64 protein-coding genes and 1 riboswitch (2 of these 65 cut by a window edge) are annotated in these 54,768 nt (G+C 56.5%); of the genes, 22 read left to right on the top strand and 42 right to left on the bottom strand.

What is annotated here, in order from left to right:
- From J7394_RS05765 to J7394_RS05695, 15 genes are all read right to left on the bottom strand, one after another.
- Positions 1-994, bottom strand: partial view of an ATPase, T2SS/T4P/T4SS family gene (locus J7394_RS05765; protein WP_209251521.1) — the 5' portion only. 20 nt of this gene lie to the left of the window's left edge; the window shows 994 of its 1,014 coding nt (coding positions 1-994); it begins with the start codon at positions 992-994; its stop codon lies off the left edge, out of view.
- Positions 994-1,827 carry a TrbI/VirB10 family protein gene (locus J7394_RS05760; RefSeq protein ID WP_209251519.1) on the bottom strand — a complete coding sequence of 278 codons (834 nt, stop codon included), beginning with the start codon at positions 1,825-1,827 and terminating at the stop codon, positions 994-996. Before J7394_RS05760 ends, J7394_RS05765 begins: the two co-directional genes overlap by 1 nt.
- 11 nt (positions 1,828-1,838) lie before the next feature.
- Positions 1,839-2,240 (bottom strand): hypothetical protein, encoded by a 402-nt coding sequence (locus J7394_RS05755; protein WP_209251517.1) that lies wholly within the window; start codon positions 2,238-2,240, stop codon positions 1,839-1,841.
- Between the two features lie 281 nt (positions 2,241-2,521).
- Entirely contained in the window at positions 2,522-3,346 is an 825-nt protein-coding gene (locus J7394_RS05750; RefSeq protein WP_209251515.1) for a TrbG/VirB9 family P-type conjugative transfer protein, read from the bottom strand.
- Entirely contained in the window at positions 3,346-3,990 is a 645-nt protein-coding gene (locus J7394_RS05745) for a virB8 family protein (RefSeq protein WP_209251513.1), read from the bottom strand. Before J7394_RS05745 ends, J7394_RS05750 begins: the two co-directional genes overlap by 1 nt.
- A gap of 17 nt (positions 3,991-4,007) precedes the next feature.
- Positions 4,008-5,063, bottom strand: coding sequence for a type IV secretion system protein (locus J7394_RS05740; RefSeq protein ID WP_209251511.1), 1,056 nt, complete (start codon positions 5,061-5,063; stop codon positions 4,008-4,010).
- Positions 5,060-5,560, bottom strand: coding sequence for a hypothetical protein (locus J7394_RS05735; RefSeq protein ID WP_209251510.1), 501 nt, complete (start codon positions 5,558-5,560; stop codon positions 5,060-5,062). Before J7394_RS05735 ends, J7394_RS05740 begins: the two co-directional genes overlap by 4 nt.
- Positions 5,557-6,303: a type IV secretion system protein gene (locus J7394_RS05730; RefSeq protein ID WP_170624897.1), complete on the bottom strand. Its 747-nt coding sequence runs from the start codon at positions 6,301-6,303 to the stop codon at positions 5,557-5,559. Before J7394_RS05730 ends, J7394_RS05735 begins: the two co-directional genes overlap by 4 nt.
- On the bottom strand, positions 6,303-6,440 hold the full coding sequence (locus J7394_RS05725; RefSeq protein WP_170624896.1) for a hypothetical protein: 138 nt from the start codon (positions 6,438-6,440) through the stop codon (positions 6,303-6,305). The genes J7394_RS05730 and J7394_RS05725 overlap by 1 nt, the downstream gene beginning before the upstream one ends.
- The gene (locus J7394_RS05720) at positions 6,437-8,803 is read right to left on the bottom strand and encodes a hypothetical protein (protein ID WP_170624895.1); all 2,367 of its coding nucleotides are present in this window, start codon (positions 8,801-8,803) and stop codon (positions 6,437-6,439) included. The genes J7394_RS05725 and J7394_RS05720 overlap by 4 nt, the downstream gene beginning before the upstream one ends.
- A complete protein-coding gene (locus tag J7394_RS05715) occupies positions 8,796-9,074 on the bottom strand; it encodes a VirB3 family type IV secretion system protein (protein ID WP_209251509.1) in 279 nt (92 codons plus the stop codon). Before J7394_RS05715 ends, J7394_RS05720 begins: the two co-directional genes overlap by 8 nt.
- Before the next feature lie 3 nt (positions 9,075-9,077).
- Positions 9,078-9,359, bottom strand: a complete 282-nt coding sequence (locus J7394_RS05710; protein WP_152460685.1) for a hypothetical protein — start codon at positions 9,357-9,359, stop codon at positions 9,078-9,080.
- Complete coding sequence (locus J7394_RS05705) at positions 9,356-10,000, bottom strand: lytic transglycosylase domain-containing protein (protein ID WP_247748075.1); 645 nt, start codon at positions 9,998-10,000, stop codon at positions 9,356-9,358. The genes J7394_RS05710 and J7394_RS05705 overlap by 4 nt, the downstream gene beginning before the upstream one ends.
- Positions 9,997-10,422, bottom strand: coding sequence for a hypothetical protein (locus J7394_RS05700; RefSeq protein WP_152460687.1), 426 nt, complete (start codon positions 10,420-10,422; stop codon positions 9,997-9,999). The genes J7394_RS05705 and J7394_RS05700 overlap by 4 nt, the downstream gene beginning before the upstream one ends.
- Positions 10,419-11,042, bottom strand: a complete 624-nt coding sequence (locus tag J7394_RS05695; protein WP_209251508.1) for a hypothetical protein — start codon at positions 11,040-11,042, stop codon at positions 10,419-10,421. The genes J7394_RS05700 and J7394_RS05695 overlap by 4 nt, the downstream gene beginning before the upstream one ends.
- Before the next feature lie 99 nt (positions 11,043-11,141).
- On the opposite strand from J7394_RS05695, the gene J7394_RS05690 reads away from it, so the two are divergent.
- On the top strand, positions 11,142-11,342 hold the full coding sequence (locus J7394_RS05690) for a hypothetical protein (RefSeq protein WP_209251507.1): 201 nt from the start codon (positions 11,142-11,144) through the stop codon (positions 11,340-11,342).
- Between the two features lie 177 nt (positions 11,343-11,519).
- Here the strand turns inward: J7394_RS05690 and J7394_RS05685 are convergent, their stop codons facing one another.
- Both J7394_RS05685 and J7394_RS05680 read right to left on the bottom strand, forming a co-directional pair.
- Positions 11,520-11,933 (bottom strand): thermonuclease family protein, encoded by a 414-nt coding sequence (locus J7394_RS05685; protein WP_170634636.1) that lies wholly within the window; start codon positions 11,931-11,933, stop codon positions 11,520-11,522.
- 48 nt (positions 11,934-11,981) lie between these two features.
- The gene (locus tag J7394_RS05680; RefSeq protein WP_142638830.1) at positions 11,982-12,338 is read right to left on the bottom strand and encodes a hypothetical protein; all 357 of its coding nucleotides are present in this window, start codon (positions 12,336-12,338) and stop codon (positions 11,982-11,984) included.
- Between the two features lie 383 nt (positions 12,339-12,721).
- On the opposite strand from J7394_RS05680, the gene J7394_RS05675 reads away from it, so the two are divergent.
- The 3 genes from J7394_RS05675 (at position 12,722) to J7394_RS05665 (ending at position 16,014) form a co-directional block, all read left to right on the top strand.
- Positions 12,722-13,216 (top strand): hypothetical protein, encoded by a 495-nt coding sequence (locus tag J7394_RS05675; protein WP_209251506.1) that lies wholly within the window; start codon positions 12,722-12,724, stop codon positions 13,214-13,216.
- Between the two features lie 368 nt (positions 13,217-13,584).
- Positions 13,585-14,862, top strand: a complete 1,278-nt coding sequence (locus J7394_RS05670) for a helix-turn-helix domain-containing protein (RefSeq protein ID WP_170634640.1) — start codon at positions 13,585-13,587, stop codon at positions 14,860-14,862.
- 198 nt (positions 14,863-15,060) lie between these two features.
- Positions 15,061-16,014 (top strand): autoinducer binding domain-containing protein, encoded by a 954-nt coding sequence (locus J7394_RS05665; RefSeq protein WP_170634642.1) that lies wholly within the window; start codon positions 15,061-15,063, stop codon positions 16,012-16,014.
- A gap of 416 nt (positions 16,015-16,430) precedes the next feature.
- Here the strand turns inward: J7394_RS05665 and J7394_RS05660 are convergent, their stop codons facing one another.
- Together J7394_RS05660 and mntR are read right to left on the bottom strand one after the other, a co-directional pair.
- Positions 16,431-16,946: a murein L,D-transpeptidase family protein gene (locus J7394_RS05660; RefSeq protein WP_247748074.1), complete on the bottom strand. Its 516-nt coding sequence runs from the start codon at positions 16,944-16,946 to the stop codon at positions 16,431-16,433.
- Positions 16,947-17,398: 452 nt separating this feature from the next.
- Positions 17,399-17,851, bottom strand: coding sequence for a manganese-binding transcriptional regulator MntR (gene mntR / locus J7394_RS05655; protein ID WP_170634647.1), 453 nt, complete (start codon positions 17,849-17,851; stop codon positions 17,399-17,401).
- Positions 17,852-17,967: 116 nt separating this feature from the next.
- On the opposite strand from mntR, the gene J7394_RS05650 reads away from it, so the two are divergent.
- The 4 genes from J7394_RS05650 to phnE are packed head-to-tail and all read left to right on the top strand — an operon-like array spanning position 17,968 to position 22,191.
- Positions 17,968-19,821 carry a cytochrome c peroxidase gene (locus J7394_RS05650; protein WP_170634649.1) on the top strand — a complete coding sequence of 618 codons (1,854 nt, stop codon included), beginning with the start codon at positions 17,968-17,970 and terminating at the stop codon, positions 19,819-19,821.
- Complete coding sequence (locus tag J7394_RS05645) at positions 19,821-20,681, top strand: phosphate/phosphite/phosphonate ABC transporter substrate-binding protein (protein WP_170634651.1); 861 nt, start codon at positions 19,821-19,823, stop codon at positions 20,679-20,681. Before J7394_RS05650 ends, J7394_RS05645 begins: the two co-directional genes overlap by 1 nt.
- Entirely contained in the window at positions 20,678-21,448 is a 771-nt protein-coding gene (locus J7394_RS05640; protein WP_209251504.1) for a phosphonate ABC transporter ATP-binding protein, read from the top strand. The genes J7394_RS05645 and J7394_RS05640 overlap by 4 nt, the downstream gene beginning before the upstream one ends.
- Positions 21,448-22,191 carry a phosphonate ABC transporter, permease protein PhnE gene (gene phnE / locus J7394_RS05635; protein WP_209251502.1) on the top strand — a complete coding sequence of 248 codons (744 nt, stop codon included), beginning with the start codon at positions 21,448-21,450 and terminating at the stop codon, positions 22,189-22,191. Before J7394_RS05640 ends, phnE begins: the two co-directional genes overlap by 1 nt.
- Before the next feature lie 197 nt (positions 22,192-22,388).
- Here phnE and J7394_RS05630 read toward each other — a convergent pair whose 3' ends face one another.
- Both J7394_RS05630 and J7394_RS05625 read right to left on the bottom strand, forming a co-directional pair.
- On the bottom strand, positions 22,389-23,150 hold the full coding sequence (locus tag J7394_RS05630) for a transglutaminase family protein (RefSeq protein WP_170634657.1): 762 nt from the start codon (positions 23,148-23,150) through the stop codon (positions 22,389-22,391).
- 97 nt (positions 23,151-23,247) lie between these two features.
- Complete coding sequence (locus tag J7394_RS05625; RefSeq protein WP_170634659.1) at positions 23,248-23,676, bottom strand: helix-turn-helix domain-containing protein; 429 nt, start codon at positions 23,674-23,676, stop codon at positions 23,248-23,250.
- Between the two features lie 213 nt (positions 23,677-23,889).
- Between J7394_RS05625 and J7394_RS05620 the strand changes: the two genes are divergently transcribed.
- The 7 genes from J7394_RS05620 to J7394_RS05590 all read left to right on the top strand — a co-directional run bounded on the left by J7394_RS05620 (position 23,890) and on the right by J7394_RS05590 (position 28,289).
- Positions 23,890-24,453, top strand: coding sequence for an SCO family protein (locus tag J7394_RS05620; protein WP_209251500.1), 564 nt, complete (start codon positions 23,890-23,892; stop codon positions 24,451-24,453).
- A gap of 5 nt (positions 24,454-24,458) precedes the next feature.
- Positions 24,459-24,881: a disulfide bond formation protein B gene (locus J7394_RS05615; RefSeq protein WP_209251498.1), complete on the top strand. Its 423-nt coding sequence runs from the start codon at positions 24,459-24,461 to the stop codon at positions 24,879-24,881.
- A complete protein-coding gene (locus J7394_RS05610; protein WP_209251496.1) occupies positions 24,878-25,537 on the top strand; it encodes a thioredoxin domain-containing protein in 660 nt (219 codons plus the stop codon). The genes J7394_RS05615 and J7394_RS05610 overlap by 4 nt, the downstream gene beginning before the upstream one ends.
- Before the next feature lie 18 nt (positions 25,538-25,555).
- A complete protein-coding gene (locus J7394_RS05605; RefSeq protein WP_209251495.1) occupies positions 25,556-26,035 on the top strand; it encodes a copper chaperone PCu(A)C in 480 nt (159 codons plus the stop codon).
- Positions 26,035-26,661: an SCO family protein gene (locus tag J7394_RS05600; protein WP_209251494.1), complete on the top strand. Its 627-nt coding sequence runs from the start codon at positions 26,035-26,037 to the stop codon at positions 26,659-26,661. The genes J7394_RS05605 and J7394_RS05600 overlap by 1 nt, the downstream gene beginning before the upstream one ends.
- Positions 26,658-28,025 carry a M23 family metallopeptidase gene (locus J7394_RS05595; protein ID WP_209251493.1) on the top strand — a complete coding sequence of 456 codons (1,368 nt, stop codon included), beginning with the start codon at positions 26,658-26,660 and terminating at the stop codon, positions 28,023-28,025. Before J7394_RS05600 ends, J7394_RS05595 begins: the two co-directional genes overlap by 4 nt.
- Before the next feature lie 99 nt (positions 28,026-28,124).
- Complete coding sequence (locus J7394_RS05590; RefSeq protein WP_170481525.1) at positions 28,125-28,289, top strand: hypothetical protein; 165 nt, start codon at positions 28,125-28,127, stop codon at positions 28,287-28,289.
- 52 nt (positions 28,290-28,341) lie between these two features.
- Here the strand turns inward: J7394_RS05590 and J7394_RS05585 are convergent, their stop codons facing one another.
- A complete protein-coding gene (locus tag J7394_RS05585) occupies positions 28,342-30,675 on the bottom strand; it encodes a cation-translocating P-type ATPase (protein ID WP_209251492.1) in 2,334 nt (777 codons plus the stop codon).
- 189 nt (positions 30,676-30,864) lie between these two features.
- On the opposite strand from J7394_RS05585, the gene J7394_RS05580 reads away from it, so the two are divergent.
- Positions 30,865-31,137 (top strand): hypothetical protein, encoded by a 273-nt coding sequence (locus tag J7394_RS05580; protein ID WP_209251491.1) that lies wholly within the window; start codon positions 30,865-30,867, stop codon positions 31,135-31,137.
- A gap of 41 nt (positions 31,138-31,178) precedes the next feature.
- Here J7394_RS05580 and J7394_RS05575 read toward each other — a convergent pair whose 3' ends face one another.
- The 7 genes from J7394_RS05575 to J7394_RS05545 all read right to left on the bottom strand — a co-directional run bounded on the left by J7394_RS05575 (position 31,179) and on the right by J7394_RS05545 (position 36,981).
- Positions 31,179-31,841, bottom strand: coding sequence for a L,D-transpeptidase (locus tag J7394_RS05575; RefSeq protein ID WP_170634676.1), 663 nt, complete (start codon positions 31,839-31,841; stop codon positions 31,179-31,181).
- Positions 31,842-32,238: 397 nt separating this feature from the next.
- The gene (locus J7394_RS05570; RefSeq protein ID WP_170634678.1) at positions 32,239-32,742 is read right to left on the bottom strand and encodes a hypothetical protein; all 504 of its coding nucleotides are present in this window, start codon (positions 32,740-32,742) and stop codon (positions 32,239-32,241) included.
- Positions 32,743-32,806: 64 nt separating this feature from the next.
- Positions 32,807-33,505, bottom strand: coding sequence for a CbtA family protein (locus tag J7394_RS05565; RefSeq protein ID WP_170634742.1), 699 nt, complete (start codon positions 33,503-33,505; stop codon positions 32,807-32,809).
- Between the two features lie 4 nt (positions 33,506-33,509).
- A complete protein-coding gene (locus J7394_RS05560) occupies positions 33,510-33,680 on the bottom strand; it encodes a CbtB domain-containing protein (protein WP_170481539.1) in 171 nt (56 codons plus the stop codon).
- 33 nt (positions 33,681-33,713) lie between these two features.
- A riboswitch (cobalamin riboswitch) is annotated at positions 33,714-33,930 on the bottom strand.
- 181 nt (positions 33,931-34,111) lie between these two features.
- The gene (locus J7394_RS05555; RefSeq protein WP_170634680.1) at positions 34,112-34,447 is read right to left on the bottom strand and encodes a DUF1636 family protein; all 336 of its coding nucleotides are present in this window, start codon (positions 34,445-34,447) and stop codon (positions 34,112-34,114) included.
- A gap of 1,145 nt (positions 34,448-35,592) precedes the next feature.
- Positions 35,593-36,216 carry a transglutaminase-like cysteine peptidase gene (locus J7394_RS05550; protein WP_247748073.1) on the bottom strand — a complete coding sequence of 208 codons (624 nt, stop codon included), beginning with the start codon at positions 36,214-36,216 and terminating at the stop codon, positions 35,593-35,595.
- Positions 36,217-36,564: 348 nt separating this feature from the next.
- Complete coding sequence (locus J7394_RS05545) at positions 36,565-36,981, bottom strand: MerR family transcriptional regulator (RefSeq protein ID WP_170634682.1); 417 nt, start codon at positions 36,979-36,981, stop codon at positions 36,565-36,567.
- Between the two features lie 145 nt (positions 36,982-37,126).
- Here J7394_RS05545 and J7394_RS05540 point away from each other — a divergent pair, with 145 nt between their 5' ends.
- Together J7394_RS05540 and J7394_RS22870 are read left to right on the top strand one after the other, a co-directional pair.
- Positions 37,127-37,450: a hypothetical protein gene (locus J7394_RS05540; protein ID WP_170634684.1), complete on the top strand. Its 324-nt coding sequence runs from the start codon at positions 37,127-37,129 to the stop codon at positions 37,448-37,450.
- A gap of 4 nt (positions 37,451-37,454) precedes the next feature.
- Positions 37,455-37,673: a GDCCVxC domain-containing (seleno)protein gene (locus tag J7394_RS22870; RefSeq protein ID WP_247748072.1), complete on the top strand. Its 219-nt coding sequence runs from the start codon at positions 37,455-37,457 to the stop codon at positions 37,671-37,673.
- Between the two features lie 211 nt (positions 37,674-37,884).
- Here J7394_RS22870 and J7394_RS05535 read toward each other — a convergent pair whose 3' ends face one another.
- Positions 37,885-38,361 carry a DUF411 domain-containing protein gene (locus J7394_RS05535; RefSeq protein ID WP_170634686.1) on the bottom strand — a complete coding sequence of 159 codons (477 nt, stop codon included), beginning with the start codon at positions 38,359-38,361 and terminating at the stop codon, positions 37,885-37,887.
- A 284-nt stretch (positions 38,362-38,645) separates the two neighbouring features.
- On the bottom strand, positions 38,646-39,059 hold the full coding sequence (locus J7394_RS05530; protein WP_170634687.1) for a heavy metal-responsive transcriptional regulator: 414 nt from the start codon (positions 39,057-39,059) through the stop codon (positions 38,646-38,648).
- A gap of 89 nt (positions 39,060-39,148) precedes the next feature.
- On the opposite strand from J7394_RS05530, the gene J7394_RS05525 reads away from it, so the two are divergent.
- Complete coding sequence (locus J7394_RS05525) at positions 39,149-40,177, top strand: lysylphosphatidylglycerol synthase domain-containing protein (protein WP_170634689.1); 1,029 nt, start codon at positions 39,149-39,151, stop codon at positions 40,175-40,177.
- Positions 40,164-41,414 carry an MFS transporter gene (locus tag J7394_RS05520; protein ID WP_170634691.1) on the top strand — a complete coding sequence of 417 codons (1,251 nt, stop codon included), beginning with the start codon at positions 40,164-40,166 and terminating at the stop codon, positions 41,412-41,414. Before J7394_RS05525 ends, J7394_RS05520 begins: the two co-directional genes overlap by 14 nt.
- A gap of 291 nt (positions 41,415-41,705) precedes the next feature.
- On the opposite strand, the gene petA is transcribed toward J7394_RS05520, so the two are convergent.
- The 8 genes from petA to J7394_RS22865 all read right to left on the bottom strand — a co-directional run bounded on the left by petA (position 41,706) and on the right by J7394_RS22865 (position 50,127).
- Positions 41,706-42,254 carry a ubiquinol-cytochrome c reductase iron-sulfur subunit gene (gene petA, locus J7394_RS05515; RefSeq protein WP_170634693.1) on the bottom strand — a complete coding sequence of 183 codons (549 nt, stop codon included), beginning with the start codon at positions 42,252-42,254 and terminating at the stop codon, positions 41,706-41,708.
- Positions 42,255-42,579: 325 nt separating this feature from the next.
- Positions 42,580-42,858 carry a DUF2933 domain-containing protein gene (locus J7394_RS05510; RefSeq protein WP_170634695.1) on the bottom strand — a complete coding sequence of 93 codons (279 nt, stop codon included), beginning with the start codon at positions 42,856-42,858 and terminating at the stop codon, positions 42,580-42,582.
- The gene (locus J7394_RS05505; protein WP_256439792.1) at positions 42,855-44,189 is read right to left on the bottom strand and encodes an APC family permease; all 1,335 of its coding nucleotides are present in this window, start codon (positions 44,187-44,189) and stop codon (positions 42,855-42,857) included. Before J7394_RS05505 ends, J7394_RS05510 begins: the two co-directional genes overlap by 4 nt.
- Positions 44,186-46,471 (bottom strand): copper-translocating P-type ATPase, encoded by a 2,286-nt coding sequence (locus J7394_RS05500; protein WP_170634748.1) that lies wholly within the window; start codon positions 46,469-46,471, stop codon positions 44,186-44,188. The genes J7394_RS05505 and J7394_RS05500 overlap by 4 nt, the downstream gene beginning before the upstream one ends.
- Before the next feature lie 132 nt (positions 46,472-46,603).
- On the bottom strand, positions 46,604-47,653 hold the full coding sequence (locus tag J7394_RS05495) for a YncE family protein (protein WP_170634697.1): 1,050 nt from the start codon (positions 47,651-47,653) through the stop codon (positions 46,604-46,606).
- 132 nt (positions 47,654-47,785) lie between these two features.
- Positions 47,786-48,145, bottom strand: a complete 360-nt coding sequence (locus tag J7394_RS05490; protein ID WP_170634699.1) for a hypothetical protein — start codon at positions 48,143-48,145, stop codon at positions 47,786-47,788.
- 449 nt (positions 48,146-48,594) lie between these two features.
- Positions 48,595-49,317 carry a TVP38/TMEM64 family protein gene (locus J7394_RS05485; protein WP_371811950.1) on the bottom strand — a complete coding sequence of 241 codons (723 nt, stop codon included), beginning with the start codon at positions 49,315-49,317 and terminating at the stop codon, positions 48,595-48,597.
- A gap of 252 nt (positions 49,318-49,569) precedes the next feature.
- Complete coding sequence (locus tag J7394_RS22865) at positions 49,570-50,127, bottom strand: calcium-binding protein (protein WP_247748071.1); 558 nt, start codon at positions 50,125-50,127, stop codon at positions 49,570-49,572.
- 172 nt (positions 50,128-50,299) lie between these two features.
- Here J7394_RS22865 and J7394_RS05475 point away from each other — a divergent pair, with 172 nt between their 5' ends.
- Positions 50,300-51,025 carry a response regulator gene (locus J7394_RS05475; RefSeq protein WP_170634701.1) on the top strand — a complete coding sequence of 242 codons (726 nt, stop codon included), beginning with the start codon at positions 50,300-50,302 and terminating at the stop codon, positions 51,023-51,025.
- Positions 51,022-52,419 (top strand): ATP-binding protein, encoded by a 1,398-nt coding sequence (locus tag J7394_RS05470; protein ID WP_170634703.1) that lies wholly within the window; start codon positions 51,022-51,024, stop codon positions 52,417-52,419. The genes J7394_RS05475 and J7394_RS05470 overlap by 4 nt, the downstream gene beginning before the upstream one ends.
- Before the next feature lie 73 nt (positions 52,420-52,492).
- On the opposite strand, the gene J7394_RS05465 is transcribed toward J7394_RS05470, so the two are convergent.
- The 3 genes from J7394_RS05465 to J7394_RS05455 all read right to left on the bottom strand — a co-directional run.
- Complete coding sequence (locus tag J7394_RS05465) at positions 52,493-53,131, bottom strand: trans-aconitate 2-methyltransferase (RefSeq protein ID WP_209251490.1); 639 nt, start codon at positions 53,129-53,131, stop codon at positions 52,493-52,495.
- Positions 53,132-53,678: 547 nt separating this feature from the next.
- On the bottom strand, positions 53,679-54,020 hold the full coding sequence (locus J7394_RS05460; protein ID WP_209251489.1) for a copper-binding protein: 342 nt from the start codon (positions 54,018-54,020) through the stop codon (positions 53,679-53,681).
- Between the two features lie 29 nt (positions 54,021-54,049).
- Positions 54,050-54,768, bottom strand: the 3' portion of a protein-coding gene (locus J7394_RS05455; RefSeq protein ID WP_209251487.1) for an efflux RND transporter permease subunit. The gene runs 2,461 nt beyond the window's last position; the window shows 719 of its 3,180 coding nt (coding positions 2,462-3,180); its start codon lies beyond the right edge, outside the window; its stop codon occupies positions 54,050-54,052.

Here is a 54,768-nt window from a genome sequence, read left to right as displayed (position 1 = left end):
TCATCAGCGGCGGGAAGATCACTCCGTTGACCTTCCGTTCGTCACCGATTTTCTTCATGTGAACGATCATGTGAATGGTGGCCCGGATGTCATCGACTACCTCTGACTTTTGAACGGTCGGAGATCCGCGACGCACCATCTTGCTCATACGTCCAATGGCATCTACTGGCGAGTTGGCGTGCATGGTGCAGACAGATCCATCGTGGCCGGTGTTCACCAGTTCCAGGAACATATTCGCGTCGTCGCCCCGGATTTCACCGCAGACGAGGCGGTCAGGCCGTAACCGCAGCGCCGATTCCAGCAGCCTTGTTGGTGATCGAGGGCCATCTTCTTCTGAACGGTCAGCAAGCAGATCGACAGAATTGGGTTGCTCGATGTCCAGCTCGGCCACTTCTTCAATCGTCACGATCCGTTCGCCAGGATCGACGCGCTTCAGCATTGCATTGAGAACGGTGGTTTTGCCAGACGACGTGCCCCCCGCAATGATCACGTTCCATTTGCTTAGCATCGCAAGATCGGCCAGCTCGTCAAAGTTCATTGTTCCGGCAGCGAGAGCAGCCCGAGCCTTTTCAAGCGCGCTGTGATCGTTGTTTTCTGCCAACGCCGCCTCTTTGCTGGCGAAGCCGAACGCGCCCAGATCGACGGTTTTCACGCGGAGCAGGCGGATCGCCACGGACCCGACGCCGGTTGTCGCTGGCGGAATCACGACCTGCACCCGCGCTTTGCCCTGCTGTGTCGGCACGTTGGCCGTCGCAATGGGTTTCTTTTCTCCGAATGTCACGTTGCTGAAACCGGCCACGCAGCGCCCGATGTTTTCTACATCGTCTCTGTTCAGCGTGATGTCTGTCCTGGTCATGTGCGTTGTGCCCATTTCTTCGACCCAGACCGATCCGTCAGGATTCACAGAAATTTCGCTCAGGCCTTCATCGTGCAGCAGATGCTCGATCTTGCTGGTGTAATGTTCCAGAAGGCCATTGCCGTTTCGTCCGCTCATCAGAAGCTGTCGAACACAACGTCGCGCTGCAGGATCGCGTTGATGCGACTGCCCTGATCGACAAAGACTGTCGGAGTGATGCGCAGGTATTCATCAAGCGCCGCTGCCGTGGCGTTTTGCAGGTTTGAACCCACTTGTGTTGCCAGATCAGTGCGAACCGAGTTGTTGCTATCGTTGTCAGACACCAGCGCGACAGGCGCTATGCCGATGATGGACAACAGCGCAGCAGTTCCGAACCGCTTCCCAAAGTGTGTGTTCACCCTGCCGGTCGCGCCGGTTCTGCCCTGTCCGTCCGTGCCCGCCGATCCGATCTGCGCGGACAGGCCGTCAGGCGTGATGACACGGCTCCAAACAATCATGATGCGCGTTTGCGCCAATGTCGTATCCGCTCGATACTCGCCATAGAGCTTCGATCCACGCGGCAGAAGCAAACGAGTGCCGTCCATCGAGTAGACGCCACGTGTGATTGTCGCCACGACACTACCGGGCAGCTCCGAGCTGACCGCGCCACCGAATACCGCCGACAATACCGTGCCTTGCGTCAGGGTCCGCGACGGATCGTCAATGATCGAGGCCCCGACGATGGGGGGATATTCTTCAACCAGATTGTTTTGCCATGTCGTGTTTTGGTTTTCCTGATAGCCGCGCTGTTCTTCAGGCAAACGGGTGTCATCCGGTTGTACCTGGACTGGCTGCGGGGCAGGGGGGTAGGGCTGAAATATCACCGGCTGCGAACCACCATTGATCGGCTGGTAGTTTTGACCGGGTGCTTCCTGTGCCATCGCGCTTGTCGCCAACGTGACCAGGGCGAGGGTGATTGCTGTTCTGTTCATCGTCAGCTCCATCAGTTTCTACGAAGTGGGTTTTCATCGAACACGATGCCGTCTGACTGGTTTTGGCGCTCGCGCATCCGCTTGAGTTCTTCAAGCCTGCGCCGCTCATCATCAGTCAGACCCGTAGTCTGCAAGTGGCTCATACTGGCGAGCGCCCGGGCCTCTGCATCCGCAACCGCCTGGGCAAGCTCAGTCTGAAACTTTTTCTCGCGCTCGTCATACCTGACCTGCAGGCGTTCATTGGTCAGGTTCAGCGTTGCGATTTCACCGTCTTTTTCTGACAGCGAAACTTTCGCATCCGTCAGTTCGTCTTGCAGGTCTGAAATCCGGCCATTTTGTTGCTCGATGGTTTTCAAGGCTTTATCAAACCCAATGAATTCAACCGGCTGTGGAGTTGAGTCGGGCGTTGCCACCGCAATTTCCTCGGGCAAAGCCTCTGGTTTTGGCTCATCGACCTCTGGCCCTCGTGCCGTCAAAAGCCCGTAACGCTCACCACCACTCTGTTGCAGAGCGTCAACGCGAACGCCTGTGTTTGAGCTTTTGTTTTCATCGCCCAATACGAACCAAGCGAAACCCACAAAAAACGCCCCACCTATGGCAACGACAAAGAGCTTCTTAGGGTCGAACTTCTTCCGGACACGTTGCGACGGCTGTTCCGCCGCCACCCGTGCTGCGATTGTCTGTTCCCGGTCCATTACTTGCTGACCCCGGCAGACGCGACCTTCTGCGATGTCACCGGTCTGCCCGTTTTGCCGCGCACGCTGGCCTGTTGCAGCTTGTCACCATCGTTGCGGACGCAGATCGACGTGTCCTCGATGCGCAATGTCCAAAGGTCGGAAAGGCCCTGCACCTGGATAATGCCGCGCTCTTTGACTGTGGTGTTCACCATCAGCTCGCGGCCATCAGGCAGGACACGGAAGATACCCGGCAGTTCCGCATCCTGCGGGATCTGCATATAGGTGTGAACGCCATCATCCCACACGGCGGTCGGCGCAAAGTCAGCTTTGCCCGAGCGTGAGTAGTTTTGGTTCACAAACCGGCCTGTTGGTTTCGGCTCGCTGCGTGCTACCGTGCCACGACGCGTTGTGGTCCCGCCGCTGTTGTTCTTGCTATAGAACGTGACCCGAAACGGTACTCGTTTACGTTCGGCGGCGCTCTCGGCCGGAACCAGATAGAAGTTGTATTTCCCGCGATTGGTCAGCACGGTCAAGTTTGAATCCGAGTTCAGGATTTCCGGCTTGAACGCGATAACGCGACCTTCCTGCAGGCGGGTGATCTGAAAACTTTCAGTGTCGCCCGCACCAATGCTGCGGACGGTTTCGCCCTGCGGAAAGTGAACATAGGTAATCAGGCGTTCACCCACAGGGATGCGGTACACCTGGTTCTCGACGTAATGGAAATGCGTGATGCGGTGATCCGCATTCTTTCCGTCTGGCGTCGGTGTGATTTCTGCAAGCAGCGGCGTAGCGAGTGCCAAGACTGCAGCGGCGGTCGTGAGTATGTTGAGCCTACGCAGCATCAGATGTTCCCCATGGCGTCTACGCGGTAATTGGTGACGACAAAGCCAAACGGATTTTCCAGAAGCTCATCCATCGACGTCACGATTTTCTCCTCAAACCCGTAGGTCACTGTGACCACGTAGCGGGCTGAGGCCGTTGCTTGGTTTGGCACGATCAGGGACTTGCGGATCTCGACCTGCACCGTCTCATCGTTGACCGGCGAGACGCCCAGAACCTCGGTCTGCACCTTTGTCTTGGGCGTATAGATTTCGTCCGGATGGTTGTCGTTCGACCCATCCCACAGTTCGCGGTAAGACGTTTCGGCCAGCTCATCAGAACGACGCAGTACCGATTTCAGGCGCTCGTTGTTGTCCTGGACATCATAGGTTTCCCGGTCGCGCACATAATTTGCGACTTCACGGAAGGCCATCGCTTCAGATGGTCCCAGTTCTTCGACCTTTTCAGTCAGCAGCACCGGGAGCTTTGTGTCCGGATCAATGGAGAATGGCACCGCCCGGATTTCCTTCAAGGGAAGGAGCATCGCCCAGCCAATCATAGAGGCCACGCCCATTGCCATACCGACCATGCCGAATACCTGCCATTTGAAGGCATCGCGGCGTGCGCCCAGAAAGAGTTCTTTTTCGTGATCTGTCACGTGTGACATTTGCTCTGTACCTCGATTTATGAAGATTTATTGGCGCGAGCTTGTCGAATGCTCTGCCGGTAACGGTCAGCGGCGTAGCTCTGACGAGCTGCCCCATCCTGATTGCGGGCTCTGTGTGCAATGTCCCGACGCGCCTGCATCGCGCGCGAGGCGCTATCACGAACCCCTGTCCCGTCGCGGGCTGCGGAGGCCATAGCGGCGGCAGTTTTCCCACCGGCTACTGCGCCACGCCCGCCATCAACTGCCGTGCCCAGTGCGCTTCTGGCGGCTGCTGCAGCACCGGTCGCAACCGCTAGGCCCGATGATGCGGATACAATTGCACCTGACATCCCCCCAGCGAGGGAAGGAATCTGCGTAAGCATTACAATTGAGATAATGCACACGGCTAGAAAACGGCCACTCGCCTTCATGTTGTTCACATCTTCAACGGTGTCCAGCTCAGCGGCAAACAGTGTTTGAATGAGCGAAACGATGCCTGTCAGCACGACTATGACCATGACGAGGCCCACAGTTGTTTTTGCCCATGCCGCGAAGATATTGGCCGTTGCTGAGCTAAGCAGTGTTGCAATGAATACCGGCGCTAAGCCGAGTAGCACCGCCATTCCGCCTTTGGCGATCAGCGCAATCCCTGTCCCGAATGCGACAATAATTGCCCCGACTACCCAGAGAACAGCCCCGGTGATGCTTAGGCCCCATGTGGCGTTCTCAATGGCGGTTTGCCCCATAGTAAAGCACTGGTCCGCAATATCATCGAGCGCCTGCCAGACATTCGTTGTGCCGGTAAGAGCCCCGGCAATGCTGTCAGGCAGTGTTTGGATGCCTTGATAGATCGGCTGAAAGAAGCTCCAGCTTGAGGCCATGCCGATGATGATCGTCGCCCGAATGATCCAGCCGACATAACCACCGAACCCAATCTCTCGGATCTGCAAAACACCGTTGATCAACATTGCCACGAAGATTAGAGCGGCGATGGCCCATAGACCGGCTGCGAGATCCGCAGCCAGGCTATTGAAGGCGTTCTGTGAGAAGTTGTTGATTGCTGTTTCAATCGAGCTGACGAAATCTTGAATCACGGCCCACATGCCTCCGCTAACACTGGGCCGAGATTATTCAGCCGAGCTTTTTGCTCTTTCTTGAGTTCAGCATGTTGCGATGAAGGTTGGTTCCAAAATTCAGGCTTATCCGCACCAACAGCTTTCACCGCAGCACTACGGCTCATGTTTCCGAGTGGGCAATCCGTATCGAACCCTTCACCGGCCTTTCGCAATTCGCACTGTTTTGCTGTATACTCGTGAGCAGCAATGATCTGTTCATTGAGGATTACGACTGACCAGTTGTTTACAAGATATTGCTTGTCCGCTGGCTGACCAGCATCGGCCATACGCGCCTGATCTTCTTCAACAAACTGTTTAGCGACGTTGTTGACACCCGTATTTCCAAAGCACACTCGGTACTCGCCAAAAGGCCAATCGACATTTGGTGTGGGTCGCAGCTTCACCTGGGCCGATGCAGCCCCCGACAAAACGGCGGCTGCTGCAATGGTCAGGATAAGAGTTGAGCGGAGTTTCATTGTGAGGTTCCTCGTACATAGTTGCTGAGTGTCGAAAGATCAGCTGCGGTTGCAGCCAGATCCGTGCCCGACGCCAGAGCATTAGCCGAAGTTGCGCGCAAGATTTCAATTTCAACTTGCAGGAGTTTCAGGAGAACCGCCGTGTTGTAGTCGATGGCATCCTTCAGGTCTTCCTGCTGGCCGATTTCGCCGCGCAGCTTTTCAGCGTCTTCAGAAAGTTTGCCCGCCATGTCATAGCCCTGTTCACCCAGGGCAGATGCCATCAGGCCAGCGCCGCCTCGCTCCGAGAGAATGCGCCGGGCCGGCACATCCGACGTGCTGAACTCTTTCAGGATGCCATTGTTCAGCCCCAGGTTGATCGATCGGCGTTCCATTGCCAGCCCGGCCACACCTGGAAGATCGCCGATCGTGTCTTCGGTCGCGTCCAGAGCGTATCCTAGCGTGTCAGCTGCTGTTGCCAGTTTCAAAAAGCTGCGACTGTTGACCTCATCCAGGTCCGTCAATCCAGAGATGGCGTTGAAGGAGTTCTCCAGTATGGCGCGTTGCTGCTCGAGCTTCTCATATTGCTGCAACAACTGTTCATGCTGGCGGACCATTTCCGCGACTTCGCGGGCTGAGTTGGCGGCGTTCTGTGTGATATTCGCCGAGTCCACCACCGGAACCCCCTGGGCCGATGCCAGGGCGGGCAGGGCGGCCAGAACTGAAACAGCAATGGTTGTGCGGAATTTCGTTGAAATATTCATCAGGCAAGCTCCGAGTTTTCAGGGGGGGTCATGCGCTCAAAGTCGCAGGCGCATTTGCTGCGATAGCCCGAATAGGTGCTGGTGCAGGCCGAGACGGCGGCCAGAACAACAAGGGCGATGACAAGGCGGGTTTTCATGTGATTTCCTTCCAGAAGTTGGGGTTTTGTCGCCAATCAGGATCAGGGAACGATTTTCCGTCTGATCCGCTCAGAACACGGAGAAGCGGGCCGAGAGCGCCGACATCGACATCGAGCCAAACACTCTCATCACCTTTCTTCATGAGCATTACGCGGTCGCCAAAATGCGCCCTCAGCGCGCCAAGCTCTGAATCGTTCAATCCGATTGCCCGGTAATCCGCTTCATTGCCGGATCGAGAGGGGAACAAGAGCTGTGTGCTGGTGTTTTCCAGGATAGACTTGCTTGCTGCTGATGACAGGATGTGATCGGGGATCTGCGTCATCATCATCATCATGACGTTCAGCTTCCGATACGTGGTGTAAGCGTTCTTGAGGATTTCCGCGCCGTAGGGGTTGCCTGCGATCACCCAGGCTTCATCAATCACAAAGACAGTGGGCACTTTCGCGGCACAGCGGCGCTCGATCTGGCGCATGACGTAGCTGATCCATGCCAACCGGACCAACTCGCCATCCAGAACCTCGGAAATATCGAACACAAGATGACGGTCGCCAGCAGCAAACGGATCTGACCCACCCTCGCCAAACATCCAGGACAAGCGGCCTTCGCCAGCCCATTCACTTGCGCGCTTGAAGAGGTCTTTGCCATCATCAAAGGCTCTGAACCTTTCCACCAGTGAATCGAAGTTCTGAAGCGCAGGCGGCAAAGTGGCATTGGCTTGGCAAGCCCGTGTGATTTCGTCTTTTTGCTCTGCTGTTAACGGCTCATCATAACTCAAAAGGGCGATGACCCAATTGGCGAGCCAGCTTTGCCCAGCCTCATCCGTCTCGGTCTGAAACGGGTTCATGCCAGTGGGTTCGCCCACCCGGACGCGGGTGTACTGCGCACCGAGCGCCCGCATCGGAGCTTCCATTGCCCGGTCTTTGTCAAAAGCGATGATCCGCGCGCCCTGTGCCACCGCCATAGTCGCCAGCAGCATCGCGATCACAGTTTTGCCCGATCCGTTCGGTCCAAGAACGATCGTATGGCCGGAGGGCAGGTTTTCGGCGTCTTTACTGGTCTTGGGAAGGTGCAGCGAAACATCGTAGCTGTCCCCGTGTGTCGTCGGGAAAGTCGCCAATGGCCCCGGCCAGGGCAGCTTTTCCGCATCCAACCCTTTAGGGCGCATGTGGAAAGCAACCATGTCTGCAAAGTTCTGGTCCGTAATCAGTTCTTCACGGGGACGGAATGCGAAATTGCCGGGGTGCTGCGCGAAGTACACCGCACGGGCCGACATCGCTTCGCGCTTCACTGTGCCACCCGAAATCTGAATTTCACCGATGATGTGTTTTTCGGCGGTTTTCAGATCTTCTTCGTTCCCAAACACGCAGATCGACAGGTGGTGCTTGCCGAGTGACATGGTGCCGGAGGCAATACCGTCCGCCAGAATGGACAAATCCTCTTCAAGCGACTTCGCTTTGTCGCCCGCCGAGCGCATTTGTCCCGACTTGCGGCGTTCCATTTCCTGCGCCTGGGCGCGGCTGATCGGCAGGAAGGATTGCGAAATGACGACATCAACCGGCAGGTCCAGCCCGTCGAAAATGCCGGGGAACGACGCCATCGGGTAATTCTTCAGCGAATACACACGGATGGAGCGTTCCTGATCGTCGCCCGTGACCAGATTGCCGGTCTTGCCCTGAAACAGCACATCCTCTTGCGGCATGTTGAAGGCAATGGGTTCTGCAATGTTCGTGTGAATGATCGGCTGATACCGACCGTTCAACAGCATCCCATAATAGCCGAGCCAACGCCCCTCGCTGAGCTTCAGCCGACGCACACGGCTTTCGCCCAGCGTGCCCGCCAGTGTTGTGAAAACACCGTCGAGCTGTTCGATCATTTCGCGGCGTTCCTCGTCTATCGTTCCAGACGACATGCCGAACATCTGTTTTGCCCGCTCATCCTGCCGCTTTTGGAGAATGGCGCTGATGACGATCTTGCGTTCTTTCAGCTCTGCATCGACGGACGCTGAGCGCATGGCCTGCGCCACTGCACCGGCAAAGCCGGTTGGATCTGTGATGACATGACCAGTCTCAGCCGGGACGGTCAGTCGATGAACATAAAACGCCACCTCGTTGGGTGTTGTGCGCAACACACGCTCAAACCGTTCGGCCAGGAACTCGAACTCGTTTTCGTCCAGCGTGTTTGCGTTGATTCCGGTGATTTCTGCAGCGGCGATAAGGCCACCGTTGCGTGTGGAAATGACCTCATCGTCCACGACATAGCCATACGGTAACATCTGAAAAAGGCTCATTTCATCCTTGCGCCAGCTCGGCTCGATCAACGAGCGGGCAAGGGTCCACATGCCTCGGGCAGCAGGCTTAGGCATTATAGTAATCTCCCCCATGATGCTGGCGGTTTTTGGTGCGCGGAGTTTTGGAAAGGGTTACGGACAGGACGCGGAAGAAAGCCGGTTCCCATTCGTAAAAGAGGCGAAGCCCGGTGTAGAAAACAAAACCCGCAATGATTGCTGGCGCTATCCCGAACATGAAGAACGAAAGCATGGTCATCCCGAGGATCACCAGCAGATAGATCACGGGTAAGCCGCCCCATTCTGCGGGGCGGCTCAGGCCGCGAAAGACCGTATTGCGGCGCGGCATCAATCAGCCTCCGATGAATGTATCAGCGAGGCCGATAACAGCGCCGACGACGATAGCGATTACCGGGCCTTTCAGCGAACCCCAGCCGAACACATAGGCGAGACAGCCCCAGATGAAGCCGACAGCGGCAAGGCTGACGCCAACGACCTTCGAGTCGGCCAGCGTTTCGTTGATGAAATCGCCAATGGCATCTTGCAGCCAGCCAGCGGAGGCGGGCGCTGCCGTGATGATGAACGCAGTGATCGCGAAAAACGCCATCTGCTGGTAGAAGTGGGTTCTTTTCATAGGTCTTTACTCACTTTGCTTAGGATGATCCGCACGTAGTTGCGGGTTTCGGTGAAGGGGGGGACGCCGCCATATTCGACGACGCGGTGAGGCCCGGCGTTGTAGGCGGCAAGCGCCAGCTTCCAGGTTCCGAACTCGCGGTACTGCGCCGCCAAATAGCGGGCACCACCGTCGAGGTTTTCGGCAGGGTTCTTTGGGTTCACGCCCAGGTCTTTCGCCGTTCCGGGCATGAGCTGTGCGAAGCCATAGGCACCCTTGGGCGACAGAGCATCAGCGCGATACCGGCTTTCCTGCCAGACCAGTGCCATGAACAACTCGGCCGGAATGTCGTGCCGTTTTGCCGCTGCATGGATTTCTTTGACGATCCGCTCTTGCGACCAGCCGCCCGAGGATCTGCGAGGCCGCGGTGCCTTGCCCGCAATCTCGATCTTTTCCTGTGGCTTGGCTTTCGGCGCTTCCGGTTTTTCGGCAAGCGTGTACTCACGCATCCGGATTGGCCGAACGACGCCATTGACGATTTCTGCCCGCGCACCGTTGAGAAACACGCTGCCATCCGGTTCATACTCGATGACCTGGGCGCTTGCGCCGGTCGCCACAAATGCCGTGGAGGCGAGCAGAAGGGGCCGCATTGCTGCGATCATTCGGATTTCTCCTTTGCTTGAGTTGGCGAGGAATTGGAGGGGTTCTGTTCGTCGCCGGTCGCGGCCACGTACTCGTCAGTCCAGGACGGCGGAATGCTGACAGCATCCACCAACCAGCCTGCGAGACTTGCGTATTCTTCACCACCAAGGGCCGAGGTCTTGCGAGCGATAGAGCGCGACAGAAACGAAGCCGCTACGCCGTGCTGCAGCAACAGCGAAATCAGAACGCACAGATCATGCAGATGGTATTCGAGGTCGCTGCCAGAGCGAAAACCACCGCTATAGAACACTTCACGGGGTTTGATTGGCGACGCTGGATCATAACCGATGGTGACAAAGGCAGTGTGCCCTTGCGGAGTTTCAACGCGGCGTGTTTCAGCCAGCCGACGATCAGGAAGAACTTTGCGCGCAGGCTTGTTCATGACAAAGCTCCCTGCGCATCAAGTTCCGCTTGTCGGATTTCCATTGCGAAATCGACGTCAAGGCGCAGCTCATCGACCACTTCAAGCGGCAAATCGATGTCCAGCCAGACACCTTCGCGGATCAGGTGAACGTGATAGGTGGCGTTTGGGTAAACGAACCAAAGGGCTTCATGCCGGTTCAGAACGTCGCGCGCGGTGTCGGCGTCGATTGTGCCTGACAGGTCGCAACCGAATTTCAGATTTGCGTAAGAGCTGGCATAGTCCGCTCGGCTGCTGCTTTGGATGAGCACAGCGGCCTTTTCCGGTGAAGCAAAGCGGAACAGCTCTTTCGGACCCAACGCCTTGTTAACGTCTGCGTGCAGCTTCAAGGCTTTGTAGAGCCGATTTGCACGGACATACCCAAGATCATTGAGGACATGGAACATTTCGAGCGCGACCCCGAAAGCCGTGGCGCGGGCATCGCTTTCCAGCCAGTATTCGCGCATTGCGCGCTTGATGGTTGGTCGTTCTCCGGCAAGATGGCGGATAACGGTGAGAATGTCCTTACAGGCTTGCTCGAAGCTCTGGGCGGCAGGCACCAAGCGCCGATCAATCTTGCTTTCGATGGTGTCGAAGGCCACTGTGATCACCTTTCCGCCTTTCAAAAAATAGGTCAGTAGTTTTTACATAATTACGATTATGAGGTTGAGGTTCCGATCATCTGAGCAGCAGGAAATTGGATGCCGGGACACAGCACTGAGCCCTTCGCGGGCTTCGTAGAAAGCCAGCATTCAGCTTGGATCAATCAGCCGGAAGGTCTGACCAAAGTGTCGGGGATGTCCTGTTCGGCGCTGTCGCTGGTCAGTGCTGCGCCGTCGCAAGCGCAGACACGTTGTTCAGGGTCGCACCCATTGACTCTGGCGCGGTGCTGTCCGATCTAAGATCGGCATCTAGGGTTACTGTTTTTACCATAGTACAGTTCTCTCTTGATGTTTGAGGAATGCCCGGATGGATTTGGGGCGTTTCTTGTCCTGTCGGTTGTTGGCGCAATCGACAGGACCGCTCACTGCTCGGTGGTTTTGTTCTGTTGTCACTAAATCGTTGTTTGATCCTTTCCTTCAGCCGCACCAGGACCGGCGTTTGCCGCCATAGTATGGGCGCGCGAGACCCTCGGAAATCAGAATGGCCCCGACCTCCTGCCCAGCGACACGCCCAACCGCTAGGAAGCGGTCATGCACGTCCAGATCTGGTTGGATGACCAGCTCTATCTGGTCCGCCGACTGGATGAGCTCTGTCAGCCTTGCTTTCGCTTTCAATCCCAGAGTTTTTTCCGCACGGCATTGCGGCCGATAGGTCTCCGGCGCATCAAACCCAACAAGCCGATATCGGTGTTCGCCATGATCGAGCGTATCGCCGTCAACGGCAGTCACTTCGGACGCGCTAAGGGTCTTTGTTTGTTTTGATGGTTCAATCCAGACCGCAACAAAGAACAAAGACGCGAGTGTAGCGCTGAGAAACAAGAGCCGTTTCATGTGCCCTGCCCCAGTAATTTGATGAGCCAGGTTCTCGAACGTGCCAGATCAGGTTTTGGATTTCGCGTCCAGAGCCTGCGCCGCTTCCAGACCCTCTGGAGTGATCGACTCGATTGTGTAGTCCGATTTGACGCAAAGAATGCGCCCGTCGCCAAATTCCTGGTGATGCTTAAAAAGCCCCGGCCAAAGATCGAACTCTCTGGGCTCAGCGCCCGCGCGAGAGATCTTCGACTTGCACAAGGCCCCGACATAGTTCGGAGAGCTATAAATGCAGTGGTACTTTGGTCGTCCAAGGGAAGCGAGTCCGATAAATTCGTAGCGGCATGTAAAGGGAACCTGATCTTCTTTCAGGCCCCGGACCATCTCGATGGTTACCACAGTGTATTGTCTCTTGTTGTCCGCCATGACGACCCCCTATGGGCCGTCTTCTACATCCAAAAGTTGTGGACTAAAACACAATCTACGTCAATATAAGAAAGTCAGCCGATTTACGATATTGGATTGTCAGAAATATATTGGCCGGATATTGCTTAAGCGATTCGCAAGCAGGAGAGACCATCTTGAAACACTCAAAATCCAGGAATAGAACTCGCGCGAAGGTCCTTGCAGTTGCACTCGCTGCACTGCCGGCCACGCAGGCCAGTGCCTATCCAATTGACTGTGCCATATTCCTTTGCCTCGCCGGAGGTTGGCCAAGTTCGGCTGATTGCGTCGCAGCCAAGGCGGAGTTCATTCGGCGCATCACGCCCTACCCGGTCGAACCTCCGCTTCAACTCTGGCGCTGTCCGATGAATACGTCACACAGCCCCTCGGACTTGGGTCCTATGGAACGGTTGGAAGCCATCAAGCGCACCAGTGCTAGCCCAGTTCCAGAACTTCCATCGGATGACACCGCTAAGCCATTACTGGTAGACGCATCGATCTCGATAGAAGAGATCCAGTCACATCACGGCCAATACGGTGACGGTTTCCAAGCCACCCCGATCAGCGTCGATCTTTCCTCTTCCGATTTCGACGTTGTGAGGTCCATCAGGGTTTGGGATGTGCGCCACTACAGCTATCGCCGTCGGTCGCGAGAGGACGACTGCGAGCGTTCGCTTGATCTGGTCGTTGGCAGCTATGACGACAACGTAAGCTTTCAATGGTCCGATCACGCCCCCGCGCCAATCCCAGCCTGGCTGCCCCTTGGCAATCGTTGTGAACCTCCCAGCTTCTTCCGCGGCGTTGGTGTTGAGTGGACCGACATTTTCGGGTTCAGCGATTACGAGCTCATCCGATACTGACATTGTTTGTCTAGTGGGTGAATGCGTTGCCCCTGCTGATGCCAATAAGCTTGCCAGCCGGATTGGCACCGAGGTCGTCTGGGCCAGAGGAACACCCTAGTCCCAAAAACAAAAAACCCCCGCAAGGCGGGGCCTCAGCGGGGATCTTCCTAAGTCACGTTTGATCACCTGATTTATAGGAAACTCCCAATTTACTGACAAGGATAAACGCATCTGTGCGAACGGTTTTTCTGTGTCTTTTCGCTGAGGTTCAACCCGCTTTGCTTCCCCGATGAGAAGTAGAACATGAGACCGTTGAACCATTCCGAATTCCATGCCCCGCAAAGACGCGATGCCAATACTGACCTTTTCCAAGGGAAGCCAAAACAATGAGCTTTCGGCAGATCGCATCCACACATCACCACGAAAACATACCTTTTCACAACGGCCTTCCCGAGGGTTGGAACCGAGACAGGTTTCGACAGCTCTGTGTGTGCTATGCGCAAATCAGGGGCGCTTCGGCCCAGTGTATTCGCACCTTTGAGATCATCATCGACATGATCTCGCCATGCGTGTTTCGAGACCCGTCTCAGGAACCCTTTTGCTACGCGCGCCAGGAAACACTGATTGCCGGGCGTGGCGTGACAGATCGGACAATCCACAATCACGAACGAGAACTGGAATTGATTGGCCTGCTCCAACGCAGGCTTGGTGCAAATGGGGCGCGCTGTAAGCGCAAGGGGCTCGGCCTCTTTCTGACCCCTGCTCTGAACCTCATTTCAGAGATGCGCGACGCAGACGAGCAAAGCAAAGCCGAGAAGAAAGAACATGACGAGCTGCGCGGGGATCGATCACGGCTGTATCGATATGTGAAACACAGCCTGGCCGTGCTTGCCTCACTCCCCTGCCCTCCTGAAGGTTTCGACGCGAAGATGGACGCGTTTCGGTCCTGGCCGCGCGCAGACAAGCTGAAATACATGTCGCTGGAGGCGCTCAAGCTACACGTTCAAGCGGCTCATGACCTTTGGAAATGGATCGAAGATCATGTCGCAAAACCCGGTGAAATTTCGGGTGAACCCGAAGCCCGTTTCGGGTCCCATATACAAGACCAAATTGAAGAAACAATTCTGTCCTGTAACGCCGATGGCGAGAGTTCAATGTCCTCGGCAAAAGCCTCGGAACCAGATTGTTCCGGCTTCGGGCCTGACGGCCCTCCGAATTGCTTAGAAAGCAATCATCCGACAGATACGGCATCACGCAAGGCCCAAAAACTACCGCGGGTGAACAATCGCATCCTTTATGAACTGGCCTCACCCGAGTTGCGCATGCATATCGATATCGCCGGTGGTGGAGATCAGAATTCCAAGCCAAGCCTCTTTGCGATTGAGACCGGTGTTTGGTCCCGACTTTCGGAGATTGGCACCAATGTCTCCGCCTGGCACGCGGCGATTGATCGGTTGACCATCATGGGAGCGATCCTGGCTGGAGTAATCACGGATGCGAGGCTGAGTGATCCGCGGTTGCCGCCCGTGGTTAATTCGGGTGGATACCTTCGCGGCATGGTGCAAGCTGAAGAACGGGGTAAATTGAACCTGATTTCCAGTTTCATGGGGCTTTTGGCGCGTAGAGCCCGAGAGGAGGAAGACGGGCTTCCGCAAGACCACTAGAGCGGGTTTTAGCTGTGTCGGATTATGCCCGCCAGCTGCTCAAATTGACGTGTCTCATCGGCAGGATATCGCTCTGTTTCCGCCTCCAGAACAGAACCGTATTCAAATCTGTGATTGGCTACGGGAATTCCCGAGTAGTTTGTTCAGCTTTAGGTTGCTAATCGGCCCCAACGGCAACGCGGAACAGAAAGACAGCTTATGAAAATCGCGGATATTGGCAATTCTGAACTGGATTTCAGGCAAACAGGCGAAGCGCGCCTCCAGGAGATTTGCTCCAGGTTTGGACTGGAAAATGCGTCCTACGCCCATATCGACAAGTATCACAACGTTGTCCACGGCTGCACCACGTTCCCGGCCGAATGGGTCAGGCATTACGTCGACAACGATCTGGTTCTGGCCGATCCCCTCATTCGCTTTGGCGCTGCAATGATTGCACCAATTGATTGGGCTGTGTTTGATGACCAGCGTGAACATGCACCGCTATTCGAGGCTGCAAGGGAATTTGGTGTGGGTCAGAACGGCCTTTCCATTCCGGCTATCAATCCGTTTGGTGAGCGTGGTGTTTTTACGGTTACGTCCAATCTGCCGCGGTCTGAGTGGGACGCCTTGGTCGCTACAATGCTCCCTGCCCTTCGCCATGAGGCACAGGTCCTGCATCTGCTTGCGCTAGATGTCATTGAAACCGTATTCAACTTTCCCTCGGATTCCCTGTCTGGCGATGAACTGGATGTGTTGAAGATGCTCGCGTCGGGTTTGATACCGTCTGTCATTGCCAGGCAGACGGGGCATTCTTCGCGAATGGTAGAGGCACTGACTGCTTCGATCACCACCAAGCTCAAAAGCCGGACGATTGAACAGGCAGTGGCGCGGGCAGTCAGTACTGGATTTCTTAAGTGGAGCGATTTCTTTGCCGACCCTGTGGCCGAACTGGTCAATATGGAAAGTCAGCGACTATGCGGTGGGATCGTCCGTTGGGGTGGCAGGTCTCACGAGTTTATCGCTTTTGAAGACGGCAGACTGGTTCGGAACGCTGATAGCTTTCAGCCGGTCCAGATCACGGATCTCGTGAGAGAGTTTAACTTGAGTGCAAACGAGGTGGTCGAGGAACTTGCGCGTAACATTGATCAAAGATTGCGGATTAGGTATCTCTGAATTCGGCTAAAACGCACTGCTTTGTCTTTGAAAAGACCGCAGGCGCAAGTTTCACGTAATTTCGCTTACGCCGCTGTGCCACCGTAGTAGAGCCCACTCTAACTCTGGTTTCTAAATCTCCTATTCTGCTGAAAACGCGTCACGTTCAAAGCTTGGCTACAGAGCCCTTAGACGCGAGGGCAGCAGATGCTGTCACCTTCGTTCGAACAGCCAAAAATTGGAGATTGAGGCCTTATCTCTGCAATGCCCTGGTATACTGGAGGATCTTGCCCAGCGTGGTTTCACAGGAGGTGCTGACCCGTTCGCCGAAACAGCGAGTCTGGCGTTGGCCGTGAAAGCTCCAGTAATAGCTTCTGACGCCGTCAACGTAGCGCTAAGGCAAATCCGCAATCGTTGTCTATTTGGAACCTGTCCCTCTATGAATAGATTTCAATTGGCGTTCCGTCTTTGACCATAGCGTAGATCTCTTCAATCTCCTGATCTGTGACAGCGACGCACCCTGCGGTCCAGTCACGCTTGTTCGTGGGATCAATTCCAGGGCGAGGGCCGCCATGGATAAAAATATCACCGCCCGGAGAACGACCCCGAGCTCGGGCAAACGCAGAATCCGCCTCGTTCGGATAAGAGATTCCGATTGAAAGATGGAAAAGGCTTTCGGGATTGCGACGGTCAATTACATAGGAGCCTTCAGGTGTTCGCCCGTCTCCTTCGAATTGCTTGTGACCTTCGGGGGCAAATCCGAGTCCAATCGGAAAAGTCCGCAAGACACGCTCACTACCATCGAGGATAAGTAGGCGCTGCCCTTTGTATAGCCGAAGCCGAGTCACAACCGGCCCATTGTAAGTACGGAACTTGTTTGCACAGCCAGACAAAAAGGCGGCTATGAAGCCAGAGAGAAACAAACGTCTTTTCATAGGAACTGCCCGGCTCATTTTGATTTTTTCAAAAGAATATCACTAAAGGCCAGTTGAACAAAGGTGTATTGGATCTCACTAGGACAGGAACCGAAAACCAAGTGATCAGTTGTGGCCACCTCGTCAGCAGTGCAATGAGTGACACTTTGATTTCGACATTTGTTATTCTTACGCAACCTTTCAGTTTTCGCCTATTCAGTATCGAGATCGCTGCTGTAGTCAGGTTTTTTGCCGCTGGAAATCTTGACGCCGATTATTAAGCGAGCCAGATCGTCTACCGAATTGGATTCTTGTTCTAAGGGTTCGTTCACTACGCTGCACCTGTATCGATTTTCAGGTACCACGTAGTTTCGCGCCGGGCCACCCACCCTCAGATAGCGTCACTGTCTAGCTGCAACTTAGGACAATCTCTGTCTATCTGAAATTAGATCTACCAAATTTCGCAAACATATTTGAGGCTCTATTTGTTTCTACTTTGCTTCATCGGCCCGCCCAACGAACCGTTCAAACACTGCAAGAGTTTCGTCACTTACATGATGCTCAATACCTTCAGCGTCATGCTCTGCCACTTCCGGTGAAACGCCCAAGGCGATCAGGAACTCCACGACAATCCGGTGACGCCTTCTACAAGCTTCCGCCAATTGACGCCCGGCATCGGTCAACTGAAGTGAGCGGTAAGGTATTTGCTCAATGAAACCCTCTCGTTTCAAACGAGTCAAATTTTTGGAAACCGTAGGTTGGGTCACGCCCAATCGCTCGGCTATTTCGACAGGGCGCGCTGCACCATTCTGATGGATCAGCTCCGCGATAAGTTCAACGTAGTCTTCAACCATTTCGCTTTGGTGAGCCTGTCGCACAGCCTCAAACCCGCTCGCCTGGGTATCAATACTACGATCTGAATTTACCGGTTTTGTTTCGGTCATCGGCTCATGATTACGTCGCTGGTCTAGTCTCCAGTGTATGCACCTGAAAGCCGAGCTTGACAATGAGCATGCCTTCATCCTTAAATTAGACAAGGCTAACTTAAATAGACAGTGCTATGAAACATCTGATAGCGTCCACACTTCTTTGCGCACTGCCAGTGATCGCGGATGCCACGGCGATTGAAGAATCTCCTTGGGCCCCGCGCGCTGCCGCGTATCGACTGACCTTGTTCATGGGAAATCTAACCCCGGTTCCCTGGGATGAAATTGAGAGGAGTTGGACTTCGCCCGCACCTGGCAGTGACATTCAGGTCGCTCCCCTATCACGCGTCTCCGACAACGAAGCGCTTGCGATCAACCAAGCTATGCAAGCCGAAGATCGGCAGGCGCTGTTCGAAGCAAGCACAACTGCCATTGCGGAGGGAATCCTGCGCCATCTGGATGTCGCAAAGACCGCGCTGGGTCAGCCTGAGGCGGCCCGCGAGGTCGCGCAAGCGGCTGCTCTGTTCCGCGCATTCGAAGATGGTATCAAGGCTGCGGACACGTCGGCGGCTCGCGACCTGGGCCGGGCATGGCTGGTTCTGAACTCCACCCTTGGCAGCGCAGGAGTACTGGGCAACGGCGCCCAAACGGTGGATGCCGACCAATTTGCAGAAGCTCAGGCCATTGTCGCTGCCTATATTCGTGCCAACTATCTGCCATCCGAGTATGCCCAACGCGACAAGTTAACACCGCTGCCTGAAACAGTTGTGCTTTCCGGCGAACAAATCACAATGCCCGCCACGCTGCCGCCAGGGTCAAACATCGGAGATCAGGCGCAGCTGCCGCGGCTGGTTCTTCAGTTTGAGGAGGCGGGTGAGGATGAAGCTAATCTACCGCTGGTGGCCTACGGTGACATGCTGTTCGACAGCCCCGAAATCTTCGGCGGCCCGGCGCGTGAGTTGGGCATCGCCTGCTCGACCTGCCACAACCGCTCCGACGTGAACCGGGATTTCTTCATTCCGGGCCTTTCATCCCATCCGGGTGGGATGGATGTGGACGGATCGTTTTTCAATCCAATGTTCAATGACCGGACCGATGATCACTTGGACACGCCTTCTATGCGTGGCATCCGCTTTACCGCACCTTATGGCCGCGACGGGCGCGAACCCAGCCTGCGCCGGTTCATCCGAAATGTGATTGTGACCGAATTCGCGGGAAAGGAACCAACGCCGTTCCAACTGGACGCGCTGGAAGCCTATGTCAAACAGTTCGACTTTCTTCCCAACCCAAAGATCGACCGGTCCGGCAAGCTGACCGATCTGGCGTCAGATGCCGCCAAGCGCGGGGAGTTGCTGTTCAACACCAAATTTGCCGGACTTGGTGACAAATCCTGCGCTTCGTGTCACACGCCTGACCGTCAGTTCCGCGATGGTCTGACCTACGACATCGGCAGCGCTGAACCACCATTCCCCGGCGGCACGGCTTCTGCGTTCGAAACCCCGACGCTGCGCAACGTCAATTTCACTGCACCTTACATGCATGACGGATCGCTGCCGACGCTGGCCAGCGTTGTTGACTGGTTCAATGATACCAAAAATTTGGGTTTGGACGAAGCACAGCGCGCAGATCTGACGGCCTACGTCGAAGCTGTTGGAGACGGTGAAGACCCCTATCAAGTATTCGAAGGTCGCAACAGCGTATTCCGCTTGTCCTGGGAAGAGCTGACGACATTCGCCAGTACGCTCGATACCCTGCTGCCGATGCAGGATGCCGAAAACATAGCGGTTCTGATCGACACGGTAGCTCCTGATCTGGCCGCGGATGCCAGTGTCATGGTCAATCAGAACGCCAAGCCCGAAATCTACGAATTCGCCGCGATCCTGCGAGCGGTTGGCGATGCCAGCGCCGAAGGAAACTGGACCGAAGCCATCCGCCAGTGGGAACTGTTCAAGTCCATGCAGGCCGAAATTGACGAGAGGATGTTCTGATGTTGTCGCGCCGCAATTTTCTGGTCGCTGCAGCCGCATCTGCAGCCATGCCCGTAATGGCTGCAACTGACCAGGGGCTGAAGCTGGCCTTCATCCCGCAGGAGAACCCCGAAAAGCTGTTGGGTGACATCAACGTCATCACCGGCTGGCTTTCAGAGCAGATGGGCGTCCCGGTCACGGGGTTTGTCACGTTCGACCACGCTGCTGCCGTTGAGGCGCTGCGCAACGGTGATGCCGATATCTCGTTCATGGGAGCGTTGCCCTTTGTGTTGGCCGAAGACCAGATCGGCGCCGTACCGCTATTGTCCGAGGTTTATCGCGGGCAACCCAGCTATTCGGGCCGGGTCTTCGTGCGGCGTGACAGCGGAATCGAAGCGCTGGCCGATCTCCGGGGACGTGACATCGCCTTTTCCGATCCGGTCTCGGAATCCGGTTACATCTATCCGCTTGATCTGTTTGTGCGCGCCGGGCTGTTCGCGGGCACGGGCGATGCCGACAGCTTTTTCGGGCAGAAATTCTTTGCTGGCGGATATCAGCAAGCGATGCAGGCCATGGCCAACGGACTGGTCGATGCGGCAGGCGCAAGCCAGTATGCCGATCTCTATCTGACCCCGGATCAGCAGGCCGAGGTCAAGGTGCTGGCGGAATCAGAACAAATTCCCAGCCACGCAATCATTGCCCGCCCTGATCTGGACGCCGGGCTGCAGGCAAAGTTCATTGAAACCATGCTGCGCCTCAACGAGAGTGAGAACCGTCATCTGTTGGCCTACCTCTATGGCCCGGATGGCTATCTTCCTGCTGATCCATCGGTTTACGAGGGCGTGCGCGAGACTGCGCGGCGGTATGGGTTTCTGAAATGAATCCTGTAGTTTCACTCAACGCGATATCGCAACACTTTGCCAGTGCAGCGGCGCTTACAGAAGTTTCACTATCAGTGCAGCCCGGTGAAAGCGTCGCGCTACTCGGTCCTTCGGGTGCGGGCAAATCAACGATGCTGGCTTTGTTGGACGGTCGTTTGCGTGGTTGGCACGGCGAAGCCCAGGTGCTTGGCAAGCCACTTTTGGCAACTGGGGTTCCATCCCGCGAGGACCGTGCCAATACCGGCTTTATCTTTCAGGAATTCGCACTGGTTGATCGGCAGAGTGTTTATCAGAATGTAATGAACGGTCGGATGGGCCGGATGAATATCTGGTCTTCGCTTTGGGGGCGGTTCCGGGAAGAGGACCACATGTGCGTGACACGGGCGCTTCAGGATACGGGGCTGTCAGACCTGGCAAGCCGCCGTGCCGATCAGTTGTCGGGTGGGCAACGGCAGCGCGTTGCGATTGCCAGATGTCTGGCACAAGAACCCGAGTTGATCCTTGCGGATGAGCCCGTCAGCAATTTGGACCCTGCTCACGCCGAACGAATTCTGAGCCTGATCACAAGCTCTGCACGTAGCCGTGGTATCGGCGTCATTTTCAGCTCGCATCAGCCGGATCTGTCGCGCCGCTTTGCCGAGCGCATCATAGGCCTGCGAGATGGCGTGGTATTGTTCGACAAACCGTCGGCTCAATTTACCAGCGGGGACATCGACGAGCTGTATCACGGCGCCAGTGTCACATCGGGGCTGCGTGTAGTCAGTTGATGGGCCGATCTGTCATTTGGGTCATGCTGGCTCTGGCGATCCTGTGGTCGCTGACCAGCGGGGATATGGGATTGGGCAAGCTGCCAGGCGCAGGGCCCCGTCTGGCAGAGTTTATGGGGCGCATGATCCCACCTGACCTGTCCGTTTGGCGCGAGGTTCTGACAGGGCTGGCGGAGACACTGAGGATCGCCATTCTGGGAACATTGTTCGCTGTAATCCTGTCCTCGGGACTGGCCCTTCTGGCCTCTGAAACTATGGTGTCACCAACAATTTGGCGCCCCGTCCGCGCCTTGCTGGCGGTTATCCGGTCGATCCCGCTGATCCTGGTCGCCATGCTAATGGTGGGCGCTGTTGGGTTGGGACCACTTCCCGGTATTCTGGCAATCACATTTCACGCGACTGGCATGTTGGCAAAGTTCTATGCGGAAGCCATCGACAACGTTGCTACCGCTCCTGTGGCGGCGCTTGAAAGCGCGGGAGCCAACAGAATTCAACAGTTGCGTTGGGCGATCTGGCCGCAGATGGCGCCTGTGATCATGCGCGATACCGTATTTCGGTTTGAACTAAATCTGCGCGAAAGCCTGATACTGGGCATTGTCGGTGCCGGTGGCATCGGGCTGTATGTGCAAACCTATGTACGGTCGTTTCAGTATGAAAAGGCTGCGACCGTGACGTTGGCAATCATTGTTCTGGTTTTATTGTCAGAGGCGCTGAATACGGCCTTGCAAAAACGGTTCAACTAAGCCGGAATCTCCCAATTCTCCAAGGAAAAGGCTCGTGTCTTTCCTTTCTTCCATCGCGGTTGAAGGTTGGATGCTTCGCTTGAAACCGGGCCGGTGTAGTCTGCTACACACCCCCTCACGCTGGTTTGTTAAGGCCTCAAGCTTGCTAGATTGAAAGTCGCCTGCGTTGAGGAAAATTCTTGGTGCCAATCTAGCGTTCAAACGGATTCACCGCTGTTTCCATGGGAATGTGTTGCCGAAACATTTGCTACCAGCCTGCCAGTGCGTAGTGCTCTGACACGTGCGTTCATCCAATGCCTCACGACGACTCGGTACATCAGTTCACGGAAAAAGCCAAAGTTCTGCCTGTGACGGACATAGAAGGAGTCAGGGGAGTCAAAGACCCCAAAATCCTGCACGATGCCGTTTCTTTGAATGTATGTGTCACGGCCTTCCCATTCGACCTGGGGATCGCTCAGGCAATCCGTCCCCACACCATACCCACACAGGCTTTCTGTTTTGGGAAATGTCTGCTGCAACACGCGTAAGAAAAGCTCATCCAGAATAAAGCCTTCCAGCTTTAGCCACGTACCCTCTGCTTCGACTTCGACCCATGAATGCACAATCTCCATCGGCGCCATCGGATAGAAAAGCTCGGGAACCACACCCCTCTGCAATTCTTTGTGGATCGTAAAGCCATGCAAACGGCATCGGATACCGCTGCCGCGAAACAGTGCCATCAGAAGAGTGCCCTTGGTATTGCATTGCCCATAGCCATTGGCGAGTACCTCTGACGCCGGGATATCGTCTGCACGGTTGTAACCAAAGGCAATCTCGTTACGCACGAAATCATAAATAGCGCCAATTCGATCCAATACAGGCAGATCGGGCCAGCTCCGTTCCGTTATGAGCCCCAAAATTGCGGGTGTTTCAAAATCAAGCAGAGGTGTGGCGGTTAGCAACGGGTCTCGGTTCAGCATTTGGTCTCTCGTCGAATCAACTCAGAAAGACTTTTAACTGCTATAGTGACTATAGCTTCAAGAGGCTAATTCCAGTTCGCAATAACGCTGCCCGGGGTTACGCGCCGATTTCTTCGTGATCAGTAAGACATTCGGAATGATCGCGCAGAACTTCGAGAACACGACAGTCCGAGGTGTTGCCGCCACTGCATTCATGCACCATGCGCTCCAGCTCGGTCCGCAACGCTTCCAGCCGCGCCATTCTTTGCTCAATCTGTTTGAGTTGCCGGCGCGCGATACTGTCGGCTTCATGACATGGGCGATCCGGATCGTCGGACAAATCAAGCAGTTCGCGTATCGCCTCAAGCGAAAACCCCAATTGGCGGGAATGACGGATGAATGCAAGGCGATCCAGTTCGGCATGGCCGTAACGCCTCTGGCCACCTTCGGTGCGCCCCGGTTCCGGCATAAGTCCGATCTGCTCGTAGTAGCGGATCGTCTGAACCTTGGTTCCGGTCTTTTTTCCGAGCGTTCCGATCGTCAGCATCTGGGTCTCCTTGCAAAGTTACAGCTTATGTAGGTTCGCGTCGACACCGCACAATAGTACCTTCCAGCCGGTGGACCTGTGACACCCAGCCGCAGGCTCAAAAACCCCTTTGAACCTCTAGCAGGTAGAGGGTGTACATGCCGTTCTGAACCAAGAATCACAGGCGGACGGCTAACTTTGAAACTGACCGTGTTTCAGAAAATCTTATGGGTAATGGCTGGTGTCGCAACGGCGGCATTTGCCTATCTGATGCTGTGGTCAGAATATAGACCTGCGCGGATTGAGGAGGGGTCTGTCCCGTTCGAAGCCAGGTTCGAACTGACAGATCACTCTGGTGTTGTCCGTACTCAGAACGACTTTGCGGGCAAATGGATGTTGGTGTTTTTTGGGTTCACCAACTGCCCGGACGTATGCCCTACAACACTGTCTGAGGTAGCAGCAGTGCAGGAAGGGCTGGGCGACCAATCAAACCAAGTGCAACCTATCTTCATTTCAATTGACCCCGAACGCGACACTCCGGCCGTCCTGGCCGAGTATGTGCCACTTTTCGATGCGGGGATCATTGGGCTTACAGGCACGCCAGAACAGATTGCGCAAACGTCCAAGACCTTTCCGATATTCTACGAACGGATCGAACAAACCCCTGCGCCGGATGGATATACGATGGGGCATACCTCTCATCTGTTTCTGTTCAACAAGGACGCTGGATTCGTCCAGTCCTGGTCCTATGGCACGCCTGCCGAAGAAATTCTTGCGGATCTGAAACAGAGACTCTGAGCACCATGTCCCGGTTTTCTAAAGATACACTTCTCGGCCTGGCCTGGGCGATTGCCTTGGTTGCTTCTCTTTCTGTTCTGTTCATTGGAGAGATCCTGGGGCAGACGCCCTGTGTGCTGTGCTGGTTCCAGCGCGCGTTCATGTTCCCATTGGCGATCGTACTGGGGCTTGGCCTGTGGTGGCAGGACCAGAACGTGGGCCGATACGGGATAGCACTGGCATTGGGGGGCGCCGTTGTCGCCTTGTGGCACATGGGCCTGTATGCTGGTCTGATCCCGGAAAAAATCCAACCATGCTCGGCAAGTGGTCCGTCCTGCACCGACGCAAATCAATCTGTTTTGGGCATCCCGATTCCGCTGATGGCGCTCGTTTCATTCGCGCTGATCGGCGTTCTGTGCGCCCTTTCACTCAAGGAGAAACAAGTATGAACAGACGTGGCATGATCTTGTCCGTTCTCGCGCTCGGTGGGGCCGGATTCGGGGCCGCCGCCTGGTACGTGAACCGAACGACTGCTTCAGGCAACACCGAGCCTGTCGCACCCGAAATCGCCGAAACACTTATCCGTTCCTACTCGCCTGTTCTCGGCCCTAAAGACGCACCGGTTACAATTGTCGAATTTTTCGATCCGGCTTGTGAAGCCTGCCGTGCCTTTCATCCGGTCGTGAAGGACATAATGGCTCAGCATGGAGACGCCGTGCGTGTTGTGATCCGGTACACCCCTTTCCATGGCGAAGGCTCAGAGGAGGCGATCCGCGTGCTTGAAGCGGCACGCATGCAGGGGGTCTTTGAACCGGTCCTGGAAGCCGTGCTGCGAGAGCAGCCCAAATGGGCCGCGCATGGTGCGCCTGAGCCTGGTCTTATTATTCGAATTGCAGCAGCGGCGGGACTGGATGCCGAGGCAGCGCAGGCACAAATGCTTGCGCCCCAGACAGTTGGTGTTCTCAATCAGGATCGCGCTGATGTCGAAGCGGCCGGTATAAGGCAAACTCCGACATTCTTCGTCAATGGCAAATCTCTGGATCCGTTTGGTGAGGCTGAATTGAGGCGCCTGGTCGCTGCAGAAGTTGCAGCACTGCAAAGCTGAGCAGTAGCGAGAGGTACTATGAGACTCACTGCAAAAAATACTCTTCTGGCAGGTGTACTGAGTGCATTCGGTCTGACGGCCATTCTCTCGGCACCGGTTCTGGCAGGGGGCAACGATGTTGTCGTTGAAGATGCCTGGTCGCGCGCTTCTATTGGCTCCAACCGACCTGGGGTCGCTTACATGACGATCCGCAACACCGGCAATGAGGCCGTCACGCTGACGTCTATCCGCACCGATCTTGCGAGGATGCCCGAGATCCATCAGACATCGACCAATGCAGAGGGCGTCAGTTCCATGGCACCCGCTGGCGAGCTGGAAATTGCGCCGGGTGGTTTCGTAGCGCTTGAGCCGGGCGGGCTCCACGCAATGCTCATGCGGCTGCAACGCCCTATGATCGAAGGCGAGCGCTTTACGCTGACTCTTATCTTTGCTGATGGCGCAGAAAAGACCGTCAACGTGCCGATATTTGGCATCGCGGCGCGAGGCCCCGAGAGCTGATGCAGCGGCGACGCGTTCTCACATTCGGGTCTGCTGGACTTGGAGCAATCGGCCTGACGCTCTTTGCCGGATGGTGGCAAGTGGATGGGCCGGGAGCGGCTCAATCCGATCGCCTTCGCCCCCTTGCGTTGTCGGACATGAACTTTCGCATGGTTGATCACGAAGGGATCACCGTCACCCCGCAATCGCTGGTCGGACGTGCAACAATGGTGTTCTTCGGCTTTACCTACTGCCCGGATGTTTGCCCGACGACTCTTTCGGATATTTCCCTCTGGCTGGATGATCTGGGCAATGACGCGGACGAGTTGAACGTCGTGTTTATAACCGTAGACTCTGAAAGGGACACGGTCGATGCCATGGCCGATTATGTCAGCTACTTTCATCCGGCTATTCGCGGTTGGGTCGGCGTTTCGGACCAAATCGCGCAAGCCGCAGACGACTTTCGCGCCAATTATGAAAAAGTTCCACTGGAAGATGGCGACTACACAATGAACCACACCGCAAGTGTTTTTCTGTTTAACCCCACAGGCGAATTTGTCAGCACCATCGACTATCATGAGCAGAGAGAGTTCGCTGTACCCAAGATCCGCCGCGCTTTGAAAAGTGGAGCGGATACAACATCATGAACGCACGGTTTCTAGCAACCTCGGCGATCGCGATCAGCAGCGTCTCGATTGCTTCGATCATGTTCATTGCCTCGAACAGGTCTGAAATGACGGCGCCTGCGCCCACGGTCTTTCAGCTGCCCAAACTTCCTGCGGAACCGCAGATCACATCGGCTCCGTTGCTGAATGTACCATCGGCAGAACTCGCTCCAAGCCCCGTTTCGTTTCGACCTGCTCAGCCGGAACCCATTCAGGCAGAGGAACCTTTGCCACCTGTTGAACCACCTTCACGAACATGGACGCGCGAGCTTGCAGTGGGTGACACACTCGACAGTATGCTGTCTGACGCGGGGATCGACGCAACCGATCGCGCCGAAATCGCACTTGCACTTGGCGCTGAATACGACTTGCGGCGCTTGCGGCCGGGTCACTCGATAACAGTCGTTGCAACGGCAGCGGATCAACTGTGGAGTGTGGAGCTCGCCGTGGAAGATGGCGTGAGAATTGAAGTGACACTTAGCGAGACGTTGTCCACGCGCGTGGTCTCACCGGAACCCGACACTGTCATTCTGGCCCGCAAAACAGAGATCGAAACTTCGATTTCAAATGCGCTGAGTAGCGCAAAGATCCCGGTTCGTTTTGCGGTGGATCTCGCTCAGATGCTGAGCGGGACAGTGGATTTTCGGAGGGACCTGACAGGTGGTGAAGCTCTCCGTCTTCTCTGGCGCGAAAAGAGCATCGATGGCGAGAGGGTGGGCCAGTCCGAGCTCATTTTTGCGGCGCTGGAAGTTGATGATCGGCTTTACGAAATAGCATGGCCAGACGACGACAACGGTCGCGCCACGATCTATGTTGATGGTGAACTTCTTCGTGTCTTTGCCCAACCCGTCGAAGGCGCGCGCCTGAGTTCAGTCTTTGGTCGGCGAAAACACCCGGTCTACGGCAATGTGCGGATGCATACAGGTGTCGATTTTGCTGCTGCACGCGGCACGCCGGTACATGCGACAGCTCCGGGCCGGGTATCCTATGTTGGTTGGCGCGGGGGGTATGGGCGTGTGGTGGAAATCGCTCATGGATCGGATACGGTCACGCGATATACGCATCTTAGCGCAACCGCCGATGGTCTGGCCAAAGGTCAGCGCGTGGAGGCTGGCGAGATGGTTGGCCGTGTCGGGTCGAGCGGCACCGCGACCGGCCCCAATCTTCATTATGAAGTATTGGTTGACGGGCGCCCAACGGACCCGCTTTCTGACGACCGACTTGCTGCCGCTGCGAACAACGAGGTTGAAAGCGAAGCAGCGCGAAAACGCTTAAGAAATGCTCGGGCACAGCTTGAGGAACAGCTGGGCAATACCGTCGCCAAAAAAAGCGAATCTAGTTCGTGAGAGTTTCTTAAAACGGCTTCAGGTGCGCGGCTATCAGTTAGCGGGTATGCGCACCTGAAGCGAACTGCACTGCAGAAGAACCAAATCAGAGGATGTAAGATGATGGCAATCGCGGGGGCCTTGGTTGGCGCCGTTTGGGGTGGGGTCCTGGCAAAGCGCCGGAATGGCAACAGCCTTGATATTCTTCAATACGCTACAGGATATGCCATCGCTTTTGGCCTGGTGGCGTTCTTTCTTTCGATCGCAGTTGTGCGCCTGATGTAACGCGCCAGTAAGCGAGGCGAAAGCCGGACACCTTGAAGTCCGGCTTCCACTCTTATGTGGTCGCAGCGCCTGTTCCGTGCGAGCCAAGGGTATTTGCCGCAGTCTGGGCGGTGTGATCTTCCGGAGCTTTCAGAAGCCGTAAGGCATTGGCCACGACCAGCAAGGACACTCCGACATCCGCGGCGATTGCACCCCACATGGATGCCAGCCCAAAACCCGTCAGAGTCACAAACAATGCTTTGGTCGCAAGTGAGAAGCCGATGTTCTGACGGATGATCGACATGGTTCGACGTGAATGGTCGATCAGCCAGGGTACTTTACCGATGTCGTCGGTCATTAGAGCAATATCTGCGGTCTCAATAGCAGCGTCGGACCCAACTGCACCCATCGCGACCGCATAATGTGCCCGAGCCATCGCAGGTGCATCGTTGACGCCATCGCCGATCATCGCAACCATCTCGTGTTGCTCTGCCAGTTCTTCGATCGCAGCGACCTTGTCTTCCGGCAGAAGCTGGGCCCGGACTTCGTCGATGCCGACTTCGGCTGCTACCGCTCTCGCGGTTTGTTCGTTGTCACCTGTCAGCATGATGATTGACTTCACGCCCTGCGCGTGAAGCCGGGCAACGATGTTCTTGGCTTCGGGGCGAATGCGGTCCCGCAGCTCAAGCAAACCGGTGACTCCGTTCTCATCCCCGACAACCACAAGTGTGCTTCCCGCGCTCTCGATCTGGTTGCTCAATTCGGCAGGAATGGACGCGCCAAAGCCCTTCTCTACAGCGAAGCGGTCAGAGCCAAGCCAGATATTTCCGCGCTCGGTGCGGCCCTCAAGACCCCGACCGGGAACGGTTCGGATATCTTCAGCCGCAGATATCGAAATGTCGGTCTGTTCTGCCCTGGTGAGAATGGCGCGGGCCAACGGGTGTGAAGATCGAACCTCAAGGCTGGCAGCGCTTGCCAACAGTTCCCGCTCGGATGCGCCGCCCAGCGGATAGACATTGGCCACTTCAGGCTCGCCCATGGTGATCGTGCCGGTCTTGTCCATGGCCAGTGCGGTAGTGCGCCCGGGGGCTTCGATATATGCACCGCCCTTAATCAGAACCCCGGCCCGGGCCGAAGCGGTCAAAGCCGCAACGATTGAAACCGGCGTGGAAATGACGAGTGCACAGGGGCAGGCGATAACCAGAAGAACAAGTGCATTGTAAAACCAAAAGCCCCACGATGCGCCAAATGCAAGCGGTGGGATCAGGGCGATGGCCACTGCAACGACCATAACGATGGGCGTATAGATCCGCGCAAATTTTGTTACCCACTGCTCAACCGGCGCACGGCGCGCATGAGCATCACCGACCATCCGGATGATCTTGGCAAGCACGGTATCGGACGCTGTTTTCGTCGCACGTATTTTGAGGGTGCCTTCACCATTGATTGTGCCGGCGTAGACCTCATCACCCAGCTCTTTGGGGATCAGTGCGCTTTCACCTGTGATTGGAGCCTGGTCAACGGCACCGGCCCCTTCGATGACTTCCCCGTCAAGTGGAATGCGATCCCCACCCCGAACGATGAAGCTGTCGCCGACAAAGACATCCGCCGCCGGGACCGTTGCCTCTGAGCCGTCAGCACGAACCAGCCGAACCGTCGGGGGGGCCAGATCAAGCAGCGCGGATACTGCGTTGCGAGCCCGTCCGACACTCCAGCTTTCCAGATAAAGAGAGAGCGAAAAGAAAAATGCTACAGTTGCCGCTTCAAAAAACTCACCCAGACCGATGGCACCAGCGACGGCAACAACCATCAAAAGGTTCATATCCGGCGAAAGGCGCTGCGCCGAAGACCAGGCCTTGGGGGCCACCAGCCAGACGCCAAACAAGATCGCGACCGCGAACAAAGTGGCCTCGGGCAAAGGCATCGGAACCTCACCATGTCCCGAAAACAGTCCAAGCGCTCCGCCCATGCCTGTTTCGAAGATGTGCCAGCCAAAGCCTGCCGCCCAAAAACCTCCGCTGAGTGTGGTGAACCGTCGCTGACGCGCAATATGCGCCGCCTGATCCAGGGCGGCATTTCCGTCATCCCAAGGTTTGGCGTTCATACCGGTGCAGGCAACCAGCAGCATGACGTCTTCGTCAGAAAGCTTGGCAGCACTTTCAAGAAGCGTCATTCGACTGTTGATGACATCAAAAGCGAGATGCTCTTCACCACCAACTTTCGGGCCGATAACCCGGTTCAGGATCACAACCTCTTCGGCGCAATCGAGGCCAGAGACCTGAAAGCTTCTACCGCCGTCAGGAATTGGACCGGCGGGGGCGATGGCGCCACACCCGCCACTACTGCATGCGTGGTGACCATGTTTGTTTTCGTGGCCATGGTCGTGGCTATGGGTATCGGATGACATGATCGGACCTCAAGAATCTCTATGGTCCTTTGTAAGTAGTTCCTACAGTAACTAGAGCTTCAATACCTTTCTGAATTTTTTAGCATCCGGGTTCCTTGCGCGTGATACCGACACTCCATTCCTTCTTGCGGGCTGGTCGCGTGGATGCAATCTAGTCGCAGAGGACGCAAAAAATTCTGGAACAGGTCAATGCAGAAACGGATCGCAATTACCATCACGTTAGTCTCGATTACTGCCGGTTGCTCAGCCCAGTTCACTGGGGCCAAAAGCAAAGCACTTGAACCAGGCAACGTGCCAGATTCAGTCGTTGCGCTGGCAGGGCCGGGGCAGGATCTGGCCACGGCACGCCTTTTGCCAGAAGACAATTGCTTCTGGTATGAGCACAGCGGACCTGTCGAGACGACATTGGTACCATTGCGCGCGACGAATGGCGCTCCGATCTGCGCCGCGCGAGACGCCTGATAAAAAAGAGGGCGACGACGTCCACCTACGCTGCCCAAAATTTATGAGCGGGCTGTGACGCTATCTTCGGCCGAGTATAAATATGCGGTCGAGCCGATTCTTACATGTGGGTAGAGATCATTGATATGGGCCATGATCATTCTAACACATCCAGAACTTGCGCGACCACCGATGCTTCTAGGCTGAGGCGTGCCGTGAATTCTGAGATATGTATCTCGATTTCCAACGTATAGATAAAGGGCTCGAGAGCCGAGAGCATTACTTGGCCCGGGTTCCATACCATCCCGAAATTCCGCGTATTCGGGGTTGCGCTCGATCATTGAAGCCGTTGGCGTCCAATGTGGCCACTCGACCTTGCGCCGGATAGCATAGGTTCCGGGCTCGTAAAGGTTCCCTCGCGCGATCGCAACGCCATAGCGCATTGCGGTCCCGCCTTCCTCGATATGGTAAAGATAGCGCGCGACCGCATCGACATGGATGTCACCAGGAACCAAACCATCATTTGCTACGACACGTCGTGGTAAAAAACGGTCATGAACGCCCCATGGATTTGAGGTCGCTGGATCGTAATCAAATGGCGTGACCTGGCTGTCCCAATAGGTCTTTTGCGACGAGGTTGGCCATGTTTTGGCGATCAATGGACTGGCCGCAGACGCGGAAAACAGCGCAGTGGTTGATTGAATGAAATAGCGCCTTGTCAGCATAGATCTCAGCCTGGTTCACAAGTTCAATGTATTTGCATCGCATTTTCACGATCAAATTCGAGTCTTAAAGCCTCTAGCAGCTAGAGCTTCAAGAGGTTTCAGGTAACGCTTAGTTTATCCAGTCGATCAGGTGCGCGGTGGCGTGAACTCTGATTTGATCGAGTTTGCTTTGGACTGGGTCAAAAAAGCAATGGAAAGAACCGAAATGCCCATTGTAGTTGCTTCATGTTTTCGGTTTCCGACGATGCAAGCCAAAGGAACAAGACGGGAATTCGGCGCGGCTTTGCAACAGCTTATCTGTCCTTGGATACAGAGCGGCAAAAACCCGCGCGCACGCTGTACTTGCCGCTTAGACCCGCTGAATCCGCGTAGTTGTCTTCTCAGCCAGGAATGTCAATCAGGAGTCATCGCCGTCAGGCTGCACGGTCACTTTGGCCTCCACGGGCACACCCTCAACCATCAGAGGGCTGTGGCTGTTGCCATTGAGAGAAACTTTTACTTCAACATCGCCATCGGGGAGCGACGGAAGGTGTAACCAATTGGCATAAAGGCGGCCCAGCTTTTCGCCGTTGATATAAACATGCGCGTGACCTTCGCCTGGAACGTCAGCCGTGGAGGCATTTTCCGGAGCAAAGCGAAAGTTCTGCGGTGTCACACGCAGATTCCAGCCCGCCATAGGATCCTTAATCATCTGGATCGCCACACTGGGGGCGTCGCTGTCGGCAGGCAGATTAGTGGCAGCGGAGTGGTCGTGCGCTGCCATCTCCATGTTGCCGCCGTGTTGGGCCGGGTCAGTATGGTCATGGCTCTCAAAGGTGCTACCGCTGCTGGCGGCAATCACAAAGCCAGCACCGCCGCCAAAGACAAGTCCGATGGCAAAGAGAGCAAGAGAACGGGACATCTTGTCATCCTCAATAAAAAAAACCCGCCGGTGTAACCAGCGGGGTAGCAATGGAGGAGCGCGATCAGACTGCAGCGCCTGCGCGCTTGCCTTCTGTCTGCCAGAAGTGGCCGGTGAAACTGCCTAAGAGTGCCCAGGCGGCCATGCCGATGCCGAAGGCCCGGGCAGCAAAAAGCGCCCCGATCTCGGTCGGAACCGGCCCAGAGAAACTCTCAGGCTCAGGGGCCCCGATAATATGCGGTACCATTAGCAGCACGGCCGCAATCAGGTAGCTTACCAGGTTACCTCCAAAGGCAATCAGCCACATGGCTACGCCGGCTGCGGCAACGGTGACCGTCCACCAGATCTGACGCACTCCCACATCTGCTGCCGCTACGCCGGGAACTTCTGGAGCCAGTGACAAGCCAGGAGCAAAGTGGAAGGCGACAAAGCCCGCAAGACCCCAAAGCAGGCCGGTGCGGCCGTTGATCTCATGCCCCTGACGTTCGGCTACTGACATCAGCGCCGCCAGGACTAGCGCATAGCCGGTGTAGGTAAGCATGGTGAAGATAATGCTGAGACCATCGCGCATCGGCTCGGCGAACATGCCGGGCAGGTCGGGATGCGCAGTTACGGGATCAGCGCCAAAATGCACCAGGTCGCCGCCCTCATAGAGCTCGGCGTGAAGTAGCACTGGCTGCACGAAATACAACTGCAGAAGGGCGGCAATCAGCCCCGCTGCTGCACCAGCGAACAAGCCGCTGGTCAGAATACGACTGAACATTGTTTTAGTGGCAGGGGAAGCCAGTTGCGTGGCGCACATCATGAGCCGCGTCATGCAGGCCAGAAGCCTGAACATGGCCAGTCACGGTAATGATCCCTAGACCCAGAACCACGGCGAATACTGCAGGCAGAAAGGATGCGCCAGCGGCGGATGCCTTGATCGTTTTTGTCGTCATTTTAATCCTCCTCGCCGTCACACCCGACGGCATATGTTGTGTCCATCCTACGGCCGGTCTCCTGACTCGCAGGTCACAGCAGACTTCCCCCTTCCCAGCGCCATTACGCCAGTGGTATTGGAAGGCCGCTCGCCGCTCACAGTCGCGGGGGCGGTCAAGGCTTCAGTGCGGTAGTTTGGTGCACCGTCCTCATTCCCGTTTCAGTCCCAGTGCGTAGGCACCTTTGGACACCGTAGAAGCCTTTATTGTTCCATAGTGCTTTGTTCCGTCAAGTACGAAAGCGACATCATAGTATTCTGCAGCGGTCAATCTTAGGTAATGGCAGGCTTGGTTTAGATTTTAGCCGTTCAGTGCAGAAGGCTAAGTCGAAAAACACAAACTGTAAGCTGAAAACTCGACACCGGAGCTTTGGTCGGCAAGTTGCATGTTGGCTATCTTTTTTGTGCCGGTATACGTGCAATCGCCTTGAAACGTAGCTTACCTAGCTTCCTGGCGTCAGCGAAGTCGCCGTCAGTACTGTCCTCATACATCCGCATGAAGATCATTATGTCCGGAAGATCGACAACCGTAACCTCACCGAAAAGATAGGCGGTCTTGCCGCTTTGTCGCACCGCCAACGTCTGTGGTCGGTGACAACCGGACATGCAATCCACTTGCTGCAACTCGGCTTGCACCCCCGATGCCTCCAGCGTTGCGGCTAATTGATCATAAAGGGTGGAATCCGCGTCGCGGCAGGTTCTGCAAAGCGTGAGGTTAGGTAGGCACATGCGTCAGGCTGATCCTTGATCGAGAACTTCCATCTGAGATTTCATATTTGCTGGTCGGTTGTTAGCTCAGTTTCAATACGTGTTTTGACTCTAAGTCTGGAAAAGAGTCCATACTCAGGCAGGAAGGACACATGAGCCCTAGCCCTCGAAAACTTTGCAAATACACCGAGTGCGAGACGGGGATTTGGCAGGGCGAAGAAGCAACCATCAGACGAAAAAATTTTTAAGTTTCTACGTGAGACTGAGCTGAAGCAGGTGGTAGGCGATGAAGTGGAAACAGCTCACGCGAAACATCTTTGTTCTTCAATAATCTGAAACAGCATTGCCTCCGGGATCGGCTCGCCATGACACGCCTATTTTCAGGTCCGCGCGCACCGCGCCTCCCAAGGCGAATTCCGAGACGCGACAGGTTCTTGTTGCGCGTAACTAGGTTCGTTCTATCGTCAATTACAGTCTAGATCCGGGACATATAGCGGGGTTCGTGCTTGATGGTTACCTTTCGGTTACCACGACCGATCATGGGACTGAATGCGTAGCGACAACCGACGACATTCAAAAGGAAGTACGCTGATGCGAAACGCCTCGGCATTAACAACTTTTCTGTCTGCGTCACTACAACCGAGGATCGCCCATGCCGCCATCGGTTCTCGCCGCAACCCGGTGTGATGGGTGTTGTGATAACGGCATATCTCCGGGTGCAGCCAGTCTTCGAACTCCTCCAATGTCATCGACGCAGTGCCGGAGCCGTCGCATTTCCCCTTATCCTTGGGGGATAATTGCGTTCTTCCCTAAAGTAGATGAACGGCCTCCATGGTCGTCCTAATCAGGCGTTCGATATCTTCGCCGTAACGCGCTCGACCCGGTGGCCTTTACTTGACGGAGATACTCCAATCTGAGCGGGTCAAATGGAAGGTTTCGCTGCGGAAACGCGCCCATTGTCTACGTGTATGGCTTGCGGAATCCCAACAGTAGGCCAATACGACACCTCCGAGATATCTGGCGCGCGGATCGAATTCGTTCACACGCAATGGTGCAAACACAAGCAGATGGACGAGTCGGACTGAGCATCGAAACTCAACTATGCGCCCAGAACAATGCAGGTCGTGACATCAATTGCGAGAGGCAACCAATGTCTACCCAATGGTTTAGCCGCTAGAAACCTGTACCCAACGATCAGGGTGAATCGGGTCCTGTATTCGTAGGAAAAGATACCTTGTTTCCTTCCACGTTTTGATCCTGTTGGTAACATTGTCCAGAACCAAATCGCCTTCACTCGAGCGATAGACTAGAACAGCATGGCCATTGCGATTGGTGTCCAAGACGGTCGCGATTAGTAGCTTCGTAGGATCCACACCGTTCTGCACAAGTTCAAACTTCTTTTGCAAAGCGAAGTCTTCGCAATCTCCTGACCCTTGCGTCGGCAGTGTCCAGTATTCCTTTGTCCCGTATTGGCTTTGATCCGAAACGGCACGGATTCTCCGATTGACGCGCGTGTTGATCGTTTTAACGATCTGATTTTCTTGTGCCACGGACAGACCAGAACTACGAGCGCTCGCGCACGCCCAAGAGTAATCTTTGCATAGTGTTTTGGCACCGGATGGCGCTTCAATCTTTCTGTCAAGACCGATCGAGGGAAGCTCAGAGGCTTGTAATGTAGCGGCAGACACAAAAAAGCTGCATATAAAACAGATCATTGGGAGATAACCCAGCAGGTTTTTCGATAACATTCTCTGAACTAACGTGGGATTTGTCATATCTGCCTTCTCCATGCTCGTTCCTCGAAGGTATCCAAACTTCCGGGGCCAATGTATTTTATTCCAAGCCTTCATGTGCCTTGAGGCATTGCAACTGCTTCTTAGCCTCTAGGGGTAAAGCGGCAAAAATTTGCAGATTCTTTGGTATTTCTTCCTTAGTTGACAGCATCAGAGCATCCACGCCATCACCAGTCCGGCATAGCTAACAGCGCGAACTAGAGGGTAAGCTGATCGCAATTCTCTCATTCAACAAAAATACAACACAGATCGGCCGTCATCGCTTAAGGTTACGAAATACTGGGACAATGAAGCCGCTCCTCCCCAAACTGAGACAGGCAGTTTCGGTTTTTCCGGGCGCTGCAATTAGTGACCGCTAATGACATCTTTGACGACAGGCTCGTTGAGCAACGCCGTTAGCAGGGGGCATGCTGCTCCTTCAGTACAGGTCTGCACAAGTTCTACCAATGCTTGCTCCAGCCGTTGGAGAGCGGCGATCTTTGACCTGACCTTGTCGAGATGTTTTGTTGCGACGTCTTCGGCGTCACGACAGGCTTGCTCCGGCGCTTTGGACAATTCGCGAAGTGCGCATGCATCCTGAATAGTGAAGCCAAGATCGCGGCAGCGTTTGATGAATCTGAGCTCGGATATTTCCCGTTCCGTGTAAGCGCGGCGCCCCGAGGCGGTTCGACCGGTTTTCTCGACTATGCCTTCCCGTTCGTAGTAGCGGATCGTCTCGACCGACAGGCCGGTCAATCTCGCCACTTCGCCAATCGCAATCATGTGATGACCTTTCCCTTGAACCTGTAGCCACTACAGGATGCATATTGTCGGTCATGATGTCGAATTTCGCAAACCGCACGAAGCAAAAATCGAGGAAGCCGAACCGGCTTCCGCTCAAGATCGTCAAAGTCGGAGAAAGCAGACTATGAGCAAGTTTGTAGGGGCGAGTTTTCTTGGATCGTTTACCGCATTTGGCGTTGCGACCTGCTGCATCTTGCCGATGGCCTTGATTTTACTTGGCTTGGGAGGGGGCTGGCTGGCCGTATTTGGCAAGATTGCCGCCGCGAGTTATTACGTGCTCGGCGGTTCGACGGCCCTGCTGTTTCTCTCTGGCATCGTCGCGTACCGCCATGGTTCACTCGACCGCCTCAAATGGTGGCTGACAGGCAGTTTTGCGTTAACGACCATCGCTTGGGTTATCGTACTCAACGAAATCCGAATAAATGATTTCCTGATAACCTTAATGTGACGCCATGAGTGAAGAACGCCCGAACCTTGTCAGCACGATCATCTGCCCGGAATGTGGACATTCAAGACCTGAAACGATGCCAACAGATGCGTGCCAGTGGTTCTACGAATGCACATCTTGCGGAAAAGTCCTGAAGCCACTTCCCGGCGATTGCTGCGTCTACTGTTCCTACGGATCGGCCCCATGCCCGCCAATTCAGGCGGGCGACAAATGCTGCGGTTGATACGGCGACCGGGATGTCGGTTTTGTCCGCAAAGCCGGTCATCAGGCTTGGCGGACGCAGGTATTTTTTCACCGTAGGCTGGAACTTGCCCGGTAGGACAAGGCAGGCGTGAAGTCACGGATCAACTGGTTTGCCGTGAAGAATGTCACGTAAACCGGGCAGAACAAGCGAGCGCCGTGTTTTTCAGGATCTTGCCAGCGCCGTCGGGACTTCATACGGCCGGGTAGCTGGCAAACACCTCTGTGGTTCCATCCTTGCGGATCAGGAAGACGTCAAAGGCTTCGCGTTCGCTTTCCGGCCCCATGCCTGGCGAGCCGAACGGCATTCCGGGAACCGACAGTCCGACAGCATCCGGGTGTTCGCCCAGCAGGCGCCGGATGTCAGCGGGCGGGACGTGTCCTTCGATCATGTAGCCCTCCGCGCGGCCCGTGTGGCATGACATCATGCCCTCTGGAATACCGTTGGCGGTTTTGTAAGCGTTCAAGGCCTCCCAGGCACTGTTTTCCACGCTTAATTCAAAGCCTTCCGCCCGCATGATTTTGATCCACGAGCCGCAGCATCCGCAATTCGGATCCTTCAGGACATGGATGAAACGGTCGGTTTTCGCGAAGGCGGGAAGCGCCGCGCTTCCCGCAAGGGCCGCGGCTCCTTGCATCACGCGGCGGCGGCTCAGGTTATTCGTCGTCATGTTCCCTCCGGGGAAAACTTGTCTTGAACCGATGTGAAAGCGCACCGGCAGGGTTGAATGCGGATCGCAGATACGAGACTGCCATATTCGTTACCCTCGGATACTCATCAGATATGGCTTTCTGGGCGACGGAGGGATTTCTCACAATGATCTGGCGCAAACTCTGCTCGGAGACGGAACCCTCGCTCTCCTTTTTTCGCTGCACCAGCCACTCTGGGTCTTGCTTGGCAATAACCCGGTTCGCAAGCAACTCCGCTACCCTCCGATCAAGGCCGGAATTGCGCCTATTTCTCACTGCTGCGTTCTATGGCACCCACGATCGAACAGTTCTGAATTCCACCACGCCCCGGACACGCCGCTATCAGCTCGTCCAGATTGTTCCTCAACCGTACAAGCCCGTCGATCCGTTCCTGAATTTCGTCCCGCTTTTTGCGCGCTCTGGCCTGCATCGCGACGCACTCGGTATTTGGTACCGTGCGCAACTCCAGAATTTCCGCGATTTCTGCCAGCGAAAATCCGAGCTTCTTAGCGCCGGATATGAATTTCAGCCGCCAAAGCGTGTCACCACCATAGTCCCGCGCGCCGCCGTCAATTGGGCGCGGCGGCTGAGTGACAAGGCCCTTCCTTTCATAAAATCGGATCGTCTCGACGCCTATCCCGGTCTCGCGCGCGGCCTGGCCGATCTTAAGTGGTTGCATCGCGGTCTCCCTCCTTCACCGGCATCTTGACACCGTATCATGATACGGAGGTTAAAACATTGGGGTCTTGGTGCTTGCGAGGATGTCATATGCGGATCTTCCTGAAACGGTGGCTGCTGCCGATATTCGGCTCCGCCCTGGCGCTCTATCTGGTGTTTGCGCTCTACGGCAGCCTCGATTTTGCGCTGTTTCTGCAGGGCCTGCGCGGAGCCAACATGTTCTGGATCGCGATTCTTGCCGCCACCATCCTGCTGGAGCAGCTGATGAGCGGCTGGAAGTGGCGGCAGATCCTGTTCGACGTGAAACCGGTCGGCACCCTGCGGCTGACGGGGGCGCTACTGGCAGGTTATGGCGCAAATGTCCTTGTCCCGCTCGGCATCAGCCCGCTGGTCCGGGCCTGGCTGGTTGCTCGGCTCGACCGCTTGAAGATGGCGACCGTGCTTGCAACCGCGATCATCGCCCGGTTCCTCGACGGCGTCGTTTTCGCCCTTTTTGCCGGAGCGGTGGCCGCCGCCGGCCAGATTCCACAGATCGAGGGTGACCTGCGGCTGGGATTGAGCGTTGCGGGCCTGTTGAACCTGATGCTTTTCGGCAGCCTGCTTTGGGTTCTGTTCCGGTTCCGCGCGTCACTTCTGAGCGAAGACCCTCTGGTCTGCCGACTCTTCGACTGGGCTGCCGCCCGCATCGGGGCCGATGGCGCGTATCTGCGCACCGCGCTCGGTGAAGGGATTGTCTGGCCACAGGCACGGGCCCGCCGCATCGCCGCCATTGCCGCAGCCATTGCGGGTAAGCTGGTGGCGACAACCCATTTCCTGTGGGCCGGGCTGGCGGTTGGCGTGGTGCTGAGCGCGTGGGATTACCTGTTCCTGATGGTGTTTGCCGGGTTCGCCATGGTTCTGGGTCGTTTCGTGCGCATCCCGGCGAGCTTTGTCTTTGGGGCGGGGTTCGCGCTCAAGGTGCTTGGCGTTCCGGACGAAACCGCCCTTCTGATGATCCTGTTCAACTATGTGCTGACGATCCTTCTGGTGGTCGGGATCGGCCTGACGGTGTTGTGGCAGAGCGGCATCGACATCCGCCGCGCCCGGGCGGAGGCAGAGGCGGCGAATGGCAAGGCGTAATCCCGAAGACACGAGATTTTGGCGGATCGCCGGTGCTGGTGCGGTGTTTCAGGGCGGGTCGGCGGCGGTGGACAGCGCGACGGTAGTGGCCAGTCTGGTGCATATGCTGACCGGTAGCGCGCTGGCCGTGGGCTATGCCAGCACGGTCCTGCGTCTTGGCTGGCTGCTGCCCCAGTTCGCGGTGGGCTACCTCGCCGAGCGCACCGATCGGCGGATGCCGTTCTACGCCCTTGGTGCCTATGGGCGGGCGATCACGGTCGCGATGATTGGTATTCTTCTGTGGTGGGGGGCCGACTGGCCTCAGGTCGATTGGCCTCCGGTTCCGCTGGCGCTCGGGATGCTGGGATTGTGGACGGTCTATGCCTTTGCCAGCGGCGTGGTCGCGGTGCCCTACAACGACATCGTCGGCCGGGCGATCCCGTCCGAGCGCCGCAGCCGGATGTTGGCCTGGCGCTTTTTCGGCGGCGGTGTTCTGGCGGTTCTGGTGGCGGGCGTTCTGCGACTCGCGCTCGACGTGATGCCGCCGCTCAGGGCCTATGCGCTGATATTCTGGCTCGGCGCGGTGCTGATGATCGTCTCTGCGACGCTTTTTGTCTCCGCGGGTGAGGCCGCTACCGCTGCAAGGGCGCCACGGGACCGTCCTGCCAATCTGCCTGGATTTCTGCGCGAAGGTTTCTCGACGCTGCGGCAGGACCGCCGGTTCCGGCTGTTCCTGATCTTCCAATGGCTTGGTGCAGCGACGCTGATGGCGTTGCCGTTCTATGTCGTTGCCGCCAGCCGCAGCGGCCTCGGGGCGGCGGATGTCGGAACGCTGTTGGCGGCGCAGACTGTCGGCGCGCTGGCCTCGAATCCGCTCTGGGGCCACATCGGAGACCAGGCGGGCAAATTGCGCCTGCTGGGGATAGTGGCACTGGTGCGTCTCGGACCTCCGGTGCTGGTTTTGCTGCTTGTGGTCACGGGTTCGGGGCTGACCAGTTTCGCGGTGCTGTTCTTCCTGATCGGCGCGATGATGAACGGCGTGACCATCGGCTATCTCGGCTACTTGCTGGAGATCTCGCCCGACGACCGCCGCCCGGCCTATTCCGCGTGGTTCAACAGCTTTGCGGCCCCGGCGGCGCTGGCGCCGCTTGTGGGCGGTGTGGTGGTCAGCATGATCGCCATCGAAGCCGTGTTCATCGCTGCGATCCTGGCCGCGCTGGGACAGGTCGCGATCGCCGCGCGGCTTACACGGGGTTGAAATAGCACCTTGTTCAGGACCAAAGCGTTTCCTCTCAACCCGCAATTCAGATGCGATCCTGTCAAAAGGCAAGATGGCATGTCTAAACATGGGCGAAGCAGAAACCTTGAGCGCAGCGATTAGAATTGTTCCGTTCAGAACATGACGGCGAGGTCTCTTCTCGAAAACTCCAGAAAGCGGGGTACATGTCGAATTCCGCCACATAGCATCGCGGCGCTGATCGAGGGATATTCGAGGACTGACAAACGAACCTGGTGAGGCACGCGCCTCTGAACAAAGTTCACCGCGCCGTCACCCAATTTTGACCCGTGTGTCGGTGACGAACTCGTAAGGGGGCAGATCGAGGTTGCGGGGCGCGGGGCCTTTCCGAATTCTACCAGACGTGTCGTAATGTGAACCGTGACACGGACAGAACCAACCGTCCCAGTCTCCGGTGGGTTCGCTGCCGCCCTGCCCGAGTGGTATGCATCCCAGATGGGTGCAAACGCCAATAACTACCAGCCATTCCGGTCGCTGTACGCGCTCGGCGTCAGGTTGCGGGTCGATCATTGGTGCATCGTCTTCTGCTATCGCCAGCGCGATCCGCTCTTTAGTCCGGTGGTCTATAAAGATCGGCTTGCCTTTCCATTTAACAGTGATCCTCGTTCCTGGTCCGACACCTTCAAGATCTATGTCGACAACGGCTTGGGCGGAGATGTCTGCACTGGGGTTCATGCTGTTAACAAGTGGCCAGACCGCCGTGCCCGTGGCCACGATGGCGGCACCGCCGGTGACGAAGTATAAGAAATCGCGCCGAGTTTCAGGCTCTGAAGGTGCCTGTCTTTCAGAAAATTCAGACATATTGTTCCTCCTGTGCGTCAGGACGGGTTCATCGAATGATAGGACTCGGACGAGGTGGATCAGTCGCCTTGGTCCTCTTCTTCACCGCGATGCCCCATTCCCTATTCATCAGAGTGATCTTCGTCGGTGTCACCGTGCAATGCCTTTACAGGCAGTGCACCGGCCGTCAGGTGCAGTTCAATTGCTGCTCTCCGAATTGGATTTGCTAACATGGCAATTTCCCTTCCTTATTGGGTTACAAATTTGTTCTGATCAGTTGGCCGTTGCTGCTCCTTGTTGCGCAGTGTTCTTGCCGCAAAGCCTCCAGCCATACAGGGCGCCGTTCTCAGTGTTTGCCGTGGCCGCGATGCATTAAGAAATGCATGCCCACGCAGACCAGCAAGAACAGCAACGGAGAACTGAGCAAAGGATAGAGTGTCTCGCGGTATTCCCAGCCCAGAACAGCGGCGCCCAACGCGATCGCAATGACAACCGGGAGCCAATTACGCTTGGCACCGTTGGCCGTCTGATCTTCGGTTTTGGGCGCTTCGGCCGTTACGTCATAGCTGACCCTTTCGGTCGTCTCCTGTGTGGCGCGGGTTTCGTCGAAATTTGATTGGGTCATAGCTGATTTGCCTCCTTTTCGATGATCCATTGTTTGAGAAAGATGCGCTCATAGACGAAGACCAAGCCGATGCCAGCAACGGCATATACTACGATCATCGGGTCGGAGCGCAGCTTGAGTATTGTGAACGCGGTCAGGACTACGCAGTCCAGCGCCAGGGCGGTTAACAAGACCCATCCACGGGCTTTGATCTGACCGCGCAAGCGTCGCCAGACACCCCAATGCACCGCCATGTCCATCACCAGGTAAAAGAACGCCCCCAACGAGGCGATGCGAGACAGGTCGAACAACACCGCAAGCAGGCCCGCAATCACGACCGTGTAGATCAGCGTGTGAGACTGGATGCTGCCCGTCATGCCGAAATGGCTGTGCGGGATCATTTTCATGTCGGTCAGCATCGCCAGCATCCGGGACACAGCAAAAACGCTGGCGATCAGCCCCGAGGCCGTCGCCACCATCGCCAGCGCCACGGTCAGGTAGAACCCGCCCTGCCCCAGCACCGGCCTGGCAGCCTCGGCCAGGGCATAGTCCTGCGCCGCGCGGATTTGCTCGGGCGGCAGGCTGACACCGACGGCAGGGGCGACCAGCAGGTAGACCACCGCGCAGATCGCGATCGAGATCATGATGGTGCGCCCGACATTGCGGTGCGGGTCGAGGATCTCGGCCCCGCTGTTGGTGATGGTGGTAAAGCCCTTGAAGGCGAGGATCGACAGGGCTACCGAGGCGACGAACCCCAGCGGCGCGGCCGGTTCCGAGCCCTGAACCTGCCAGGTTCCGCCCGCAGCCCAAAGTGCGGCGATGCCGAATATTGCGATCCCGCCGATCTTGAGCGCCGACATGATGATCGACCACAACCCCACGGACCGGTTGCCCGACCGGTTCACCGCATAGGCAAAGACGATCAGCGCAACCGCGACCAAAGGCACCAGCGGTCCGCTCTCGATGTTGAACGGGCGGAGCGCATAGCTCGCGAATGTACGCGCGACGAGGCTTTCGTTGATCACCATCGACAGCGCCATCAGCAGCGAGGCCGCCGCCGCAACCGCCCCGGGCCCGTAGGCCTTGGTCAGGATCATGGCGATGCCGCCCGATGAGGGCCAGGCGTTGGACATGGCGATATAGGTATAAGCGCTGAAACCCGTCACCACGGCCCCGACCACGAAGGACAGCGGAAACCACGGCCCCGCCAGCCCGGCGATCTGTCCGGTCAGTGCAAATATCCCCGCGCCGATCATAACGCCGGTACCCATGGCGACGGCCCCGGTCAGCGAGATTGATCCGGGCTTCAGCGCGCCACTGGCGCCGTGCGTACTATGCTCGTGCGTGCTCAAATCTTCGCCCCCCGCAATCGCAGCGCATTTAACACCACTGAAATCGACGAAGCGCTCATGGCGAAGGCGGCGAACATCGGGCTGATCAGGATGCCGAAAAGCGGGAACAGAAGACCCGCCGCCACCGGAACGCCCGAGGCGTTGTAGATCAGGGCAAAGAATAGATTCTGCCGGATATTGCGCATGGTAGCGCGGGCCAGCCTTCGGGCGCGCACGATGCCATCGAGGCTACCGTTGACCAGCGTGAAGCCTGCACTTTCGATCGCCACGTCGGCGCCGGTGCCCATGGCGATGCCCACATCGGACTGCGCTAACGCGGGTGCGTCGTTCACTCCGTCACCCGCCATGGCGACCTTTGCGCCTTTCTCCTGCAGTTCGCGAATTATGCGGGCCTTGTCCTCAGGTAGAACGTCGGCTCGAATCTCATCGATACCCAGACGTTCGGCCACCGCCTTTGCAGTGCGTTCGTTGTCGCCAGTCGCCATGATAATTCGGAAACCCAACTCGTGCAGTGCTTTCAGTGCTGCAGGCGTGGTTTCCTTGACCGGGTCTGCGACGCTGACCAACCCTGCCACTGAACCATCAAGCATCACGAACATTACCGTTTCGCCGTCATCCCGGCGCGCATCGGCCTTGGCCGTCAGATCGGTCGCCTCGAGTCCGAGATCGGTGACCAGTTTCAGGTTGCCGAGCGCGACGGGGCGGCCATCCACCGTGCCTTTCACGCCTTTACCAGTCACCGCCTCGAAGTCACTGGCGTCGGACAGGGCCACGCCACGTTCCTCGGCACCTGTGACGATTGCCTCAGCTAACGGGTGCTCCGAGCCCTTCTCCAGCGTCGCAGCCAGCCGCAGCACCTCGGCCTCGTCATGGCCGGGTTCAGGTAACACAGCCACCAGCTGCGGCTTGCCCATGGTCAGAGTGCCAGTTTTGTCGACGATCAAGGTATCGACCTTCTCGAACCGTTCCAGAGCTTCGGCGTTTTTGATCAAAACTCCGGCTTGTGCACCTCTCCCCGTGGCCGTCATGATCGACATCGGAGTGGCCAAGCCAAGCGCGCACGGGCAAGCTATGATCAGTACCGACACCGCTGCGATCAAGGCGTAGGAGAGTGCCGGAGCCGGTCCCCAAACCGCCCATGCAATGAAGGCCAATACAGCGATGCCAATGACCGCTGGCACGAACCATCCGGCAACTTTGTCGGCGTATTTCTGGATCGGTGCGCGCGAGCGTTGCGCGTTGGCCACCATTTCGACAATCTGGGACAGCATTGTGTCAGAGCCCACTCGGGTTGCTTCGATTACAAGACTACCGGTGCCGTTGATTGTGGCCCCTGTGACCGGCTCGCCTTGTACCTTTTCGACCGGAACCGGTTCGCCAGAGATCATGCTTTCGTCAACAGATGAGCGCCCTTCGAGTACAATGCCGTCTACTGGCACCTTGTCGCCGGGGCGTACGCGAAGGCGGTCACCTACCTGTACTTCTTCAAGCGGAATTTCCTCTTCACTGCTGTCAGGGCGGATAATGCGGGCGGTCTTTGCGGCCATGTCCAGCAAAGCGCGGATTGCCTTTCCTGTGCCTTCGCGTGCCCGCAGTTCCATCACCTGCCCGAGCAGAACAAGTGTAACGATAACTGCGGCAGCCTCGAAATAGACCCCAACATGGCCTTCTGAATCTCGAAAACCGTCCGGAAATATGTGGGGCATCAATACGGCGACAACGCTGAACAGCCACGCGGCCGAAACCCCCATGGCAATCAACGAGAACATGTTCAGGTTCATGGTGCGAAACGAATTCCACCCTCGTTCCAGAAATGGCCAACCGCACCAAAGAACGACCGGAGTGCCAAGTATCAGTTCAATCCATAGGGTTGTTCGCTCACCAAAAATCTCTCGCACACCAGACAGCCCAACGTAGGGGCCCATCGTGAAAACCAAAAGCGGCAGCGTCAGAACCGCACCTACCCACAGGCGCCGGGTGAAATCCACCAGTTCCGGGTTCGGCCCCTCGTCCACCATCGCCGCGCTTTCCAGCTCCAACCCCATGCCGCAGAGTGGGCAGGACCCAGGATGGGTTTGCCGCACCTGCGGATGCATCGGGCAGGTATATACGGGTCCGTCATAGCCTGTCGGAACGATGTCATATTCACCGTTGTCGTCCGTCGCGCCATGATGCGCGGAATGATGGTGATGCGCATGCGCATCCACCTCGCCCTCGGGCACAAGGTGCATCCCGCATTTGGGACAGTCGCCGGGCCCAGATTGACGCACGTCAGAATGCATGGGGCAGACGTAAGCGATCTCGGTCGGACCGTTCGCGTGGATTCTGATGTCGTGGTCTTCTGTCATGTTCTGCTCCCTGGTTTAAGCTTTGGTCGTAGAGCCGTTTAATTACACAATGCCGGGCACAGTCCTTCAGGGCAGAACAACCATCTGGTGGCCCTCACCCAGTATCGGCACTTCGGTAATAGCCGTCAGGCTGACTTGATCGACGATCCAGACCTTCGGTTCGGTTCGGCTTGATACCATCACTTTGCCTGAGTTCGGTATGGTCGTCAGGTGATAGGGTGCCGGTGACAGGTTGGTCGAGCGCTGTTTGCCCGTAGCAAGATCAATCGACAACAACCGGTCGGTGCCTTTGGCGGCCACGAACAGTACGGCCTCGCGGTCGGACAGGCCGATCCCGTGCAACTCGCCTCCTATGTCATAGGTTTCGGTGACAGAACCGCTGGCAAGATCTACGCGGAAGGCCTTGCCACCATCACTGTCGGCTACGAAGGCGGCGCTGCCGGTGGCGTTAAGTACAAGATGCTCAGGGCCTTCGCCGACGGGGATGTTGCGTACGACGAAGCCTTTGACGACATCCACTTCGCTAAGTGTACCGTTGCTGGTATTGGTGACATAGACCCTGTCGCCGTCAGGCGCGAATACCGCATAGTTGGGCATTGGCCCGGTTGCTACGAAACCAAGGAAGCTGAGCTTATCGAGATCGACGATCGAAATACCGTCACCGCCCGGATGGGTCGCCACCGCGAACTGCCCATCGGGCGAGACCGCAGTGTGATGCACCGCACCTGGAACCTCGATCTGGCGGACGACCTCGCGTGTTTCCGCATTAAGGATCGTCAGCAGGCTCCGCCCCTTGTCTTTGGGCAACACGGTGACATCGCGCTTGGCGTGGTGCGCGGCGTGTTCGTCCTGGGACATACCTTCGGGTTTTGGTGGCGTTGTGGCCTCGGTTTCTGCGTAGCTGCCCGCGACCAAGTACTTAACGCCGGGCGCGCCGGCCAGCCCATGGACCGCCACGAGCCTCGGCAGCCGCTCGACGGTCTTGCCGGTTTCGGAGTCGATCACCAGAACCGAGTCCGCGCTGCCTTCGGGAATGAACACGGTTGCCGCAAGCGTGAGTGAAGGCGCGGTCAAAGCTACTACAGACAGGCCAGCGGCCAGATTGAACAGGGTCATTTAGGTTTCCTTTCGTCAACTGAAACGCGCACCTTGGCGGGCACGTGCAGAAAAATCCGGTAGATGACGGCCATCAGGAAGGGCGTCAAAAGCAGGGTCAGAGCGATGGCCTTCATGGCTTTGTCCATTCAATCAGTTGAGTTTTGTGCGAGCCGCAAAGACATTGAACAGTCCGCCGAACAGCAACGCGGCGTACCAGCCGTAGAGAAACGCCCATAACAGTCCCAACAGGAATGAGGGCAGGCTGAGCCAAGTCATTCCGGGCATCAGGCCGATCCAAGCCCGGTACATGGCAAAACTTGGAAAGATCAGGTCAAAGGCCACGCACAGCAGGTAGGTTGCGGCCAGAAACAGGCTGAGCGCCCAGCCAAGGGTTGTCACCGGAACAACGGGATGATGTTCTTGTGTCCCCATCACACAGGGACCACAGGTCAGGCGCAACAGTGCGAATAGCACCACGCCCGTGACGAAAAAGTACAGAATGGTAAGCATGGTAAGTGTCCTGAACTGAGTTGGGCCGCAATCAACGGCTTGGGCAAGACCCCGGAGCGATTCCGGGGCCATTGCCGGTCACGTTCAGGACAGGTTTGGCGGATGTGGTAGTGGTGCGACCGGCAGGCTTGCGCGTGGCCGGAACCGTTCTGGCGCTACGAGCGTAGCAATACGCATCGAGAGCAATTCAGGTGCCGCCATAACTGCCATCGCATAACAGCCCGGGTGCACTGAGCAGTCTAATTCTTCTGATGGATGAGACGCGGGATACCCACCGCTGTCATCGATAACGAGCTCGGCCTGGGTGGCGGCCTTCGCGATGTCATGCCCGGCATGGGACGGCACAACAGAAATCAGCATCGAAACCACCAACGCACAGATCAACAGGACCTGCAGCCGGCCCATGGCTCGACCCGTCCGTGTCGCAGTTGATATCCATTGTGCGCGGATCACTTAGGGTTTCCTCCATTCTCCAACAGTTTAGGACCGCTTGGATCGGTCGCATTGATCTGGCTCAATTCGTGGTCTGAAGAGCCAACGGGCATCTTGCGTTTCCAAGCCAACCAAATAAGTGGCGCCCCCGTCAACAGCCCAAGCCCGATAACCGCAAGGCTGGTGCCGCCCGTCGCGGTTTCGGTAATCTGGCTGCCCAGATGGGCCAAAACGAAACTGGCCGGCAAGATTCCAGCCAAGGTGGCCAGTGCGAACCGCCAAAATTGAAGTCGGGTCAGACCAGCGGCATAGCTGACCATGTCGAAAGAAACGAAAGGCATCAGGCGGCTGGTGAACACGGTCAACATCAGGGCATTCTGCGATCCAAGCAACCCCATGTCCAGCTTGTCGCCGAACCACCGGCGCAGCGCGTCGCGCCCCAACCAACGGGCTATCAGGAACGCCAGCAGCGCCCCCAACTCCGCCCCGATAGCAACCAATGCGGTTCCCGGCCCATGCCCATATGCCACCCCGGCGGCGACAGCGATCGGAGCGCTGGGGATTGGGCTGGCAACCACTGCGGCTGTCATGAAGCCGATGATGACAATGGGTCCGAACGGGCCGGCCCAATCCACCCACGCAGTAATGACTTCGCGCGATAGTCCTGCGTCCAACGCGCCAGACAGCCACAACCAGATGGTGGCGATCAGCAACGCGATCAAAACCGCGATGAAAACCAAACGGCTATTGCTGTGCAGGCCTTCCAGCTTTCGTTCCTCCTATGACATAGCCCTCCACCCCTATACGGGAGTGACGGATTCCGAGGTCACTTAGCGATGTATTTGACCAGTGCCACGATCGCCAGAACGATCAACACTGCAATCAGCAACATCCAAATCATGCCAAACCCCATTCCAGCGCCATACCCCATCATCGCTTTGTTCCTCAGTGGTTTGTGGCCGAGTGCGATGACCCGGCTACACGGTTGCGTTTCAGTTGTTGGTTTCAGAAGACTTTGTCACAGGTTTCGAGGACTTCATGCCGTGTTTCGGCGACATCGTCTTCGCGCCTTTCTCGATTTCCCCTGTGGTCACCGCGCCATCGCCATTGGCATCCAGATGCTGAAATCGGTCCACCATAGTTTCGCGGATCATTCCGGAATGCAGCGCTTCGAACTCATCAATCGACAGGTTGCCATCTCCATTAACGTCATGCGCCTGCATCCGGGCCTTCAGACCTTCGGCGATCTCAGATTCGCTCGGGCGACCGTCCTCGTCCATGTCCAGAACCTCCATGTCCAGAACCGCCAGCCAGTTGCCGCCCATCATACCCTTACCATGCATACCACCCATCATCTGACCATGCATTTTCATCATCACTTGCATCATGCCTGCGTGATCGCCCATCATACCGCCGGGCGCACCCTGCATCATGCCGCCCTGATGGCCCTGCATCTGCGCGCTGCTGCCATGCTGACCGGCGGCAAGCGCGGGCAGCGCCATCAAAGTCGCGGCAATGGCTCCGGCGGCCAGCGTGAAGGTAACTTTCATGACTTTCACCTCTCGGGTTTTTGTTTCTACACAAAGCATATGGCCGCCCTCGGCCGCGCCACCACCCTCCTACTCAACCCGGTTTGTATCGTTGTGTCGCAGCCGGCCCAACTGATACAAAGGGTTACAAAAAAGCCGGGATTTGTACCGCGCCGAGGCCTATGATCGCGCCATGACCGAAGCACCACATATCTTGATTGTCGACGACCACCGCGAAATCCGTGATGCTGTCAGCCGTTATCTGGAAAAGAATGGGTTGCGCGCCAGTACCGCGCGCGACGCAACCGAGATGGACGCGCGACTGGCGGCCGGTCGGATTGACCTTATCGTACTCGATATCATGATGCCGGGCGAAAACGGATTGTCGGTCTGCCGCCGCCTGTCCGCGGCCGGTGGCCCGCCGATCCTGATGCTGACAGCCCTCAGCGATGACACCGACCGTATCGTGGGTTTAGAGATCGGCGCCGATGACTACCTGCCCAAACCATTTAACCCACGTGAATTGCTGGCCCGGATCAAGGCGATCCTGCGGCGTTCCGAAACCACCGCCCCTCCGGCTGGCGATCTGAGCGGCAAACGGATCGCCTTTGGGAGCTGGGTTCTGGATGCCGACAGTCGCACCTTGATATCCGCCGAAGGGGCCGAAGAAAGTCTGACCACCGCCGATGTCCGGCTGCTGGCCGTATTCCTGCAGCGGCCCCGCAAACTCCTGTCGCGAGACGAACTGCTGGACTTGACCGCCGGCCGCAGCCCGCACTTGTTCGACCGTACGATCGACAACCAGGTCAGCCGCTTGCGTCGCAAGATCGAAGCTGACCCAACGCGCCCGAAGCTCATCACCACGGTAAGGGGCGGCGGTTATTGCCTGTCGACCGACGTGCGCGAGCTTACGGAATGAAAGGCTTTGCCCAAAGTCTGCGCGGTCAGCTTATCCTTTTGATCATCGCCGCGCTGACTGCCGCGCAACTGGTCAGCCTGTGGCTGTTCGTCGACGAACGCTCAATGGCAGTTCATATGGCCCTTGGCCTGGAAACCGCCGGACGCGCCGCAAACATCGCGCGGCTGATTGAAGAAGCTCCACCCGAGATGCACGACGCGATCCTGCGGGCAGCAAGCTCTCCACTGGTGCGTTTCAGCCTTACAGATACGCCCGCGGTCGATCACACAGGACATAGCGCTGGTGGGACGGTCGAAAACACAATCCGCAGAATTCTGCCAGGCTATGAAAACCGTCCCATCAGGGTAGAGTTACATGAGTTCTCTCCCGATATGCTGCCGGTCGAAGGTGTTCCGTCTACAATGGCTGAAATGCACATTGCAATGATGCGTGATCACGTTTCCGCAATTGAGATGCAGCTGTCGATCGCTCTGACGACCGATCAATGGCTCAACGTGGATACCCGGTTCCATAACCCTCCTCTGCAATGGCCTTTGCAGTCCTTCGTCAGCTTTGGTTTAACTGCAACTTTAATTCTTGGAGCAGCCATTTGGTTTCTACTGACACGGCTGACCGGCCCGTTGCGCCGCCTGTCACTGGCTGCAGACCAGTTTGGTCGCGGTGAAGACGTCCAGGAACTGACGGTTTCTGGTCCGACCGAGGTGCGAGATTTGACACAGGCGTTCAACCATATGCGTGACAGGCTGACTCGCTATGTTGCCGATCGGACCAGGCTATTGGGGGCGCTGGGTCACGATTTGCGGTCGCCACTGACGGGATTGCGGGTTCGCGCCGAACTGGTGGAGGAAGAGGAGACCCGTGACCATCTGATCGAGACCATCGAGGAAATGCAGGAGATGGTGAACTCTACCCTGTCATTTGCCAAGGGCGTGGCCACGCACGAACCTTCCAGTACCGTTCGAATTGGTGAATTCGTAACCAAAACGACCGAAGACATTGTGCAAGCCGGTAACACGGTTGAAGTATCGGTAGCAGACAATCCGGCCGTCACGCTTCGGCCGATGCTGATGAAGCGAGCTCTACGCAATATCATTGAAAACGCCTGCCGGTATGGTGCCCGGGCCAACGTCTCGGTCATGCAAGAGGGGAATGAGGCAAAAATATTGATCCAGGATCAGGGGCCCGGCATCCCCGAGCATATGCTCGATGCGGTATTCGACCCATTCGTGCGGCTTGAAACATCCCGCTCGCGAGAGACTGGCGGAACCGGCTTGGGGCTGTCGATCGCACGTACGATCATCCAGTCGCACGGTGGCACAATAGAATTGCTAAACGGGGAAACTGGCGGCTTGTGCGCTAAGGTGGTTCTGCCAGTTTTTGAGGGCCAAACGTAACTTGTGAACACAATCGGCACGTTCTGAAAGCTTATTGGAAGCGCACCGCTTTGGGCCAGTATCAGGTGTGGGCTCAAACGCAGCGGCGGAGAACACTGAACTGGAAAGACTGACTTTCCCCCCAAGGGGTTTGGTGCAGGTGATGGCGATGCGCGACGAGTTCAAAGTGGTCTTCGAAAAGCACGGCGATATCGCTCGGACTATAGCGGGCGACCGGGAGACCACTGCAAGTCTCCGGCCCATCAAGTGCAAACGTAGCAATGATCACATGGCCGCCAATTTTTACCCCTCTCTTCACGCTTTCCAGATAGGCCGCGCGTTGCGACGTATCCACGAGAAAGTGAAAAACCGCCCTATCATGCCAGACGTCATATCTGCGATCGGGGACCCAGGAAGTTATATCTGCGGAAATCCAAGTGACTGTTTCAGCGGCGCGCCCCAACCTTTCCCGGGCCGTGTCCAACGCGACCTGCGATAGATCGAGAACTGTCACGTCATGGAGCCCCTTCGCAAGCAACGCTCCAGCAAGACGAGATGTACCTCCACCAATGTCGATGACGGATGAAGGCTTAGACACTCTGATCAACTCGATGAGTTCAAGCGATATCTCTGGATCATCCTCGTGCCAACTCAATTGGGTGTCAAACTTCTCGCCATAGACATCGTCCCAGTGCTCTCTTGTGTTAGCCGTCATGTCGTATCGTTTTCCCAAGTCATCGCCCTGGAGATATCCTCATTTTGACCGCTCCGCGCTGCGTTTTCGACTGGAGCAAAAACCAACAAGGCAACGCTTCAGACAATTCGATGCTGGTTCGTTGAATGGCCGCATGAAGTCAGCTCGGCGACATTGTAGTACACACATTCCAATAGTGAAATGTTTTAGGTGGGATTTGCTTGTCGGTCAGATTTCCACTGGGCTGCGCAAGTAGCTCCAGAATTTTGCGCAGTTTAACTGCAGTGGCGCGGGCCGGAGACACCGAAGCGTTGGCAGTTTGTGTACTGCTTGCCTGGATTGCTCTGTTCAATCAGTATAGCCGGAAGATTTTCTGAGCTTTGGGGCTTCAATCAGTCAACGAATTGATTAAAGCGCCTTTAACCGACAATGGACTGATAACTTTTGAGCAGAGCCACAGATCGTTGAAATACGATTTGGTTCTTGAGTGGCTCCTACTCCATTTCTCTTAGTTCATAGAATTTCCTACAGTCCTTGAAACGGCGAACAATCACATCATTGGTGAATAGCTGCCGCATCAACAGACTCAGTTTTTCATGATCGCGCCGATCGCATACATACCACCATCGCTTTTGACCAACATCAGTGTGACTTCGTCACCGGCGCTAATCTCACCCATCATCTGGGCATTTTCAAGAAGCTGCAAATCCATCGTCATCGCGGGCCACCCGATCTCGGGGATCGGATCATGGCTGACGTTAGCGGTTTCGTCGCCAATTGAGTTCACCAAAGCTTTTGCGTGAACCGCCCCTTCCATCTGTTCGGAAGACATGGACATGTTGGAATGGTCCATGCCCTGGTTCGTTTGCGCGATGCTGGTTGTCGTAGACACGGCCAAAAGGGCCACAATAGCAGTCAAAGTTTTCATCAGATGCTCCTGTTTCAAGGTTGTGGGTATCATTCTGCCGGAAGCGCAGGGGGCACTTCCTGGATCGTGTGGGAGATCTCTCGGTTCACGCGATTGAGCGCGAGCCGTTTCCAAATCACGAATATTGCGGGAATGACGAAAAGCGTAAGAAGGGTCGCTGTCACCATGCCCCCAATCATCGGCGCAGCGATCCGCTGCATGATTTCAGAGCCTGTACCGGTGCCGTACATGATGGGTATCAGTGCTGCAAAGATCGTGGCTACAGTCATTACCTTCGGCCGAACCCGAAGAACGGCGCCTTCGAACACCGCGTCTTCGATATCGTCACGTGTCAGCTTTCGCTGTTCCGATTGCGCCAGCCCACGACGTTTCTCCCAAGCAAGATTGAGGTACAGCAACATGACAATCGCTGTTTCCACGGCAACTCCCGCCAGCGCGATGAAGCCCACGAGCACAGCAATTGAGATATCGAAGTTAAGATACCATAAGAACCAAACCCCACCTGCCAATGCGACCGGAAGCGCCGCAAGAATTATCCCGACCTCAATCACCCGATTGAACGCCAAGAAAAGCATGAGCGTGATGATTAGCAGGGTTGCAGGAGCAACGATCGTCAGCCTGTCCTGCATTCTCTCAATGTACTCATACTGCCCCGACCAGGTCAGCGAATAACCCGGAGGCAGGTTGACCTTTTCTGCAACCACCTCTTGTGCTTCGGCCACATAGCCGCCCAGGTCGCGCCCTGCGA

It is taken from the genome of Ruegeria sp. R13_0 (assembly GCF_017743995.1).
Classification (GTDB): Bacteria; Pseudomonadota; Alphaproteobacteria; order Rhodobacterales; family Rhodobacteraceae; genus Ruegeria.
Note: the sequence above shows the minus strand (reverse complement) of the source record. Positions and strands in the feature narration are given on the sequence as shown.

Bases quoted from the DNA above. Each gene is read 5' to 3' on its own strand.
- J7394_RS05540 (WP_170634684.1), top strand. From the start codon at position 37,127: ATGAGCAAGTTTGTAGGGGCGAGTTTTCTTGGATCGTTTACCGCATTT.
- J7394_RS05760 (WP_209251519.1), bottom strand. From the start codon at position 1,827: ATGAACAGAACAGCAATCACCCTCGCCCTGGTCACGTTGGCGACAAGC.
- J7394_RS05570 (WP_170634678.1), bottom strand. From the start codon at position 32,742: ATGTCCCGTTCTCTTGCTCTCTTTGCCATCGGACTTGTCTTTGGCGGC.
- J7394_RS05700 (WP_152460687.1), bottom strand. From the start codon at position 10,422: ATGAACAAGCCTGCGCGCAAAGTTCTTCCTGATCGTCGGCTGGCTGAA.
- J7394_RS22865 (WP_247748071.1), bottom strand. From the start codon at position 50,127: ATGAAAGTTACCTTCACGCTGGCCGCCGGAGCCATTGCCGCGACTTTG.
- J7394_RS05745 (WP_209251513.1), bottom strand. From the start codon at position 3,990: ATGTCACACGTGACAGATCACGAAAAAGAACTCTTTCTGGGCGCACGC.
- J7394_RS05690 (WP_209251507.1), top strand. From the start codon at position 11,142: ATGCCGGGACACAGCACTGAGCCCTTCGCGGGCTTCGTAGAAAGCCAG.
- J7394_RS05535 (WP_170634686.1), bottom strand. From the start codon at position 38,361: ATGACGACGAATAACCTGAGCCGCCGCCGCGTGATGCAAGGAGCCGCG.
- J7394_RS05725 (WP_170624896.1), bottom strand. From the start codon at position 6,440: ATGAAAACCCGCCTTGTCATCGCCCTTGTTGTTCTGGCCGCCGTCTCG.
- J7394_RS05560 (WP_170481539.1), bottom strand. From the start codon at position 33,680: ATGACGACAAAAACGATCAAGGCATCCGCCGCTGGCGCATCCTTTCTG.
- J7394_RS05715 (WP_209251509.1), bottom strand. From the start codon at position 9,074: ATGCCGCGCCGCAATACGGTCTTTCGCGGCCTGAGCCGCCCCGCAGAA.
- J7394_RS05615 (WP_209251498.1), top strand. From the start codon at position 24,459: ATGTCCCGGTTTTCTAAAGATACACTTCTCGGCCTGGCCTGGGCGATT.
- J7394_RS05605 (WP_209251495.1), top strand. From the start codon at position 25,556: ATGAGACTCACTGCAAAAAATACTCTTCTGGCAGGTGTACTGAGTGCA.
- J7394_RS05595 (WP_209251493.1), top strand. From the start codon at position 26,658: ATGAACGCACGGTTTCTAGCAACCTCGGCGATCGCGATCAGCAGCGTC.
- J7394_RS05610 (WP_209251496.1), top strand. From the start codon at position 24,878: ATGAACAGACGTGGCATGATCTTGTCCGTTCTCGCGCTCGGTGGGGCC.
- J7394_RS05510 (WP_170634695.1), bottom strand. From the start codon at position 42,858: ATGACCCAATCAAATTTCGACGAAACCCGCGCCACACAGGAGACGACC.
- phnE (WP_209251502.1), top strand. From the start codon at position 21,448: ATGGGCCGATCTGTCATTTGGGTCATGCTGGCTCTGGCGATCCTGTGG.
- J7394_RS05730 (WP_170624897.1), bottom strand. From the start codon at position 6,303: ATGAATATTTCAACGAAATTCCGCACAACCATTGCTGTTTCAGTTCTG.
- J7394_RS05530 (WP_170634687.1), bottom strand. From the start codon at position 39,059: ATGCAACCACTTAAGATCGGCCAGGCCGCGCGCGAGACCGGGATAGGC.
- J7394_RS05600 (WP_209251494.1), top strand. From the start codon at position 26,035: ATGCAGCGGCGACGCGTTCTCACATTCGGGTCTGCTGGACTTGGAGCA.
- J7394_RS05675 (WP_209251506.1), top strand. From the start codon at position 12,722: ATGAATACGTCACACAGCCCCTCGGACTTGGGTCCTATGGAACGGTTG.
- J7394_RS05490 (WP_170634699.1), bottom strand. From the start codon at position 48,145: ATGCTTACCATTCTGTACTTTTTCGTCACGGGCGTGGTGCTATTCGCA.
- J7394_RS05470 (WP_170634703.1), top strand. From the start codon at position 51,022: ATGAAAGGCTTTGCCCAAAGTCTGCGCGGTCAGCTTATCCTTTTGATC.
- J7394_RS05545 (WP_170634682.1), bottom strand. From the start codon at position 36,981: ATGATTGCGATTGGCGAAGTGGCGAGATTGACCGGCCTGTCGGTCGAG.
- J7394_RS05585 (WP_209251492.1), bottom strand. From the start codon at position 30,675: ATGTCATCCGATACCCATAGCCACGACCATGGCCACGAAAACAAACAT.
- J7394_RS05575 (WP_170634676.1), bottom strand. From the start codon at position 31,841: ATGCTGACAAGGCGCTATTTCATTCAATCAACCACTGCGCTGTTTTCC.
- J7394_RS05580 (WP_209251491.1), top strand. From the start codon at position 30,865: ATGCAGAAACGGATCGCAATTACCATCACGTTAGTCTCGATTACTGCC.
- J7394_RS05500 (WP_170634748.1), bottom strand. From the start codon at position 46,471: ATGCATTCTGACGTGCGTCAATCTGGGCCCGGCGACTGTCCCAAATGC.
- J7394_RS05750 (WP_209251515.1), bottom strand. From the start codon at position 3,346: ATGCTGCGTAGGCTCAACATACTCACGACCGCCGCTGCAGTCTTGGCA.
- mntR (WP_170634647.1), bottom strand. From the start codon at position 17,851: ATGACCGAAACAAAACCGGTAAATTCAGATCGTAGTATTGATACCCAG.
- J7394_RS05640 (WP_209251504.1), top strand. From the start codon at position 20,678: ATGAATCCTGTAGTTTCACTCAACGCGATATCGCAACACTTTGCCAGT.
- J7394_RS22870 (WP_247748072.1), top strand. From the start codon at position 37,455: ATGAGTGAAGAACGCCCGAACCTTGTCAGCACGATCATCTGCCCGGAA.
- J7394_RS05665 (WP_170634642.1), top strand. From the start codon at position 15,061: ATGAAAATCGCGGATATTGGCAATTCTGAACTGGATTTCAGGCAAACA.
- J7394_RS05460 (WP_209251489.1), bottom strand. From the start codon at position 54,020: ATGAAAACTTTGACTGCTATTGTGGCCCTTTTGGCCGTGTCTACGACA.
- J7394_RS05645 (WP_170634651.1), top strand. From the start codon at position 19,821: ATGTTGTCGCGCCGCAATTTTCTGGTCGCTGCAGCCGCATCTGCAGCC.
- J7394_RS05525 (WP_170634689.1), top strand. From the start codon at position 39,149: ATGCGGATCTTCCTGAAACGGTGGCTGCTGCCGATATTCGGCTCCGCC.
- J7394_RS05680 (WP_142638830.1), bottom strand. From the start codon at position 12,338: ATGGCGGACAACAAGAGACAATACACTGTGGTAACCATCGAGATGGTC.
- J7394_RS05685 (WP_170634636.1), bottom strand. From the start codon at position 11,933: ATGAAACGGCTCTTGTTTCTCAGCGCTACACTCGCGTCTTTGTTCTTT.
- J7394_RS05475 (WP_170634701.1), top strand. From the start codon at position 50,300: ATGACCGAAGCACCACATATCTTGATTGTCGACGACCACCGCGAAATC.
- J7394_RS05495 (WP_170634697.1), bottom strand. From the start codon at position 47,653: ATGACCCTGTTCAATCTGGCCGCTGGCCTGTCTGTAGTAGCTTTGACC.
- J7394_RS05670 (WP_170634640.1), top strand. From the start codon at position 13,585: ATGAGCTTTCGGCAGATCGCATCCACACATCACCACGAAAACATACCT.
- J7394_RS05630 (WP_170634657.1), bottom strand. From the start codon at position 23,150: ATGCTGAACCGAGACCCGTTGCTAACCGCCACACCTCTGCTTGATTTT.
- J7394_RS05710 (WP_152460685.1), bottom strand. From the start codon at position 9,359: ATGAAAAGAACCCACTTCTACCAGCAGATGGCGTTTTTCGCGATCACT.
- J7394_RS05590 (WP_170481525.1), top strand. From the start codon at position 28,125: ATGATGGCAATCGCGGGGGCCTTGGTTGGCGCCGTTTGGGGTGGGGTC.
- J7394_RS05625 (WP_170634659.1), bottom strand. From the start codon at position 23,676: ATGCTGACGATCGGAACGCTCGGAAAAAAGACCGGAACCAAGGTTCAG.
- J7394_RS05735 (WP_209251510.1), bottom strand. From the start codon at position 5,560: ATGAAACTCCGCTCAACTCTTATCCTGACCATTGCAGCAGCCGCCGTT.
- J7394_RS05705 (WP_247748075.1), bottom strand. From the start codon at position 10,000: ATGATCGCAGCAATGCGGCCCCTTCTGCTCGCCTCCACGGCATTTGTG.
- J7394_RS05555 (WP_170634680.1), bottom strand. From the start codon at position 34,447: ATGTGCCTACCTAACCTCACGCTTTGCAGAACCTGCCGCGACGCGGAT.
- J7394_RS05620 (WP_209251500.1), top strand. From the start codon at position 23,890: ATGGCTGGTGTCGCAACGGCGGCATTTGCCTATCTGATGCTGTGGTCA.
- J7394_RS05550 (WP_247748073.1), bottom strand. From the start codon at position 36,216: ATGGAGAAGGCAGATATGACAAATCCCACGTTAGTTCAGAGAATGTTA.
- J7394_RS05650 (WP_170634649.1), top strand. From the start codon at position 17,968: ATGAAACATCTGATAGCGTCCACACTTCTTTGCGCACTGCCAGTGATC.
- J7394_RS05660 (WP_247748074.1), bottom strand. From the start codon at position 16,946: ATGAGCCGGGCAGTTCCTATGAAAAGACGTTTGTTTCTCTCTGGCTTC.
- petA (WP_170634693.1), bottom strand. From the start codon at position 42,254: ATGTCTGAATTTTCTGAAAGACAGGCACCTTCAGAGCCTGAAACTCGG.
- J7394_RS05565 (WP_170634742.1), bottom strand. From the start codon at position 33,505: ATGTTCAGTCGTATTCTGACCAGCGGCTTGTTCGCTGGTGCAGCAGCG.
- J7394_RS05520 (WP_170634691.1), top strand. From the start codon at position 40,164: ATGGCAAGGCGTAATCCCGAAGACACGAGATTTTGGCGGATCGCCGGT.
- J7394_RS05720 (WP_170624895.1), bottom strand. From the start codon at position 8,803: ATGCCTAAGCCTGCTGCCCGAGGCATGTGGACCCTTGCCCGCTCGTTG.